At 36.1% G+C, this 57,443-nt stretch carries 61 protein-coding genes and 1 riboswitch (1 of these 62 only partly in view); of the genes, 30 read left to right on the top strand and 31 right to left on the bottom strand.

The features are described from left to right. Positions 1-250: 250 nt before the first annotated feature. The 9 genes from ACFX4W_RS24400 to ACFX4W_RS24360 all read left to right on the top strand — a co-directional run bounded on the left by ACFX4W_RS24400 (position 251) and on the right by ACFX4W_RS24360 (position 9,340). Positions 251-934 (top strand): response regulator transcription factor, encoded by a 684-nt coding sequence (locus ACFX4W_RS24400; RefSeq protein WP_095378546.1) that lies wholly within the window; start codon positions 251-253, stop codon positions 932-934. Beyond that, the gene (locus ACFX4W_RS24395; protein WP_165575921.1) at positions 935-2,353 is read left to right on the top strand and encodes a HAMP domain-containing sensor histidine kinase; all 1,419 of its coding nucleotides are present in this window, start codon (positions 935-937) and stop codon (positions 2,351-2,353) included. It abuts the gene before it with no gap. A gap of 140 nt (positions 2,354-2,493) precedes the next feature. Then, positions 2,494-3,162 (top strand): phosphatase PAP2 family protein, encoded by a 669-nt coding sequence (locus ACFX4W_RS24390; RefSeq protein ID WP_165575922.1) that lies wholly within the window; start codon positions 2,494-2,496, stop codon positions 3,160-3,162. Positions 3,163-3,891: 729 nt separating this feature from the next. Beyond that, positions 3,892-4,221, top strand: coding sequence for a PadR family transcriptional regulator (locus ACFX4W_RS24385; RefSeq protein WP_013084425.1), 330 nt, complete (start codon positions 3,892-3,894; stop codon positions 4,219-4,221). Further along, positions 4,208-4,771: an HAAS signaling domain-containing protein gene (locus ACFX4W_RS24380; protein ID WP_043978747.1), complete on the top strand. Its 564-nt coding sequence runs from the start codon at positions 4,208-4,210 to the stop codon at positions 4,769-4,771. Before ACFX4W_RS24385 ends, ACFX4W_RS24380 begins: the two co-directional genes overlap by 14 nt. Then, on the top strand, positions 4,761-5,624 hold the full coding sequence (locus ACFX4W_RS24375; RefSeq protein ID WP_377560195.1) for a DUF4097 family beta strand repeat-containing protein: 864 nt from the start codon (positions 4,761-4,763) through the stop codon (positions 5,622-5,624). Before ACFX4W_RS24380 ends, ACFX4W_RS24375 begins: the two co-directional genes overlap by 11 nt. Positions 5,625-5,998: 374 nt before the next feature. Beyond that, the gene (locus ACFX4W_RS24370; RefSeq protein ID WP_237074242.1) at positions 5,999-7,165 is read left to right on the top strand and encodes an alanine dehydrogenase; all 1,167 of its coding nucleotides are present in this window, start codon (positions 5,999-6,001) and stop codon (positions 7,163-7,165) included. 21 nt (positions 7,166-7,186) lie between these two features. After that, positions 7,187-8,605: a sodium/glutamate symporter gene (locus ACFX4W_RS24365; protein WP_162214776.1), complete on the top strand. Its 1,419-nt coding sequence runs from the start codon at positions 7,187-7,189 to the stop codon at positions 8,603-8,605. A 348-nt stretch (positions 8,606-8,953) separates the two neighbouring features. Further along, a complete protein-coding gene (locus tag ACFX4W_RS24360) occupies positions 8,954-9,340 on the top strand; it encodes a hypothetical protein (protein WP_043978693.1) in 387 nt (128 codons plus the stop codon). A 152-nt stretch (positions 9,341-9,492) separates the two neighbouring features. Here ACFX4W_RS24360 and ACFX4W_RS24355 read toward each other — a convergent pair whose 3' ends face one another. Together ACFX4W_RS24355 and ACFX4W_RS24350 are read right to left on the bottom strand one after the other, a co-directional pair. Further along, entirely contained in the window at positions 9,493-10,605 is a 1,113-nt protein-coding gene (locus tag ACFX4W_RS24355; protein ID WP_280560092.1) for a type II asparaginase, read from the bottom strand. A 552-nt stretch (positions 10,606-11,157) separates the two neighbouring features. Continuing rightward, positions 11,158-11,991, bottom strand: a complete 834-nt coding sequence (locus tag ACFX4W_RS24350) for an STAS domain-containing protein (protein ID WP_280560091.1) — start codon at positions 11,989-11,991, stop codon at positions 11,158-11,160. A 338-nt stretch (positions 11,992-12,329) separates the two neighbouring features. Between ACFX4W_RS24350 and ACFX4W_RS24345 the strand changes: the two genes are divergently transcribed. The 6 genes from ACFX4W_RS24345 (at position 12,330) to ACFX4W_RS24320 (ending at position 17,290) form a co-directional block, all read left to right on the top strand. Then, complete coding sequence (locus tag ACFX4W_RS24345; protein WP_043978700.1) at positions 12,330-12,527, top strand: hypothetical protein; 198 nt, start codon at positions 12,330-12,332, stop codon at positions 12,525-12,527. Between the two features lie 17 nt (positions 12,528-12,544). Continuing rightward, on the top strand, positions 12,545-12,835 hold the full coding sequence (locus ACFX4W_RS24340) for a spore coat protein (protein ID WP_060747271.1): 291 nt from the start codon (positions 12,545-12,547) through the stop codon (positions 12,833-12,835). Positions 12,836-13,052: 217 nt separating this feature from the next. Next, positions 13,053-14,630 carry an FAD-dependent oxidoreductase gene (locus tag ACFX4W_RS24335; RefSeq protein ID WP_043978705.1) on the top strand — a complete coding sequence of 526 codons (1,578 nt, stop codon included), beginning with the start codon at positions 13,053-13,055 and terminating at the stop codon, positions 14,628-14,630. 393 nt (positions 14,631-15,023) lie between these two features. Next, positions 15,024-15,431: a hypothetical protein gene (locus ACFX4W_RS24330; RefSeq protein ID WP_043978708.1), complete on the top strand. Its 408-nt coding sequence runs from the start codon at positions 15,024-15,026 to the stop codon at positions 15,429-15,431. A gap of 398 nt (positions 15,432-15,829) precedes the next feature. Beyond that, the gene (locus ACFX4W_RS24325) at positions 15,830-16,324 is read left to right on the top strand and encodes a hypothetical protein (protein ID WP_043978710.1); all 495 of its coding nucleotides are present in this window, start codon (positions 15,830-15,832) and stop codon (positions 16,322-16,324) included. Between the two features lie 420 nt (positions 16,325-16,744). Further along, positions 16,745-17,290: a CBO0543 family protein gene (locus ACFX4W_RS24320; RefSeq protein ID WP_377560192.1), complete on the top strand. Its 546-nt coding sequence runs from the start codon at positions 16,745-16,747 to the stop codon at positions 17,288-17,290. 198 nt (positions 17,291-17,488) lie between these two features. Here ACFX4W_RS24320 and ACFX4W_RS24315 read toward each other — a convergent pair whose 3' ends face one another. The 3 genes from ACFX4W_RS24315 to ACFX4W_RS24305 form a co-directional block, all read right to left on the bottom strand. Beyond that, on the bottom strand, positions 17,489-18,073 hold the full coding sequence (locus ACFX4W_RS24315; RefSeq protein WP_080781595.1) for a YitT family protein: 585 nt from the start codon (positions 18,071-18,073) through the stop codon (positions 17,489-17,491). Positions 18,074-18,591: 518 nt separating this feature from the next. Further along, entirely contained in the window at positions 18,592-18,816 is a 225-nt protein-coding gene (locus ACFX4W_RS24310; protein ID WP_280560088.1) for a hypothetical protein, read from the bottom strand. After that, positions 18,783-19,304 carry a hypothetical protein gene (locus tag ACFX4W_RS24305; RefSeq protein WP_280560086.1) on the bottom strand — a complete coding sequence of 174 codons (522 nt, stop codon included), beginning with the start codon at positions 19,302-19,304 and terminating at the stop codon, positions 18,783-18,785. Before ACFX4W_RS24305 ends, ACFX4W_RS24310 begins: the two co-directional genes overlap by 34 nt. 933 nt (positions 19,305-20,237) lie before the next feature. Here ACFX4W_RS24305 and ACFX4W_RS24300 point away from each other — a divergent pair. Genes ACFX4W_RS24300 through ACFX4W_RS24290 form a run of 3 tightly spaced genes read left to right on the top strand, consistent with a single transcriptional unit; the run spans position 20,238 to position 21,347 of the window. Next, the gene (locus ACFX4W_RS24300; protein WP_280560085.1) at positions 20,238-20,522 is read left to right on the top strand and encodes a hypothetical protein; all 285 of its coding nucleotides are present in this window, start codon (positions 20,238-20,240) and stop codon (positions 20,520-20,522) included. Beyond that, entirely contained in the window at positions 20,519-21,157 is a 639-nt protein-coding gene (locus ACFX4W_RS24295; protein WP_280560084.1) for a CPBP family intramembrane glutamic endopeptidase, read from the top strand. Before ACFX4W_RS24300 ends, ACFX4W_RS24295 begins: the two co-directional genes overlap by 4 nt. Positions 21,158-21,200: 43 nt before the next feature. Beyond that, a complete protein-coding gene (locus tag ACFX4W_RS24290) occupies positions 21,201-21,347 on the top strand; it encodes a hypothetical protein (RefSeq protein WP_198530636.1) in 147 nt (48 codons plus the stop codon). 52 nt (positions 21,348-21,399) lie between these two features. Here ACFX4W_RS24290 and ACFX4W_RS24285 read toward each other — a convergent pair whose 3' ends face one another. Then, on the bottom strand, positions 21,400-21,921 hold the full coding sequence (locus ACFX4W_RS24285; RefSeq protein WP_280560083.1) for a hypothetical protein: 522 nt from the start codon (positions 21,919-21,921) through the stop codon (positions 21,400-21,402). A gap of 653 nt (positions 21,922-22,574) precedes the next feature. Here ACFX4W_RS24285 and ACFX4W_RS24280 point away from each other — a divergent pair. After that, complete coding sequence (locus ACFX4W_RS24280; RefSeq protein WP_116514453.1) at positions 22,575-23,144, top strand: TetR/AcrR family transcriptional regulator; 570 nt, start codon at positions 22,575-22,577, stop codon at positions 23,142-23,144. A 282-nt stretch (positions 23,145-23,426) separates the two neighbouring features. Here the strand turns inward: ACFX4W_RS24280 and ACFX4W_RS24275 are convergent, their stop codons facing one another. Beyond that, positions 23,427-23,627 (bottom strand): hypothetical protein, encoded by a 201-nt coding sequence (locus ACFX4W_RS24275; RefSeq protein ID WP_043978784.1) that lies wholly within the window; start codon positions 23,625-23,627, stop codon positions 23,427-23,429. Positions 23,628-24,225: 598 nt separating this feature from the next. Here ACFX4W_RS24275 and ACFX4W_RS24270 point away from each other — a divergent pair. After that, the gene (locus ACFX4W_RS24270; RefSeq protein WP_340448719.1) at positions 24,226-25,119 is read left to right on the top strand and encodes a sigma-70 family RNA polymerase sigma factor; all 894 of its coding nucleotides are present in this window, start codon (positions 24,226-24,228) and stop codon (positions 25,117-25,119) included. A gap of 850 nt (positions 25,120-25,969) precedes the next feature. After that, positions 25,970-26,104 carry a DNA-binding anti-repressor SinI gene (sinI, locus tag ACFX4W_RS24265; protein WP_116733209.1) on the top strand — a complete coding sequence of 45 codons (135 nt, stop codon included), beginning with the start codon at positions 25,970-25,972 and terminating at the stop codon, positions 26,102-26,104. Positions 26,105-26,159: 55 nt separating this feature from the next. Here sinI and ACFX4W_RS24260 read toward each other — a convergent pair whose 3' ends face one another. Continuing rightward, complete coding sequence (locus ACFX4W_RS24260) at positions 26,160-26,399, bottom strand: hypothetical protein (protein WP_043978780.1); 240 nt, start codon at positions 26,397-26,399, stop codon at positions 26,160-26,162. Between the two features lie 364 nt (positions 26,400-26,763). Here ACFX4W_RS24260 and ACFX4W_RS24255 point away from each other — a divergent pair, with 364 nt between their 5' ends. Beyond that, positions 26,764-27,600 (top strand): STAS domain-containing protein, encoded by an 837-nt coding sequence (locus ACFX4W_RS24255; RefSeq protein ID WP_043978777.1) that lies wholly within the window; start codon positions 26,764-26,766, stop codon positions 27,598-27,600. 276 nt (positions 27,601-27,876) lie between these two features. Next, complete coding sequence (cspD, locus tag ACFX4W_RS24250) at positions 27,877-28,080, top strand: cold-shock protein CspD (protein WP_013056175.1); 204 nt, start codon at positions 27,877-27,879, stop codon at positions 28,078-28,080. 59 nt (positions 28,081-28,139) lie between these two features. Here the strand turns inward: cspD and ACFX4W_RS24245 are convergent, their stop codons facing one another. From ACFX4W_RS24245 to ACFX4W_RS24235, 3 genes are read right to left on the bottom strand one after another with little or no spacing between them, the layout of a single operon-like run. After that, the gene (locus tag ACFX4W_RS24245; protein ID WP_013056174.1) at positions 28,140-28,412 is read right to left on the bottom strand and encodes a DUF2564 family protein; all 273 of its coding nucleotides are present in this window, start codon (positions 28,410-28,412) and stop codon (positions 28,140-28,142) included. Positions 28,413-28,468: 56 nt separating this feature from the next. Continuing rightward, entirely contained in the window at positions 28,469-28,651 is a 183-nt protein-coding gene (locus tag ACFX4W_RS24240) for a zinc-finger domain-containing protein (RefSeq protein WP_013056173.1), read from the bottom strand. 29 nt (positions 28,652-28,680) lie between these two features. Beyond that, positions 28,681-29,334: a ribonuclease H family protein gene (locus ACFX4W_RS24235; RefSeq protein WP_016763503.1), complete on the bottom strand. Its 654-nt coding sequence runs from the start codon at positions 29,332-29,334 to the stop codon at positions 28,681-28,683. 219 nt (positions 29,335-29,553) lie between these two features. Between ACFX4W_RS24235 and ACFX4W_RS24230 the strand changes: the two genes are divergently transcribed. Beyond that, positions 29,554-29,952 carry a reverse transcriptase-like protein gene (locus ACFX4W_RS24230; protein WP_016763502.1) on the top strand — a complete coding sequence of 133 codons (399 nt, stop codon included), beginning with the start codon at positions 29,554-29,556 and terminating at the stop codon, positions 29,950-29,952. A 6-nt stretch (positions 29,953-29,958) separates the two neighbouring features. On the opposite strand, the gene ACFX4W_RS24225 is transcribed toward ACFX4W_RS24230, so the two are convergent. The 10 genes from ACFX4W_RS24225 to ACFX4W_RS24180 all read right to left on the bottom strand — a co-directional run bounded on the left by ACFX4W_RS24225 (position 29,959) and on the right by ACFX4W_RS24180 (position 40,572). After that, positions 29,959-30,234 carry a DUF6123 family protein gene (locus ACFX4W_RS24225; protein WP_013082383.1) on the bottom strand — a complete coding sequence of 92 codons (276 nt, stop codon included), beginning with the start codon at positions 30,232-30,234 and terminating at the stop codon, positions 29,959-29,961. A 61-nt stretch (positions 30,235-30,295) separates the two neighbouring features. Then, positions 30,296-30,757, bottom strand: a complete 462-nt coding sequence (locus ACFX4W_RS24220) for a divergent PAP2 family protein (RefSeq protein ID WP_013056169.1) — start codon at positions 30,755-30,757, stop codon at positions 30,296-30,298. A 130-nt stretch (positions 30,758-30,887) separates the two neighbouring features. Then, the gene (locus ACFX4W_RS24215; protein WP_013056168.1) at positions 30,888-31,202 is read right to left on the bottom strand and encodes a hypothetical protein; all 315 of its coding nucleotides are present in this window, start codon (positions 31,200-31,202) and stop codon (positions 30,888-30,890) included. A gap of 105 nt (positions 31,203-31,307) precedes the next feature. Then, complete coding sequence (locus ACFX4W_RS24210; RefSeq protein WP_013082381.1) at positions 31,308-31,565, bottom strand: DUF2533 family protein; 258 nt, start codon at positions 31,563-31,565, stop codon at positions 31,308-31,310. Then, on the bottom strand, positions 31,562-32,335 hold the full coding sequence (locus tag ACFX4W_RS24205; protein WP_016763500.1) for a nucleotidyltransferase domain-containing protein: 774 nt from the start codon (positions 32,333-32,335) through the stop codon (positions 31,562-31,564). The genes ACFX4W_RS24210 and ACFX4W_RS24205 overlap by 4 nt, the downstream gene beginning before the upstream one ends. Positions 32,336-32,340: 5 nt before the next feature. Next, a complete protein-coding gene (locus tag ACFX4W_RS24200; RefSeq protein ID WP_043979419.1) occupies positions 32,341-35,958 on the bottom strand; it encodes a dynamin family protein in 3,618 nt (1,205 codons plus the stop codon). Positions 35,959-36,332: 374 nt separating this feature from the next. After that, positions 36,333-36,890, bottom strand: coding sequence for an isoprenylcysteine carboxyl methyltransferase family protein (locus ACFX4W_RS24195; protein WP_013082378.1), 558 nt, complete (start codon positions 36,888-36,890; stop codon positions 36,333-36,335). Positions 36,891-36,895: 5 nt separating this feature from the next. Continuing rightward, a complete protein-coding gene (locus ACFX4W_RS24190; RefSeq protein ID WP_043979421.1) occupies positions 36,896-37,981 on the bottom strand; it encodes a type III polyketide synthase in 1,086 nt (361 codons plus the stop codon). Between the two features lie 225 nt (positions 37,982-38,206). Next, a complete protein-coding gene (locus ACFX4W_RS24185) occupies positions 38,207-38,749 on the bottom strand; it encodes a GNAT family N-acetyltransferase (RefSeq protein ID WP_043979423.1) in 543 nt (180 codons plus the stop codon). Positions 38,750-39,147: 398 nt separating this feature from the next. After that, a complete protein-coding gene (locus tag ACFX4W_RS24180; protein WP_043979424.1) occupies positions 39,148-40,572 on the bottom strand; it encodes an NAD-dependent succinate-semialdehyde dehydrogenase in 1,425 nt (474 codons plus the stop codon). Positions 40,573-40,702: 130 nt separating this feature from the next. Between ACFX4W_RS24180 and ACFX4W_RS24175 the strand changes: the two genes are divergently transcribed. Continuing rightward, positions 40,703-41,563 carry a LysR family transcriptional regulator gene (locus ACFX4W_RS24175; protein WP_043979426.1) on the top strand — a complete coding sequence of 287 codons (861 nt, stop codon included), beginning with the start codon at positions 40,703-40,705 and terminating at the stop codon, positions 41,561-41,563. Between the two features lie 127 nt (positions 41,564-41,690). Here the strand turns inward: ACFX4W_RS24175 and ACFX4W_RS24170 are convergent, their stop codons facing one another. The 5 genes from ACFX4W_RS24170 to ACFX4W_RS24150 all read right to left on the bottom strand — a co-directional run bounded on the left by ACFX4W_RS24170 (position 41,691) and on the right by ACFX4W_RS24150 (position 47,881). Beyond that, entirely contained in the window at positions 41,691-43,001 is a 1,311-nt protein-coding gene (locus tag ACFX4W_RS24170) for a nucleobase:cation symporter-2 family protein (RefSeq protein ID WP_013082372.1), read from the bottom strand. Position 43,002: 1 nt separating this feature from the next. Further along, positions 43,003-43,596 (bottom strand): xanthine phosphoribosyltransferase, encoded by a 594-nt coding sequence (locus tag ACFX4W_RS24165; RefSeq protein ID WP_028414042.1) that lies wholly within the window; start codon positions 43,594-43,596, stop codon positions 43,003-43,005. A gap of 103 nt (positions 43,597-43,699) precedes the next feature. Continuing rightward, positions 43,700-43,801, bottom strand: a riboswitch (purine riboswitch). A 97-nt stretch (positions 43,802-43,898) separates the two neighbouring features. Then, a complete protein-coding gene (locus tag ACFX4W_RS24160) occupies positions 43,899-45,416 on the bottom strand; it encodes a carboxypeptidase M32 (RefSeq protein WP_043979430.1) in 1,518 nt (505 codons plus the stop codon). 124 nt (positions 45,417-45,540) lie between these two features. Beyond that, on the bottom strand, positions 45,541-47,478 hold the full coding sequence (locus tag ACFX4W_RS24155; protein ID WP_025749341.1) for an ATP-dependent DNA helicase: 1,938 nt from the start codon (positions 47,476-47,478) through the stop codon (positions 45,541-45,543). Positions 47,479-47,701: 223 nt separating this feature from the next. After that, positions 47,702-47,881 (bottom strand): hypothetical protein, encoded by a 180-nt coding sequence (locus ACFX4W_RS24150; RefSeq protein ID WP_043979434.1) that lies wholly within the window; start codon positions 47,879-47,881, stop codon positions 47,702-47,704. Between the two features lie 332 nt (positions 47,882-48,213). On the opposite strand from ACFX4W_RS24150, the gene ACFX4W_RS24145 reads away from it, so the two are divergent. The 4 genes from ACFX4W_RS24145 to ACFX4W_RS24130 are packed head-to-tail and all read left to right on the top strand — an operon-like array spanning position 48,214 to position 52,353. After that, complete coding sequence (locus ACFX4W_RS24145) at positions 48,214-49,305, top strand: ABC transporter ATP-binding protein (RefSeq protein WP_043979437.1); 1,092 nt, start codon at positions 48,214-48,216, stop codon at positions 49,303-49,305. Positions 49,306-49,341: 36 nt separating this feature from the next. Beyond that, positions 49,342-50,589: an ABC transporter substrate-binding protein gene (locus tag ACFX4W_RS24140; RefSeq protein ID WP_043979439.1), complete on the top strand. Its 1,248-nt coding sequence runs from the start codon at positions 49,342-49,344 to the stop codon at positions 50,587-50,589. Then, the gene (locus ACFX4W_RS24135; RefSeq protein WP_043979440.1) at positions 50,573-51,526 is read left to right on the top strand and encodes a carbohydrate ABC transporter permease; all 954 of its coding nucleotides are present in this window, start codon (positions 50,573-50,575) and stop codon (positions 51,524-51,526) included. The genes ACFX4W_RS24140 and ACFX4W_RS24135 overlap by 17 nt, the downstream gene beginning before the upstream one ends. A 14-nt stretch (positions 51,527-51,540) precedes the next feature. Continuing rightward, positions 51,541-52,353, top strand: a complete 813-nt coding sequence (locus ACFX4W_RS24130) for a carbohydrate ABC transporter permease (protein WP_013056150.1) — start codon at positions 51,541-51,543, stop codon at positions 52,351-52,353. Positions 52,354-52,456: 103 nt separating this feature from the next. Here ACFX4W_RS24130 and ACFX4W_RS24125 read toward each other — a convergent pair whose 3' ends face one another. Beyond that, the gene (locus ACFX4W_RS24125; protein WP_043980578.1) at positions 52,457-52,882 is read right to left on the bottom strand and encodes a hypothetical protein; all 426 of its coding nucleotides are present in this window, start codon (positions 52,880-52,882) and stop codon (positions 52,457-52,459) included. A gap of 158 nt (positions 52,883-53,040) precedes the next feature. On the opposite strand from ACFX4W_RS24125, the gene ACFX4W_RS24120 reads away from it, so the two are divergent. Then, positions 53,041-53,169: a hypothetical protein gene (locus ACFX4W_RS24120; RefSeq protein WP_013056148.1), complete on the top strand. Its 129-nt coding sequence runs from the start codon at positions 53,041-53,043 to the stop codon at positions 53,167-53,169. 44 nt (positions 53,170-53,213) lie between these two features. On the opposite strand, the gene ACFX4W_RS24115 is transcribed toward ACFX4W_RS24120, so the two are convergent. From ACFX4W_RS24115 to ACFX4W_RS24100, 4 genes are all read right to left on the bottom strand, one after another. Beyond that, a complete protein-coding gene (locus tag ACFX4W_RS24115) occupies positions 53,214-54,359 on the bottom strand; it encodes a THUMP domain-containing class I SAM-dependent RNA methyltransferase (protein ID WP_043979443.1) in 1,146 nt (381 codons plus the stop codon). 209 nt (positions 54,360-54,568) lie between these two features. Next, positions 54,569-56,236 (bottom strand): glycoside hydrolase family 13 protein, encoded by a 1,668-nt coding sequence (locus tag ACFX4W_RS24110; protein WP_162213880.1) that lies wholly within the window; start codon positions 56,234-56,236, stop codon positions 54,569-54,571. Between the two features lie 132 nt (positions 56,237-56,368). Then, the gene (locus ACFX4W_RS24105; protein WP_013082360.1) at positions 56,369-56,995 is read right to left on the bottom strand and encodes a response regulator; all 627 of its coding nucleotides are present in this window, start codon (positions 56,993-56,995) and stop codon (positions 56,369-56,371) included. Continuing rightward, a protein-coding gene (locus tag ACFX4W_RS24100) for a sensor histidine kinase (protein WP_043979448.1) crosses the window boundary here: on the bottom strand, positions 56,988-57,443 show its final stretch. The gene runs 591 nt beyond the window's last position; only the last 456 of its 1,047 coding nucleotides appear in the window; the start codon falls outside the window, past its right edge — the gene reads right to left on this strand; the stop codon is at positions 56,988-56,990. The genes ACFX4W_RS24105 and ACFX4W_RS24100 overlap by 8 nt, the downstream gene beginning before the upstream one ends.

Genomic DNA, 57,443 nt, shown 5'->3' with positions numbered 1-57,443 from the left:
AAGCAACTTTATATGATTCATTAAAGAAGATTAAGAAATAAATTCATTTATTCTTAATCTCTTTTTTATTCAAATCTAATTTTTATTTGATAAATTGAAGAAAAGCCTATAAAGAAGAAAGTCATAGAAAACTTATTTCATATTTGTTCTTATTATCTTTCGAAATTGAGGGATATAGTATTAGTATTCATATTCATTTGTAGAAGAAGTTTTTACGTTTTTAATTTTTAAACAAAGGAGAGTACTTTATATGCAAAAGGTACTAATTGTAGAGGATGAAGAAGGATTAGTAGAATTTTTAGAATTAGAACTAAAATATGAAGGATATTTAGTTGACGTAGCTTACGATGGTCGTACTGGTTTAGATAAAGCAACCAAGCAGGATTATGACATTATATTACTTGATTTAATGATGCCCGGACTAAATGGAATCGAAGTATGTAGAAGGCTAAGAACAACTAAGAATACCCCTGTTATTATGTTAACGGCCAAGGATAGTGTTATGGACAGAGTAATGGGTCTTGATAATGGCGCTGATGATTATTTGTCTAAGCCATTTGCGATCGAAGAGTTATTTGCAAGGATGCGAGTCATTTTTAGACGCCAAGAGAACAACAAGATACTGGATCAAAAACGAATATTAGCATTTAAAGAGATTGAGCTTGATATGGAATCAAGAATAGTGATAAAAGAAAAAAATCTGATTGAACTCACGAATAAGGAATTTGAACTTCTAGCCATTTTTATGCGTAACATTAATAAAGTATTGACAAGAGATATACTCCTAGAGAAAGTGTGGGGGTACGATTCAGTTGTTGAAACGAATGTTGTAGATGTATATGTCAGATATTTAAGAAATAAATTAAGTGCAGAGGACAAAGAGTTATATATTCAAACTATCAGAGGGGTTGGGTACGTGATGCGTGATGTTTAAATGAGAAAATGGATAAAATATATCAAAGATTTACCTATAAGGTGGAAGATAACTTTATGGTCTTCCATGTTTTTATTTTTTCTTTTTCTCTCTTATAACCTCTTTCAATATATTGTGATTGATAACGGTATTTTAAATTATGAGAAGCAAAATGGTATTCATCAATTAAAAGAAGTTCTCGCTTTTATTCAATCTGATGATGAGCCTTTATCTTTAAAACAAATTGAAAATAGTGAAGGATATTTATCAAAAATTAATGAAAAGAATCAGTTGATTCGTATTCTTGATAGGAAAGGGAACATCATAACCAGTACTTCAAATAATGTTTCACCAAACTGGCAGCAACCGAAAACAGTGAAGCACCAAGAGTATAAAGTGATTCGAAACCACGATGAACGTCTACTCGTTCTTCGTTCTCCAATTGTCACCGACAACTTCACTGGAACTGTTGAAATTGTTAGAAATATGGAGATGTCGGATGCTTTTATGGACAAGGTTTTTTTATTAATGCTTGTTGCAGGAGTAGGCTCACTAATCTTTAGTATTCTAGGTGGAACCATTCTAGCAAAAAAAATACTATCCAACATTCAAGCGTTAACATTAACGATGAAAAAAATAAAAACAAATGGGCTTGAGGAACGGGTTCCAGTTAATGAAAAAAACGATGAGTTTGCTCAATTAGGCAGTTTATTTAATGAGTTAATGGATAGCCTAGAAGACTCCTTTTTACAGCAAAAACAGTTTGTAGAGGATGCTTCACATGAATTAAGGACTCCGTTAGCCATTATCCAAGGACATTTGACATTGTTAAATCGCTGGGGGAAAAATGATGCAGCAGTATTAGATAAATCTTTGAAATCCAGTCTGAAGGAAGTAGAGCGTTTAACGAATCTTGTGCAAGAATTATTAGAGCTATCTCGCGCTGAAAATAGTCTAATAAATCCTGTAGATGTTGAACCTATTAACGTATTGGCCACTGTTCAACATGTTGTAAGGAATTTTGAAGTGCTGTATAGCAATTATGGGTTCAAAATAAAACATTCACATGAAAATCTGTACGTGAATATTTCTTCTCGTCATCTAGAACAAATATTAATTATTTTGTTAGATAATGCAGTCAAATATTCTAAGAAGGAAGAGAAAGAGGTAGTTATAGACTGTTCTCTAATCAATGAAAAGGTATCTCTTAAAGTAATGGATAAAGGAATTGGAATTCCAAAAGAAGATATACCCTATATTTTAAATAGATTTTACCGAGTAGATAAGGCAAGGAGCAGAAAGCAAGGGGGACTTGGCTTAGGACTGGCTATAGCCAAACGATGGGTTGAAAAGTACCACGGCACCATTAACATCGAAAGTAAAGAAGGCGAAGGAACAAATGTAACAATTGTACTCCCTCTGTTTGATAACTCTTTGTAAATGTGCGTATAAAACAAGCTCTTTATTTTTAATGCTCCTAAGTTTAAAAGCAAAGAAGCATCAAAATCTAAAAGTAAAAAGACCTTATCACATTTCATCAAAGGTAGCTTGATAAAGGACAGAAATTAGAGGTATCTAGTATGAAGTTGAAATTTCAATTTACACTTGCTTTTATGTTAAGCGTGTTGTCTCTGGTTTGTTTTAGTGGGATGGCTATTTTAATTAATGGATCAAAAATTGCGGCATTTGATCATTCTATTATAATGTTTATTCAAGGATTCGAATCTCCTGGCTTAACGACTATTATGAAGTGCTTTACTTTCATTGGCTCTACACCATCCGTTGCAGTTATCTCTCTCTTTAGTTTATTTTTTCTTTATAAAGTATTAAAACATCGAACGGAGCTTATTTTATTTATCGCGATTATTGTAGGATCTCCAATCCTCAATAAGCTGCTAAAACTAATTTTTCATCGTGCACGTCCTGATTTCCATCGATTAATCGAAATCAATGGTTATAGTTTTCCAAGTGGACATGCCATGAGTGCCTTTGCTGTTTACGGCGTCCTTTCATTCTTGATCTGGCGTCATATTCCGGCTCGCTGGGGACGGACACTTTTAATGGTTATTAGCATTACAATGATTCTAGCAATAGGTATTAGTCGTATTTACTTAGGTGTACATTATCCTAGCGACGTTATTGGAGGATATTTTGCTAGTGGTTGCTGGCTAGCTATTGCTATTTGGTTCTATCAACGCTATCAGGAGAAGAAGTTTGAACAAAGAAGATCTACTCAAAGTAAAAAATAAATACAATTATATATCAACGCTGAAACAAACCTATAGTCTAGGGCTGCAAGTGACTGGATTCATAATTAAGTGGGTGAGAGGGTGGATCATCTAAAATACTGATATTAACAGGCGACGGTTTTAAAATCAGCAAAAATATAGTTCGGTACATATTCATTTTATTTTCGAAACAGGCTATAAAAGACGCTGTGAACCTTCAGTTTGTGAATGTTCACTGTTTTGAGGCGATAACATTTTGAAAGCCTGCATTGATTTATCAACGTTTTCTCAGTAGGGGAATGAAAAACTAATGTATAAAAAAATATCGTTTATACAGGTAATGCACCACCTAGAGATTTAAATGTTTTGTAGCATTCTACTTTAAAACAGTCATAAAATTGACTGTTTTTTATGATTTAAAAATGTAAAATAACGGTTTTCTTTTTATTTATCCAACAAGCAAAAGAAAAATAGCCTGGGATGATCGCTGCTGTGTAGTCTATAGTTATAGGCTGCTTTTTCTTTTGGCCTCGTTTAAAATAATTCCATCTATGAGCTAATTAGAAAAAGAAGCTTGAACCTTGCTTTATAAAAAATACCTTACGACTGTATTGAAATTTTAAAAAAATATTAAACAGTACCTTGCAATAAACAATAGCTGGTGATATATTGTAATTATTAGGAAATGGTTATAAAACAGTACTATACAATGAACAGTAGTGAACTGTGAAAAGAAAAGGGTGAAGAACAGTGAACGTACAATTTAAAAAAGGAGTTTTAGAGCTTTGTGTCCTTGTGTTGCTTGATAAAAAAGACCGCTATGGATATGAATTAGTTCAAAAAATCTCCGATCAAATTGAAATATCAGAAGGGTCGGTATATCCTCTTCTGCGCCGATTAACAAAAGAAGAATACTTCACAACGTACCTAAAAGAATCTACAGAAGGTCCCTCAAGGAAATATTATCAGCTTACCGATAAAGGAAGAGATTATTTATACAAACTTGTCGATGAATGGAACGAGTTTTCAAGAGGTGTTAATCAATTAATTAAAGAAGGTGTGAACAATGTCGAAGAGTAAATTTTTACAGCAATTAAATGAATCCTTAAAACCATTGTCTTCGAAAGAACGGGCAGATATTTTACAAGATTATGAAGAGCATTTTTCCATTGGCTTAGAAGAAGGAAAAACAGAGGAAGAAATTGTAACGTCGCTAGGTTCTCCGAATCAAATAGCTAAAGAATTGCTCGCAGATTATCACGTTGAGCAAGCAACAGCTAAGGCAACAACTCAAAATATTTTAAGAGCCACGTGGGCCGTAATTGGTTTAGCTTTTTTCAATGTAGTAATTGTTCTTGGGCCCGCCGTGGCATTAGCTGGCTTCATTTTGTCAGCTTGGGCCATAGGTCTATGTTTCTTGCTATCTCCCATTCTAGTTCTCGGTGAGGCTATTGTACATTGGAGCGGCTTTTTTCTCTTTAATTTATTTATGTCTTTAGCATTTTGCGGAATTGGATATTTTATTATGTTAGGTATGTTAGTTGTAACGAAGCTAGCTATAAAAGGCTTTGTACGTTATCTAAAATACAATGTATCACTCGTGAAAGGCGGTTTAAAACGTGCTGAATAAAAAGAAACTCTCCATTCTTGCAGGTATTCTCATCCTTGTTGGGATTATAGGAGGCCTCCTTACGTATCGTGCTATTGATCCTGAACCTATTTCAAAAGAAAAAGTTATTAAAAGCAATCAAGTATTCAAGGTAAACATTGATACGGATAATACTCGTGTTCATGTGTACCCTATCAAAGGCGATAATATCAAAGTAACATTAAAAGGAGAAACATCTCCTAATATAAAAAGAGACTTCACTACTGCCGTTAAAAATTCAACGCTTTTCATCTCCTATAATGAACAACAGCGCAGCTGGGTCAATTTTGACATTGTTAGTGTATTAAAACCGCTATCCATCAACGTTTATCTGCCTGAAAAACAGTATAATTCATTGGGGATTTCCAGCAACAATGGGTATGTGTCTGTTAAAAAATTACGCGCAGAAGATATTTCCATTCGTGCAAACAATGGGCGTGTAGAATTAGAGAACATTGATTCACAAAACTTGAACACCAGCGTACACAATGGACTTACAAGCATAAAAAATGCTGCAGCAAAAACGGTTAAAGCAAAAGGGAATAATGGGAAAATAACGCTCAGTAACGTGGAAGGTAGTTTAAAAGGGGAAACCCATAACGGAAGTATCGCCTTAGAAACAAAAGAACTTGATCGAGATATTGACCTTAAAACGAACAATGGAAAGATTAAAATTACGACGGAAAAAGAACCAAGTAACGTTCAATTTAATGTTTCCGTGGACAATGGAAAAGTCGATATTCTAAATAAATATGATAGGGACGCTGTTATTGGAAAAGGAAAGAATATTATTAAACTAGCCACTCATAACGGCAGTATTTCCGTAACAAAGTAGCCTGTTAGCTCTACGGCACAAAGCTCATCTGCAAAAAAGCAGAGGCACAGCTAGCTGCAGATAATCAAAAAAAGGTTTCACTCATTGAACGTTGATGAGTGGAACCTTTTTTCTATGCAAGATTAATAAGGTAACAGCTTGTCATGACATACATAAACAGTATTAATTTCAGATCCTTTTGAATTTTTATTCATTTTAATTTATACTTTGGTAAGTAAATGCAGAATAAGGTTCTATTAGAACAATCTCTCCAAAGTTTGTGTGTAGCAAGATAAGGTACATTCGCTTTAATCTGAATATTTCTAATGTTTTTTTAATCTTAAGATCACGCATGAAGGAGAGGCATTTACAAAAATGAATTTAGGGGGATCAACATGATATTTGGTGTATTAAAAGACAATAAAGTGGGAGAGTATCGAGTCATTATGACACCTTTAGAGGTTGCTGCTATTAAAGACGATGGCCATACGGTCCTTGTTCAAAAAGATGCGGGCGCATTAGCGGGATTTACGAATGAACAGTATGAAAAAGAAGGGGCCGAAATAGTAGAAACAACAGAAGAGATGTATGAAAGGTGTGACTTTATAGCAAAAGTTAAAGAGATTGAAGAAAATGAGTATAAGTTGCTCAAGGAAAATCAAATTATCTATACGTGTATACATCCAGCTGCACATAAAGAGCAGGTACAAGCTATCCTCGATAGCAAATGTATCGCGTTCACTGCGGAAGATTCACATCGATTTGGTTCAGTAAACTGTGAAGCAGCAGGAAAACAAGGCGCACTAATGGGGCTTCAAGCCATGCTGACGATTAACGGAGGAAAAGGAAAATTTGTTAGTGGCTTAGCTGGAGCTCCCGGTATGAAGGTACTGATCCTTGGAGGAGGACTAGTAGGGAGGTCCGCTCTGCAAGTTTTACATTCATTAGGTGCGTGGTGTACGGTTATGGATATAAATTACGGAACATTAAGAGATATCGGCAAAACGTATAATGAAAAAGTGAATACTCAGCTATCAACTAAGCAAAATATTAAAAAACTGCTTCCTGAAACTGATATGGTAATTAACTGTGTGAAATGGCCAAAGGAACGCAAAGATTATTTAATAGAGTGCGATATGCTCAATTTAATGGAAAAAGGATCAGTTATTGTAGATATTAGCAATGACACTGACGGTGCAATTGAATCTTTCCGTGAAACAACTCATGAACATCCTACATATATTGAAAATGGTGTCGTTCATTACTGTGTCAGCAATATTCCTGGAGCGATTGCTAACTCTACTTCTGTAGCTTATGCAGCGTCCGTGCTGCCACATATTCAGTCCATCCTAAATTCAGGTGTAAAATCAGCCTGTATCAAAGATGGATTTTTAAGACGCAGCTTAACCGCTTATAAAGGATACCTCACACATGAAGAAACAAGTGCTATACAAAATAGACCTTGGGTCAGACCAGAGGACGTATTACATATACAAGGGGAAAAGCTAGACCCAGCACCACCCGCTACATCAACAAGATCAGCTAATTTGTTAAGTATTTAACGTTGCAAAAGGAGGGTACAAATGACTGTATATACGATACTAGTAGATTTTGCTTGTGCCAGTGTTCTGATTTTAATAGGTATGCTGCTTCGTGCAAAATTTAAATTTATCCAAAGAAGTTTTATTCCAGCAAGCTTATTGGCAGGTTTTTTAGGTTTAGCATTAGGACCTAGCTTTTTAAACATCCTACCTTTTTCTGAAGATATTAGCTCCTATGCAGGGATTATTACCATTTTTGTATTTGCGGCAGTTGGAATAAACGGGTTTTCTTTTTCACCCGGCAATATGAAAAAAGATATCAATCGAATGGGCGCATATGCCACTTATAAAATTCTTTGTATAGGCCTTCAAATGTCTATTCCAATTGTCTTTTCTATTTTAGTGATTTCAAAGTTTGCTCCAGAAATTAATAACGGATTTGGTTTACTTTTAGCAGCCGGATTTTATGGAGGTCATGGAACAGCGGCAGCGGTAGGTACAACCTTTGAAAACTTAGGCTGGGAAAATGCAACGGACTTAGGAATGACCGCTGCTACTGGCGGTATTTTAGCAGGTATTTTTGGTGGACTTATTTTTATAAAATGGGCAACTCGAAAGGGATACACTCATTACGTAAAAGACTTCTCGGAAATTTCGGAGGATTTAAAAACAGGATTAGTTCAGCCTAAAAATAGAACGGCAATGGGGGATGATACTATTTCACCAATTGCGATGGATCCATTAGCCTTTCATTTAGCATTATTAGTGGTGCCATCAGGTTTGGGATACTTATTAAATAATTATATTGCGACTGCTTGGGGACTAGAATTCCCAACGTTTACAATAGCATTTTTGATAGCGCTGCTTATGTACATATTGCTAGGCAAAGGAGAAAAAGGGGTTTATAAATACGTTGATAGTAAGGTAGTCGATCGTTTAGGCAGTGCAGCAACCGATTTTCTTGTATTTTTTGGGGTAGCTTCAATCAAATTACCTATTGTTGTGGAATATGCACTTCCACTTGGTTTATTAATGCTTTCAGGTATAGCAATAGTAGTGGTGATGCTAGTCGTAATTGGACCGGCTATGAACTATGAAAGCTGGTTTGAACGTTCCATATTTGTGTATGGCTATTCAACAGGTGTATTTGCTATTGGACTTACATTATTAAGAATTATTGACCCTAATAATAAATCAAAAACACTTACAGATACAGCAGTAGTTGGACCGCTTAATACACCGTTAGAATTATTTGCGTGGTCAGCAGGGCCTGTTATGCTACTAAGCGGACAGCACTGGACGTTTGTTGGGATTTTTGCAGGAATATCTATCCTATGTTTCGTCATCGCTAGAATCTTCAAATGGTGGCACTGGAAGGTTCCTTTAGGCGAGCGTCCTCCTGTTCCATTAGATAGAAATGAAGGGTTTATTCGAATAACTGGAGAACATATTGAAAAATAACGTAGGTTAAATAAAATATGCATACTAAACTCATTCTATTTATATCTTATGAATGAGAGACAAGAGCCCGTAAACGTATGTTTACGGGCTCTTACAATGCAATGAGAAGCTTGTGATAGAGAAGGGGAATTCTTTAGTTTTCTAACAGGATTTTTCTCTTGTCTTTCCTCCTGAACGAATTGTTCGCAAGGGACTTACATTAAGCTCGTGATAAGTCCTATTGTACTCTCCGTAAGCAGAAAACTTTAAAAAATATACCTTCTTTTATGCTGAAAAAGGAATATTTCTTTAAATAAAACGATACTATTTTCTGATACAACCTATTCCTGCGAAAGGAGCAAAAAAAAAATGAAACGATATGTTGCATACGGCTTGTTGCTCACAGTGTCTTTAGTATTTGCGCTTTTTTTAATTGTTGATTGGCGCCAATACGAAACTGGTTTAGAACATGCTATTAAGCCTGCTGCTAAGAACTATGAGAACAGCAAAAACTATGTTTCTGACGAACGTATGATAGATGTCATTGTAAAGCTAACGGAAGAAAGTCCTGCAACATTTGGAACAAGATTAAAAAGTGCGCAAAGAATAGATGAGGGGCGTGTCCATGTGAATACCAATAAGCTAGAGGGCATTATTGAGTTAAAAGATATAGAAGGCAAGACCTTGGTATGGCGTGTACTAGACAACACATCAAATCATTTAATTATAGAAAGCAAGAACTGGGGAAATGAATAAGGGACCTGCGGATGGTTTCTTTCCTAATTAAAAGAGGGTGAGAAAAAGTATGTTAGTGATGTCTCAACCTCTTTATGTCCTTCTTATAAGCTGCCATTGCCAATTGTTATTGGAAAATTTAGCTAAAACAGAGGATGAAAGATATTTTTGATTTAATACTCATTAAAGTAGGTTTGAATCTTTTGAGGGTCCTTTGTTTTCGTTAAAGCAAGCATTAAAAGAATACGGGCTTTTTGTGGATTTAATGAATCGGATGTAACAAACGTATCTTTATCATCTGATTCTTCATGTGTCACAACTCCGCTTCCTACCCGGCTAGATCTAACCATAACTACGCCTTTTTTTACCGCATCTCTAGCACCTGTTAGAGCAGCATCGGATAGCAGTCCATTTCCTGCTCCTGCAACGACTATTCCTTTTGCTCCAGTTTTTACGGCTGTGTCATAAAAGTCCCTAGAATCGTTTTGATACCCATATATGATATCTACTTGAGGAAGCTTATCTAATTTTGATACATCGAATATTGATTGTGTTGTATGCTTGCGAGTTGGTTTGTTATAAAATATTATCTTATCTCCAGCTATTTCTCCTACATATCCTTGTTCAGGGGATTTAAACGTATCTACTGCCGTTGTATGTGTTTTTGTTATATAACGAGCTGCACCAATTCGATCGTTAAGCGCTACTAAAACGCCGGTATTTCGTGCGTCTTTTGTAGAAGCAATTTTCACTGCATTATACAAGTTTAGCGGTCCATCTGCACTTATAGCGGTAGCTGGTCTCATTGAACCAACCACAACCACAGGTTTGTCACTCTTTACTACTAAATTTAGAAAATAAGCCGTTTCCTCCATCGTATCAGATCCGTGTGTCACGACAATTCCATCAACATCCTTAGAAGCTAATAGTGTATTAATCCGCTTCGCTAACTTTAACAAAATACTGTTATCTATATTTTGACTTCCGATATTTACGACCTGTTCTCCGCTTACATTCGCTATTTTTTTCAACTGAGGAACAGCTTTGATAATTGCTTTAATGTTAAGAGCTCCTGATTCATATCCAGTTGTGTCTGTGCTGCTTTCAGAAGAGCCTGCAATCGTACCTCCAGTGGCCAAAATCTTTATATTAGGCTGCTCTTCTTTCACTGAATGTTTTACAGTCATTTTAGAATCATTTACCGATGCATTGACCAATGATAAAGGTCCCGAAAATAAGATAACGCTTGATAAAAAGGTGATGCCTATTATTTTTTTCAGTTTCATCTTTATTTAGCTCCTTTTGTTGAAAATACATGTAATGGTATTATTGATGATTTAATTTTAAAATATCCAATCATTTGTCCATACGAAGAATAAATAGATAAATGAATTATTTTTATAAGCTACTTTACTATCAAACGGATTATAAGAACGGGAAACCCTTAATGAAAAGTGTGCAAACCATTTAAATATGTTAAGATTGATTTCATCATTTACATAACTTATAGAAGAAGCTCGTCAAAAAGAAGCCTTGGCTAATCATAGCAAAGGCTTCTTTTTGACGAGAATTATGATGAATATGACTAGCTTAAAAGAAATGCACCCAATACTGCTTTTTTTATTTCTATCTGTCAATATTAGGAGGCCTAAAAGCTAACTCACAGTAGAAGAGAACTCAAAAATATACAGTTCTTTTTCTTCATATTAGTATGTTAGCAGTGGAAGAACAAATAAATTATTTGTTCTCTTTGTACCTGAAGTTTCCTCCTAATGGGAAGGGTACGTCTATTTATGATATAACCGACATAAAAAAATACTTAGTACTTTAATTCAATATCACTTATGCAAAAGCTTATTTACTGCATCTTTTAACTTTCCATAAGTTTTCAATTTGCTCATATCTATTCCTAATTGAACAGCAGTTAAGGCTATTTCCGGACGGATACCTGTGATGGTTGTATCAATGCCAAGTAGGTCCAACATCTTTATAACCTGAAATAATTCATTGGTCATCATAGTATCAATCGAAGGTGCACCTGATAAGTCAATAATTAAGCAAGACAGATTGAGCTCTTTTGCTTGCAGCATAACTTTCTTTGCAAAATCACTATTCTTATAATCATCAACCTGACCAATTAGAGGCAGCACACCCACTGTATCGGAAATACTGATGACAGGCGTGCTAAGCTCAGAAATCAACATTTTTTGAGCTTGAGACTGCGCTTCTGAAACTTGTCCGTAATAAAGCGTAAAAAGTTCTATCATCCGATCAAACGCTTCATTCACTACTTTATTCCATAAAAAAAGCTCTTCGTATGTAATGCTAGATGAATGAAGGTGAAAAAATGATTCAATCTGTTTAAAAAAGATTAAACGAAACTTTTTAAAATGATGAATACTATGATAAAGAGAATCGCCTCTTTGAGCCCTTTTTGAGGCAACTTCCTGTGCCCAGTCACTAAGAGTATCTAATGACTCTCCTATAAGAACTTTTACAATTTTACAAGTGAAATATTGATTTTGTACTCGAAGATATTCGGTTGTTTGGGAAGAGGCATCAGCTGTGTAGATTGAATCCTTTTCCACTTCCCGTGAGTCTAGCCATTCTTGAGACATTTCATCAATATGTTCTAGTAAAAAGTCATGTAGCTTTTCTGTTATTTCCTGCATAACATGTTCTCCTTTATTGTTATCTAACGTTCCGTTTCCCGGTTTACTTGTATGAAAAACTTCTACTTGTTTATGAAGCATCTTGAATATGTAATTGGTAACTATTTATTTAACGTTTCGTTATTATTTAATGTCAGAGGACTCTCTTAATTTTTAATATCTCCTTCTTCCTCCTTTTGATATAGAAAATGGTTTATATAAATGGACTCATTTATGCTAGTTGTAATACCCGGGCGCATTTTTCTGAAACATTAAAAAAATTAGATAATTACTGTTTAAATGGAAACAAGCTGGGAATATAGTTCACAAGTCAGAAAATTCTAAGGAGGAATTGAGACATGTCAAAAAAATTAGCTATGCACGAGACGCTAGAAGTTCATGAAATCTTAACGCTTAAAACGTCGTGTGTAACAAAAGGCACAGCAATGCTGGAATTGGTAGAGGACGAAAAATTAAAAAAGATTTTGGAAGAAGACGTCCAAACGTCTACTGAAGCAATTAATGAATTGAAAAAAATCTTAAAGAAAGCTCAATAAACAGGAGGGATTTAGGAATGGCTGCTAAAAGTACGCTTAACAAAACATTAGATGATCTTGCTATTGCAACTGATTTGTTGTTATCAGCGAAAAACGGTGTACGAACATATGCCGTAGCTCTCACGGAAACAGCAACTCCAGAAGTTCGGAAAGTATTAAAAAAACAATTGGATGAAGCCATCGAACTTCATGAAAAGATTGCTCAATATATGATTGATAATGAAATGTATCATGCCTATGATGTTGAAGAGCAAGTAAATCACGATTTAAAAAAAGCAGATAAAGCGTTAGAGTTAGCAAAAGGTTAAAATCAATATTCGTAGATATATATTTTCTATAAAAAAGAGAAAGTCTAATTCAAATAGACTCTCTCTTTTTTTATCTATATTAAAGACTTTTTGAATTAAGATTATAAAATCATACAAGTCCACATATCGAAGGCTGTATTCCTCATATAAGTATGAACTTTAAATAAATGGAAATCCTGATAACACTACTATCAAAATATTGAATGGAGGTCGTAATGTGACTCATAATGAACACAAGGGAGAACAGCTTCCGCAGACGCCTGAACCATACTGGAGAGATTTTATTGATTTGCCGGAGTTTCCCGCTTTAGATAATGACATGGATGTAGATGTTGTAGTTGTAGGCGGAGGGATTACAGGTCTTACTTCTGCGTACCTCTTAGTCAATGAAGGTCTAAAGGTAGCCGTTTTAGAAGCAGGAAGACTATTGAATGGCACAACGGGACATACGACAGCAAAAGTTACTGCCCAGCACGATTTGATCTACGATGAGTTTATTCAGAATTTTGGAAGAAGTAAGGCAAGATTATACTATGAAGCTAATGCGGATGCCTTGAATTTTATTAAGAAAACAGTTGAAGAACATCAAATTGATTGTGATTTCATCATGCAAGATGCTTACATATATGCTACTACTGATGAGTATGCTCTAAAACTTGAAAAAGAGGCAGAAGCTTATAAGGAACTTAACATTGATGGTGAATTGGCAGACCATATTCCTTTTAACGTAAAAATTAAAAAAGCCCTTGTGATGAAAGACCAGGCACAGTTTCATCCGATTAAATACCTCGTTCACCTCGTTCAAGCTATTAAGCAAAAAGGCGGACTTATCTTTGAACATACAACGGCAGTGAATATTGAATCTGGGGATAAGCAAACAGTTCTTACACGAGAAGGGATGCGTGTTACAGGAAGCTACGTTCTTTCTTGCTCGCATTTTCCTTTCTATGAAGGGCTGGGCCTTTACTCTGCTAGAATGCACGCTGACCGCTCATATATCCTTGCTGTTAAAGCCAAAGAAGCTTATCCAGGTGGAATGTATATTAGCGCTGATCAACCAACACGTTCCCTGCGTTCTACAGTTATTAACGGTGAGGAAATGGTTCTTGTAGCGGGAGAAAGCCATCAAACAGGCCAAGGAAAAGATACAATGGAACATTATAAAGCGTTAAAGAATTTTGGTGAACAAGTTTTCGACATAGAAAATATTGTATATCGCTGGTCAGCACAAGACTTAGTCACGCTTGATAAACTTCCTTATATTGGAGAAATCACCTCGAGTCAACCTAATATACTCGTCGCTACTGGTTATAGGAAATGGGGAATGACAAATGGAACAGCAGCAGCACTCTTATTCAGAGATATAATTCTAGGCAAAGAGAACGCCTATCAACATTTATATTCGCCGTCGCGTTTTTACGCAAACCCCAGCTTGAAAAATTTCTTAGTAGAAAATGCTGATGTCGTAAGCCATCTCATCAAAGGTAAGCTTGAAATCTCTGATGTAAGAGCTGAAGATCTATCTAATGATGAAGGGGCGGTAATTACGGTTCGAGGCCATCGAAAGGGAGCCTACAAAGATCAAGAAGGAAAAATCCACATTGTAGATACAACCTGTACTCACATTGGCTGCGAAGTCGAATGGAACAGTGGAGATCGTTCTTGGGATTGCCCTTGCCATGGATCTAGATTTTCTTATACAGGAGAAGTTATAGAAGGTCCAGCAGAAAAGCCTCTGCAGAAATATGATTACACCATGATCGATAACCTTACATCAGAGGATTCTGGGTATTAAAGACATTCTTTCTTTATGAAAATTATTTAAAACGGCAAGCTAGATCATGAACCCTCAGTTGGATTTGAAATCTCTGACTGCAGGGTTCTTTTTTTACTGTTTTACTAAAGGTATGATAATGATGAACTACAATTTCTTTTATGTAAACCTCCTATAATTAATTTGACTTCTTCTATCATAAATATCACATACTTTTTTCCATTTTAATTCACACTGAATATATGTTTTTATTCCTCACAATCAGCAGAAAACCATACAAAATAAACATTTTTCTACCAGTTATAAGAAATAGCTTGCGAACAAAAAATTGTTCATTTTTTCCAAACATTTTTCTTACAGGAACAGACAATTATAAACAAGTACGTTCTATCTACTTTAAGGAGGTTTTTAAGAATGACTAAAAACAATCAACGCTATAAGCAAAAAGATGCTCACCTGCTTGGAGGGAATATTACTGATACTGAATTAGGACAAGAACTGGGAAGCATTCATCAAGCAATTTCCCAGCTAAGTCAAAACTTTTCTCAGTTACAAAATTCTCAACAAGGTGCTCAAACAAGCCAAGCATCAAATCCATTAATGCAGCAGATGCAAATGTTTAGCTCTCAGGCTCAACAGCAAATGCAGCAAACAGACCAACAAGTTCAACAAAATATTCAACAAGCGATTCAATCTATGAACCAAGCTCTTCAAGGCATTCAGGCTAATCAAGTTATGCAGCAAATGTATCAGGCTATTCAGCAAGGTCAACAGCAACAAAATCAACGCCAATCGTCGAACCAAAATCAACAAATTCAATAATGAATTACCTGCAAATTTGCAGGTAGAGATATAGCAATTTTTATAAAATAGGGGTTTTAATTTACGTTTTAATTAGAACCCCTATCTTTACAGAAATTGAGTATTTGGCCTGTAGGTTTTAATTGTAATCATGCTGGAAAGTAAATAAAAAAAGACCTCATTATAATTGAAGTCTTTCTTCTCTTGAAAGATGAACGTTAGTATCTATTAAAGAGTTAGAATTGAAACAATTCTGTAATTTTAAGTTGTCCATAGAGCTTGTTTTTATACGCTCTTGCTTTCATAGCTAATAGTAGAGAAAAATGAATTAAATTTCTTTGTTAATTACTATGTATGTTTCGAGAAGAATTGGAAAAGTATAAAGAAGTACGTGTTATCTATTTTAAGGAGGATTTTATATGACTCAAAATAATCAACAACAAGATCAGCAACAAAAACAAAAAGAGGCTCAGTTACTTGGAACTAAAATTACAGATGTTGAGCTAGGCCAAGAATTGGGGAGCATTCGCCAAGAAATTTCCCAATTAAGCCAAAACTTGTCTCAACTGCAAAACATTCAGCAAATGTCTCAGCAAGGATCACAACAGAATTCTCAAAGCAGCCAAGGCTCTAACTCTTTAATGCATCAAATGCAATCATTTAGTTCTCAGGCTCAGCAGCAGATGCAGCAAACAGACCAACAAATTCAACAAAATATTCAACAAGCGATTCAATCTATGAATCAGGCTCTTCAAGGTATCCAAGCAAATCAAACTATGCAGAAGATGAATCAAGCTGTCCAACAAGCTCAACAGCCATTTGGATCACAAGGGTTTCAAGCATCCGGAAGCCAAAACCAACAAAACCAACAAAATCAACATTCACATGACCAACAAAATCAAATTCAATTGTGATCTTAGAAAGCGAGCATTTGGAAATTTTTAATTAAAGGAATTTCCTCTACATTTTGCTCTTTTAATATAGTCAACCTCCATGAAACCAAAGGTCATGGGGGTTTTCGTAATTCTCCGTATTCTTGATATCATAGTATTTCATACACTTCATTTTTTATGCAGATGACTATTTCTTACTCCTTTTAAACTATATAAGACGCCATAAAGCGTCCATTTGGAAATCCTCATTGTTTCAAGTTGACAGCATTCATCAAGAACAGCTGCTAGCTCTGTTCAGCAGCTGTTTTTGTCTTTTTGATGTATACCATTATATCGAAAGCTATTTTCCATAATGAATTTTATCAGAATTAACACGTTAAAATACATATTATCTAAGCGCGTTGCAAATATCTAAGGTATTAACGTTGAAAGGAAAAATGAATGAAAAATAAAGAATCCATTTATGATACCTATTTTGAAAAGCAAAAAGAGCTGAATGATGAAAAACTTCATATTTGGTTAGACTATACAGTATTTAGTTGGAGATGGTGGTTAGGAGTATTACTTATACTGGTTATGATTGGAATTTTGATAAAGTTCAGAAAAAAAGAAAGTACAGATCGTTTATTATACACCGGTCTTTTTATAGCTATCTTTTCTTCATTTCTTGATATGATTGGAGACTTTTTAGGCCTGTGGGATTACCGGTATGAAGTATTTCCTTTAACTTCTAACTACTTGCCGTGGGACTTATTTTTATTACCCATCTCCATGATATTTTTTATACAAGTAAAGCCTAAAATTAACCCCGTAATCAAAGCACTGATTTATTCAGCAGTAGGTGCTTTTATTGGCCTTCCACTGCTTAATTGGATTGGCATTTATAAACCGCTGCACTGGAGGTACATGTATTCCTTTCCTATTCTACTTGTTATTTACTTAGCTGCATCCTACATAGCTTCTAGAAGAAAGTTTGAAAAACTATAGGTGGAAATGTTAAGGCTAATGTTCAATAATTAGAGCAAGCTACTCAAGATGCAATAGAGCATCCGCTAATGATTATTGTTAATGCAACTCATAGAAAAAGACTATCTCTTATAGTTGAAAAGAGATGGTCTTTTTAATTTATAAAAAACAGGAAGAGGCAAAAACAGGAGATAGAAGATACTAATTTTATAATTCAAATTACTCTTTTTTAGTAATTAACCAAGTCGTCAATCCCCCTATAAAAATTGTTGAACATGAAAAAAGAAACGTTTTAGGTCCTAGTAAAGGAAGACCTGCTGTTATAATCAAACCGTCTATAATCAAAATAACCATCCCTATGTTCAAAGAAAAAGCTTTTGATATTAGTTGAGCTAGTAAATCTGTTCCTCCAGTGCTTGTCTCATATCGAAGCATAAGACCAACCCCTGTCCCAATAAATATCCCTCCAAGGATTACACTAGAAAAAATAGAAAATTGAAACTGATTTTTAATAGGTTCTAGCCAGTCAATCAATAAAGAAGAAATAATTAGCCCATAAAAACTATTATAAAAATAATGCCGTTCATAAATCCAAGCAAACCAACATAGTGGGAGACCTAAAATAATCATCGTTACACCTGTGGGGAATTCAAAATAATAGTGAAGGATGAGAGCAATTCCAATTGTTCCTCCATCTAATAAATAATGAGGAACTAAAAAACCGTTAATTCCTATGCTTAATAATAAGCTTCCCACAAAAACAACCGGTATTTTTCGGAAAATAATAATCACCTTTTTAGTCAATTTATCTCTTACTATATTTATATGTTTTTATTACCTGTTATGAATTTTTTTTTGTAAATGAATAAAGGCTTATCTCTTGAGCAAACTACCAAAAGCGCCGTGAGGGCATTATAAAATAGCTTTCCACTCCTTACGAAGAAAGAAAAAGCCACTAATTAGAGGAGAAATCTCTAATTAATGGCTTATTTATTTTAAACTGTTTAGATCTTTACTTATTGTTTACGTAGATAATTTACGAAGTGATAGAGTTCATACAACTTTTTGGCTGTACAGTTTAAGTGAGGAATTCGGAGAAAGAAAAGTAAGTTTCATAAGTCAGTGTTATCAATTTGTTTTATTTCTTCTAACAAAGAAAAATTTCTAGGGAGCCAGGGACCCAGTCCAGTATGTCCCCATAGATACAACTAAGGTGTTCAAAGGCCTTCTTTCTTGATTTCAGTAAATTGGTCATTTTTATATCACATCTGTTGGAAAACCTCATGTATTAGGCGGAAAATCTATTGCTCTACTCCACTTAATTACCAATCAAAAAAAGCTTTTAACGCAATCATTGTAGCGGCGTAGACAAGAGATGAGATTAAAAAGGTTGGCAAGTGCGCGTGTTTTTCAAAAGGGAGTTCTTTACTGATAACGTTAAATAACATTGCACCTGAACTAAATGCAATCATCGACTCAATAAGCAGGCCGGATGAGGGCTCGAAGACACCCATCATTGATCCAAGAAAAATTGCCCCAGCAAGCATATAGCGACCTCTGTTTTTGTGCAAGCGATGATGTTTTTTCCTAGATGGTAGGACCACCCGATAAAGTGAAGGCTGATAGCCAATCCATAGAATAGTGATTCAACTCGCTTGACATCGGTTGAGAACACAACATAAGAAATGATAAAAGAATAAACCATAAAGAAACTCGCCTGTACCATATAAACGGTCAGTTCCGTCAAGTGTGTGGCTGCCTTCGTTTGAGCGAATGAATACACAGAAAAATAGACGAGTAAGCCGAGAAGACCAAGAAAATATAGTTCAGTATCAAGGGCCAGCGATCCTCCAAATTCTTCTTGTTTCTTATGAAGCGTCGGTAAGATATAAATAAACACATAAGCAATAGCTACACCGCCTGATAATGAGAGCAGCTTTTGCTCCCCGATTGGAGAACGTTCGACAATCGTTAATGCGTATAGTTGAATGAGGATAAATACAATGCCTATTATAATTGATTCAATTGTAACCATGATTGTTTCCTTTTAAGGTTGAATTTTACGGTTTAGTTCTCTTTAAAAGAAAAAGAGAAACCATACTTTGGATAGATACTTCTTAAAGAGGCGCACTCATTAAGGGGATATTGTACCTTAATTATTTTCTTAAAACGTATTATCTCTATACTAAATGAGATGAAAATGGTTATAAAAACTCTATCCGAGATTTAAATAAAAGAAGCAAACTCCTAATGATAGGGAGTTTGCTTTTTGGTTTCTATAAATATTTCTGCAGGGGAACTAACACCCTTTTTCCGAAAGTTTTCGATTTATTTACACGTATGATACGAATCTAGCAATTTTATCTGTTTTACTAGACACTTCATATTGATTATCCTATTTTTCTTGGTTATAATATTGTTGTTACATTTGTAATAATAATGTAATATTATTGTAACTTATATACGTTTGTATGTTGTTATATGAGTTGATTGTTAATTTAAAAACTGAAAAAGTTGTTTATGGATAAACTCTTAAGTGTTGTGGTAACAGCCATGAGGGTAAAAGTTTGAATAAAAAGGTGAGGGAAATGTTGAAAAAAATATTTATTTTAGTTGTTTTAGGATATATATTCTTGAGTAGCAAGTACTTTCTTCAAAATTATGTGTATGCGGGCACGTATGAGCAAGATATAAAGGTTAACGATGACTTGGTGTCGAGTCTTCTTTTAGAAAAAGCTGTTTTTTAACGGCTTTTAAGACGCTAAATTTTATATAAAGAGGTAATGGGTAGAGTTGTGATTTCTTAATATTGTCAGTCTCTTTCCTTATCTTCAAAGGTAAAAAGCAGGCGGTAGTTAAAATGATTGCAGGACTTCGGATCCTGATAGATTTTTACATTGCCTAGACAACAACAAAGTAGAGAAGAACGATGTAATTGAGAAGAGAAGGCTGAGGGAGTAAGAAGAAAATGAAAAACTATTTAAATGTGGAAGAAGGAAAAAATAGCTGGAAGCGTTATGTAAGTACAACAATCCTTGCTTCTGTGTTTATGCTGTTAGGATCAGTTATTTATATTATTGCTGAAATGATAATGGTTGCAGCTGATGAAAGTGGAAAATCATATTTTGATTTTGATAGCGGAGTAGCTGTAGGAATCAATGCTAACCTTGATTTTTGTTGTCTCATATTATGTACATATGCTGGATTTTTGGTTTATGGATCGGGATTCGTTTTATTCACAAACGAAAAATGAAATCATTAATCACTGCTAACAAATGTGTGAATTGGAAGAAAGTAATATGGTCTTTTGGAGCTTTTAGCCTGTTACTAATCGTTTCACAATTAATTGATGTCGTGTTTAACCACTCGGATTATTCATGGAATCATGTAAGTTTAAAAGAGTATGCCCTGTTAGTACTGATCACGCTTTTATTAGTACCTATTCAAACAACAACAGAGGAGCTGTTTTTTAGAGGGCTTCTTCTTCAATGGGTGAGCAAGAAAGTGAAGCGTCCTATTTTACTTGCTATTATTGTTGGATTAATGTTTTCAATAGGACATTTTGCTAATCCTGAAATGAATAAATCCATTATATTAGTCGGACTGGATTACATTGTAGCTGGTTTTGCTCTTACATATATCGCGATTAAAACAAAAAGCTTAGAAATTACCATTGGCGCACACGCAGCCAACAACATGTTTCTCGCTCTGTTCCTTACAACGGACGATTCTGTTTTCGGATCTATACCGAGTTTGTTTAAGATAGCTAACACTGAGCCAGGAGCGAATCTTATTTGGTCGATTGTTATGTTTAGTGTTTTCTATATCCTATGTAGAGGGAAGATAAAAAAGGAAGAAGCAGCTGACAAAGAACAGCTTATTGCTTAAATTGGCAGAACCAATAACTAAACAGGATAGGAGATGTAACAGAGTGAGTGGAAATCACGATGAAAAGAAACCATTGACTCGTGCAGAAATGAAGCGAGGCCACTTAGCTACTCAACATCGCATTTTGAATGTACTTATCGTTCTTGCATCGATTGCTGCAGTTTATCTAGTAATAAAAACCATACTTTAAAAGAGCAGCCTTTAAGGCTGCTCTTTTTTGTAAAAACACGCACACGCAACTACTAATTGAAAAAAGCTTTTAACGAAATCATTGTAGCCGCGTAGATAAAGGTAGGCAAATGCGCATGTTTTTTTCCTAGATGGTAAGACCACCCGATAAAATGAAGGCTGATAGCCAGTCCGTAGAATACTGATTCAACTCGCTTAACATCGGTTGAAAATACGACGTAAGAAATGATAAAAGAATAAAGCATAAAAAAACTAGCCTGTACCATATACACGGTTAGTTCCGTTAGGTGTGTGGCTGCTTTTGTCTGAGCAAATGAATACACAGAAAAATAGACGAGTAAGCCGAGAAGACCAAGAAAATATAATTCAGTATCAAGGGCTAGCGACCCTCCAAACTCTTCTTGTTTCTTGTGAAGCGTCGGTAAGATATAAATAAATACATAGGCAATAGCTACACCGCCTGATAATGAGAGCAGCTTTTGCTCCCCGATTGGAGAACGTTCGACGATCGTTAATGCGTATAGTTGAATGAGGATAAAAACAATACCTATTATGATTGATTCAATTGTAACCATGGTGTCTCCTTTTAAGGGTCACTTTTAGGGTTTAATTCCCTTTAACAGAAGAAGAGAAACCATACTTTGAGTGGATACTTCTTAAAGAAACGCGTTCATTAGAGGGATATTGTACCTTAATTATTTTCTTAAAACGTATTATTAAAAAGATTTGCTTTTGGTTACCACAAACATGAAAAAACCTTGTTTGGTATACTCTGTTCAATAACCTGTTTGTTTTTACTTTATGTTACAATAAATTGATACCTAAATGAGAAAGAGTGATAACTGCCGTTTATCGGATATAAATGTGTATCAACTTTATTGAGAAAATTGGAATTTTAAACAGAAGCACTAATGAACCACGGGTGTGCAAAAGTTTTTTACGATAAAATGAGTGTAGAAACAAAACAACGACCTGGTCTAGAATTAGTATAAGTATCAACACAAAACATTACACTTTTTTACGAAAGTAGCAAGCACTACTCTTGGCTCCATTTAGTAGAAGATCATCCATATAGCCAGCTCTGAATTACATTAATAGATAGTGTTTACACGGGACTTTATGGGTTAACGTTACGGGACTGAACAAGCAGAAAAGAAGGAAAGTTTAAAAAGTGGTTAAAGAACGATTGTAGAAATCACGCGGGAATGAATTGAAAAGAGGTTATAACATGGCTAGAGGTCGGAAATTTGATACAATTGACTTATTCCGTTCTACCAAAAAGCTTATTATCCAAACTGGATATGAAGGGTTTACAATTGGTCAATTAGCGAAAGAATTAAATGTTACACGAGCAGCAATTTATAAATATTATCAAAATAAAGATGAATTGCTATTAGACTTTATGTTAGATGAAATAACAAATACATTAACAAGCTTTTCCTCTATTCCAAAGGAATTACCTTTCTTAGAAAAGATAGACTTGCTCTTAGGAAAAATATTCATGTACAAGGATTTACATTTAATTCTTGGTATTGGAATACCTACAAAAAATATTCCTTTGTTAGAAGCTAAGAAAGAAAAGCTTTCTCATATGCACCATGAGCTATATAAGCCCCTTATACATATAGTGCAGCAAGGAAAAGAAGAGGGCTTCATTGAAATGGATATGCCAAATGAAATGTTGTTAGGGTTTATATTTCAAAGTATTTCTATTCCTAATCATTCTGGAATGGACGCTGAACAAGTACTCATCTATACGAAAAAGTTAATTTTAGACGGCATTATAAAAAGAAAGTGACAAATGTGTAACTTATGTATATAATAACCTTTGTACAACACATAGGTTATTTTCGTCTAAAAGTAACAAATATGTAACTTATATATGAGGTAAGGACTGTACAATCACATAAGTTATTTTTTCACCTTAAAGTGACAGATNTATGCAGCTTTTTATACATATGCTTGTCTCAGAAAATAGTCTTTATGAAGAAAAAATATATGTTATTATTTAACTCCATTTATAGACTCCTTTAAAAAGTTACCATTTCAAATGCTTTTAGAATAAGGGTGTTTTTTTTATTTAACTACTAAAGAAACTTCCACTCTTTCTTTTTCTCTTATAATGATAATGTCCATAACTTCCATGATGATCACGGCCTTTTCTATAATCGTCACTACTGCTATAACTCTTAAAAGGTTTTGATTTTCCTCTCTTGTAATCACTACTACTGTAATGCTTATGTTTATTATTCATTAGTGAATCAAACAGTTTCTTGAACATGATTTAACCACTCCTCATAATTAGTTTAAATCTATAAAAAACAAAAAGCGCTTTTATCTTTTTAGTAGATAAAAGCGCTTGATGTATAAACACAGACTTTACCTAACTAAAAATGTAGGCAAAGGTCTTGCTAACAATTAAGATTGCCAACAAAGCCGGAAACAAAATGTTTCGTAGTGACGACTTTTGTTGTACAGCTACTCCCCTTTGGAGTATTAAGTTTGTTCAATGTTAGCGTAAATCGATTCTACAAGTCAATTAATAACTAATAGCGTCCAAAAAGGAACATCCTTTTAGACAAATGTACGTCGAAGTATAGGCTAAATTATAATGGACTTTCTGTAGTTTAGAAAAGTAATACCTAAGTACTTTATAGCTTTATAAAGAGAAATTTATATTTATTTCTCCATGTGAAAATATGATATATTATATACATACCGATAATACGCCATACTATAACTAATTTAGGTAATCATAAATAAAAGCATTACTAATCCATAAATATAAATATCATCAAAGGCGTTAGTACAGACCACTAACGTCCTTTTTACTGTCTTCTTCACTTTAAGATTTCTACACGCACTGGAGGGAGATAACATTGAGTAAAAATCAAAAGCTATGGACAACGGAGGAAGATTTATTCCTTAAAAAACAATATGGACAGATGACGTTCCAAAGAATGGGTGAACACTTAAATCGTAGCAAAGAATCTGTTAATAAACGGATTGTACGATTAAACCTTCGAAATGAAGAGAATTGCTTACATAAAAAATGGACAACGGAACAAGATACTTTCTTAAAAGAAAACATTAATATCATGAATAACCGGGAAATAGGAAATCATTTAGGTAAGACACCTTCTTCTATTGCTACTCGTATTAAAATATTAAAACTAACACGACGAGAAACACTGCGGAGATGGACGAATCAAGAGGATGAATACCTATTAAAGTATTATGGATCCAAATCTCTTAAACACATATCTAAACGACTGCAGCGAAGTATACCAGCATTAGAGTCTAGATTAAATCGCTTAGGCGTATATGGAGTAAGAGCTTATACAGGAAGTATTACAGTATATGAACTAGCAAGTTTTCTTCAAATTGATGTTCATACTATCTATAAATGGATTCAAAAAAAGAAATTGCCTCATAAAATCACGAGGGCAAAAACACGAAAATTTGTAGGAATTGAAGTATCAGCCTTTTGGAAATGGGCTGAGCAAAATAAAAAGCTCCTTAATTTTTCTAAAATACCTACAAATACTCTTTTGCCAGAGCCGGATTGGGTAAGGAAACAACGGAAATATGATTATTATAATCGTCCAAAATATGAAAAGAAACAGTGGACTGAAGAAGAAGATGCCCGTCTATGGTATATGTTCTACGAGGAAGGTCGTACTCAACAAGAAATCGGTCAACTTATAGGACGATCAAGGTATGGGGTTCAACGAAGGTTAAACCGATTGCGAAAAAATAAATTGACCACTTAATGGCTGTATCCTGTACTTTTTTTAAGCAATAGATCTATTCACTCGATATTAAAATAAATCTTTTTAAAAAAAAGCACAGACCACTATATATGGTTTGTACTTTGGGCTAAGGAATAACACTAAAAGAAAGATTGTCTAATAACAGATTAACAATTTAACGCTTTAAAGTAAAACGTTAAATTGTTCCATATTATATCCCTCGTTATTTAAGTAAATAGTAAATTATTTCATAAAAAATATAAGTGTTAATACCTGCTCTTACTGACGAATACAGAGCATAAGATCGTATACCTTGCTTTAAACAGATTAATGAGTGAGTTAATCTCCAGACATTAAATATCTTTATTTGAAAACGCATTCAAGAAACAAAAAAACCTATCTCTTCCCAGTCAAAAGAGGTAGGTTTTTTCTGTTGCAGAATTTAGTTGTATACGTCAATGTTTGGCGACATCTTGTGTAGTTTGCTCAATTTACTGTTTATTATTTATTCTATAATTACCAAAAAAAAGAAACAAACTTAAAAAAGAATGTTTCTTGAAAATTCAATCCAGCTTAATACTTTACCCTTATCATAGAAATCAAAACATATTTTATAAAAAATGTTTTGGTGCTTATAATGAACAGGATCACAACTAAAGATTTATATGAAATAAATCTTTAAAATAGAAAGAATTCATGTGAGGAAAAAATTTGCTTTTTTCTACATTAAATCTTAATTAATTATATAAAAAGACTTATGTTGCAGGACATTAAAAGAAATATGGTGAATAAATAGTATCGATTTCTAATATATTGTTGTTGAATGTTAGAATTTAATTAATTCCGATTAGGAAGGTTGGAGGAATTGTGGGTGTTAAAAGAAGAAGATGGTGGGCTTGATCAGGAGTGGATAAGTCTTATGAAGGAAGCTTATCAATTAGGCCTCTCTTTTGTGGAAGTAAAAGAATTTATATATTCAAACCAAAAGGAAGTTCTTTCTAAATAATTCAGGCTCTTTTTGCTTCTTATAATCTGATTATGTAAACTTTAAAAATGATTTATTACTCAGTGACTTCTTTTTCCACAGTACTTATTATTCTATACAAAGCTAAAGAGGTAGCCTCCACATCTGGAAAATATTCAATATGACCCGTTTCAATATTCTTTACTTGAAAATTCTTTAGTTCCTTAGAATAACTGAGAGAAAAGGTATTATTTTTACTACAAATGGTATGAGTAATTTCACTGTCTTCATACTGTAATAAAGTTTCTAACATTTCTTTAATTTTAATTATTGTCATTTATCATCAACCCATTTCTCGCAATTTAAAGTTTAATCTATTTTACCATAGGGTATATATATAAGTTATTAGCTCCAAATAATTGAAATAAATATTTTAAAAATGAAATAAATTTGTAAAAAAGTGTAATTTCACCTTAAGGTTAGAAACTATATAACAAATGTATCATGGTTGGGAACCACGGATATATATGATATAAAAGATGTACTTGAAATATATATTTAAATGTGGGAAATAAAGGATATTATTTAAAAACATATTTAGTATGGGTAGTATAGGGCATAAAAATAAATAATAATTCATTTGGCGATATTTATTAATTAAGGATAATAATAATCAATAAACAATAAGGGGTGTATTCAAAATGGAGATTATTTATAATCCGAGGGAGAAAATGACGGATTTTATTAAAGATAACAAACAAAATTTCCAGGACAAACTCTTATCAGAGGCGGTTAACGTAGCCTCTAATATTAATGATATTTTAGAAACAGGAAATATTGATCTTTTAAAAAATGCTCAAAAGTTATCTCTATATGTCGTAGAACAAAAAGAAGACCAACTCATTGCTTTCGCTCAGCAAGAAGGCGTAGCATGGGCGGAGCACGCCTTAACTCTTGCCTTCAAACTAGAATGGGTACAGGCCATTAGGCGAACATTATGGCATTTTCTCTATCAATATGATCGAATAAATAACCATTTTAATGACCTTGAAGAATTCTATGCCTTAGAAAAGCGAATTAATGATAGAATTGATCAATTTCTTAACACTTTTGTTATTAGTTACTCCAAGTATAAAGATGAATTAATTGCCTCCCAAAGGGACTTGGTTGAAAATTTATCGGTACCCATTATACCACTTAGCCAATCTGTAGCTGTACTACCGTTGATCGGAATGATTGACATTAATCGTATCCAAACGATTGAGGAGAAAGTACTGATGGGCATCTCAGATTTAAAGATTCAAACATTAATTATAGACCTGTCTGGAATTGCTAACATGGAGATGTATGTCATTGATCATTTCCAAAAAATATTAACTGGAATTTCAATGATGGGATGTAAGGCTGTTCTTACAGGTTTACGTGCGGACCTGGTGCGGACAATGATTCACTCAGGAATCTCCTTTGAAGAAAAAGCAGAAACAAAAGGGACGTTACAGCAAACATTAAAAGAATATTTAGAACTCCACCAAATGTAGGAGGAATAAGGAAGTTTACTCTACACACAGAAATGAATTTATGAAATTAGAATCATTTTGATGCTTAGAAAATCCATTATTATATAATCTTCTCATGGTTCCTTTAATTCGTTTTATGTTAACTAAGGATGTATACCATATACATCTAAAAAAGAAAAACCCACCTGATTTGTCAGAGGTGGGCTTTTCTTTTAGCTANAATCATTTACCTCTATTGGAAATGATAATTCGAGTTTCAGCAGCATGAGGCTGCACAGTACTAGGGGGATTCAAGTTATGCAAAATGGTAAAGTAAAATGGTTCAACAATGAAAAAGGCTATGGCTTTATTGAAGTTGAAGGCGGCAGCGACGTATTTGTACATTTTTCTGCCATCCAAAGCGAAGGTTATAAATCCTTGGAAGAAGGACAAGAGGTATCTTTTGAAATTGTAGAAGGCAATAGAGGCCCGCAAGCCGCTAATGTCACTAAGCTATCATAAATAGATCTTTTTATTTTATAGTAAAAGAGACTCTTTTCCGAGTCTCTTTTTTGTTATACCTAGCGTTTGGCCTCAGTAAGCTGCTGTTCACATGTTTGAATAGACTGCATGCACTGCTGAAGAAATTGCTCGTCTACTCCTGTGCCATGAGCTTTGGCAGATTGAAGCTGTGCTTTTGCATCATTAAGCGCATTCGTTGCCTCTTCAAGCTGCTGAGGACTCATACTCATCGTAGCTGTCCCGATCATCTTTTGAGCAGATTGAATAGAAACTTCTACTTGCTTTAAATCATTATATCCTGTTGTTACTTCTTCATTTGAAAACTTATCCATTGAAAGAACACCTCCATATGGATAGAATGAAGCTGCTGCCGGCAAATTATACACGCTTACTTTTTAGTCAGCAAATCTCCATACTGCTTAATTTTTTCTCCTACGGTACACTCTTTAATACAAAACGTCTGAGCGTATGTTTTGCCCTTTTCTTTATTAAACGTTTTTTTTACAAAACAATCACTACAGTAGTAATCCAATAACTCCGTTACTTCTTCTAATAATTGTTTACGTTCCACTCTCGTTCATCTCCATTTCGTTCTGTGTGTTACACTTGCTTCCTGCTAGCAATTGGTATCCCTTGAAGAGCTTGAGTAGCAAGCTGATCAGCCTCTTCATTTTCCTTCCTTGAAATAGGCTCATATACCGGCCGGATACCAAGCTCCTGCATTTTATCTTCTATTCGATCTAAGTACCGATTAAACTCTTCTTCGAAACAGGGCCACTCCCCAGCCAGCTGATTTAATACAACCTGAGAGTCACCTCTAAACGTTACCGGTATATGATGAACACCAAGTTCCTCAAGCTCTTGTATTAAATAATAAAAAGCAGCATACTCTGCCTCATTATTTGATTCAATCTCTTGCAGCCTTGAGTTGCGTCGTATTCGGTAAGAGTTGTTGTTCTGTTTAAAATAAATCACAACCCCAAGCCCCGCTAAGAGCGTATCATGCTCATAGCCTCCGTCAAAATATGCCACAATATCGTGAGGCTCTGTCTGTACTTCCTGTAAGAGCTTTTTCGCTTCTTTTACAGTCCATTTTTGCTGCTGCTCATCAAGTAGAAAAATTTCCTTCGTTCGACCTGTTTTTTCTAAATCACCCACAATCATTAGCGCCTCATTCGCATCTGTGAAATCGGATGTGAAAATTAACTGTTTATGTTTCGAGGATTTATAATGCCATTCAATTTGGAAATTCATAACGAGCATTCCTTTCATCAGCAATTTTGAATTCAACACTTTTTCTGCTTTTTTGTATTTTATCTTCTATTATGTCTTTTCATGACAGTTTTCTTACCTAATAAGCGGATTTTAGCGTTTATACGTGCTAATATAAAATAGCTGAAGTACTTATGATACAATACTATTGATGAAAAAACATGGTTTAAGCTTATATTGTTTTAACAAGGAGGCTGTATGATGATTGAAGTTTATATAGACGGAGCCACTGCTGGTAACCCTGGTCCTTCTGGAGCTGGTATTTTAATTAAAGGAAATGGTGAACATCATCGTTACGCTATTGCTCTTGGGACAATGACGAATCATGAAGCAGAGTACCATGCACTTCTTCATGCATTAAAAATTTGTCTAGAAAAAAAGTATACGAGCGTATCTTTTCGAACGGACTCTCAGCTAGTAGACCGCGCAATGAACCAAGAATACGTTAAAAATAAAGCGTTTGCTCCTTTACTGGAAGAAGCCCTCAAATTGTCCAGTCAATTTGAGTTATTTTTTATAAAGTGGATCCCTAGCTCTCAAAACGCAGGTGCTGATCAGCTGGCCAGACAAGCCATTAATCAAAAAGAAGCAGGAATGTAATCCTGCTTAAATCATACCTGATGACTTTAAATATTGAATGGCTTGTTTTTGATTGCTAATACGATTTGATGTCAAATTCTCGAGGAGCGATACAAAAAAACTGCCGTCAAATTCTTTTTGTACTTTTAGTGTCCATTCAATTGTAAATATGACCATCTCGTCAGCTGCACGCGTATACTGCTGACCAAATGAAATAAATCCACGTGCATCTTCTGCTAAATGAAAGCCTTTTTCTTCAAGATAAAGAAGATACTCTTCAACGGTTTGAGCTGTTTTTGTCACTTTTTCGTCCCATCCTTTTGCAAAGGTTCTTCTTTATCTTAGCTTACTTTTGGCTATTTGACTATGATTTCCCTTCTAAAAAATAGCCAATCGCTCCAAGTGCTACTCCTAAAATGGCTCCGCCAATCACTTCTTCGGGCTGATGCCCAAGCATTTCTTTCAAGCGCTGTTCCGTCAAATCGTGAAAGCCTCCGTCTGGAAGACCCGCAAGCTTTTCAATTTCTTCATCTAACGTATTCACTTTAATAGTAATTTCGCCAGTCTGCCTTCGAATTCCTTGTGCATCGTACATCACAATAATTCCAAAAACAGATGCTAACGCAAAATCAATCGTAGAAACACCTCTTTTTAACGCTACATAGGTCGCTAAAGAAGATACGCCGGCTGAATGAGAGCTTGGCATTCCACCCGACGCAGCAATCATCCGCATATCCCATTTTCCTGTTTGATACTTTTTAATGGGGATTTTTAAGGCTTGGGCTAAACCGATTGATGAAAGAGCAATGACAATTCCTTTATTCATATTGCTTCACCTCATCTATAGTTTGCGATGGATTGACATCTCGTACCCAAGCAAATATTGCCCAACAAAAAACGCCGGGCTAATCTGCTGACAGAGCAGACTAATCCCGGCGCTTTTGGAAACAGTTCTGTTATTTTTTACGCTTTTTTTGTGCAGCATTATTCATTTTGGCAGATTCAACTTCAGCATAAGAGCCGAATTCTTGGCCATATTGATTATTTGCACTTTTATTAGCTTCTAACTTCTTGTTAACAGAATTGTTTTGGTTTTGTTGCACGTTGAACTCAGAAGCAAACTCCCCAGCATAAGTGTCATTTGCACTTTTTGCACGCTTTGCTTTTTGAGCCTGATTTGCTTTAAACTCAGAAGAGAACTCTTGGTTATAATTATGCTTTGCATTGTTATTCGCTTGCGCATTTTTATTACCTAATTTTTGACGACCCATCGCTATCTCCTCCTATTTGTACCTCGTTGGTACACTATTAGTATGGATCAAGCGGCACGTCATATCCTATTCAAATTAAGGTAAAAACACCAGAGCTTAGCACGTTTATATTCTTGCTACATACTCTTTAACCATTTCTTCTGTCACTACTTTACGGCCTGGAATGATGGTATATTTTTGAGACAGCTCATTAATTTCTGCTGTTACAGCATTAATACCGTCTACAGAAAAGGGTTTCCCTTCTTTGCAAAGAAGCACAGCTGCTTCAATAGCTTGCTCGCGTCGAGCTTCTAAGCTTGCAAAAGCACGTACTAATTCGTGTTGTTTTTTAGAATGGGCTGAAATTTCTTTATGTACACTCATGTTCGTTCCTCCATTATATTATGCTGAGTTAGTAAAAATAAGTTAATGTCCTCATAACTGATTTGCTTTTCCGGTAATTCTTTTAAGCTTTTTTCTATCGCTGCAGCTTCTTTCTTAATGCTGTCCAAAAAGTTTTTCATCTTTTCATTAAAAGCAACTTTCCCACTTATCTTGCACTGTACAAATTGCTCAATGATGGATTGCTGCCTATCGTCGAGATTTGCCTGCTTACATAAATCGGCAAATAAAATGACAGGGAAACTGCGCTGCTTTACTACTACTTTCAGTGATAAAAATGCACGAATCAGTTGAAGCATCACTTTTATATCCTCTATTGTAACAGAAGATGTCAGATTTCTTTTACTATTTATCGTTAAAATTTTAAAATAATGATACCCCAATGCTTTTAAGGAATATGATTGAGCCATCATTTGCCGCAGTGGCTCAGCAAACGATGGCTTCTGATAATAAACAAAAGGCGACCATAGCCACTCATAAAGCGAAGGGTTTGATTTTGTAAACAAATAAATGGTTTTGTACAAATCCCACCCTTGCATATCATAATTGCCTTCTGCTACATTAATGACCTCTTGAGGTCTATTGAGATGAAGATAGCGTGATGCTTTATACTTGTATATAAAGCGGACGTCAAAATCACTCGCTAACGTGTCGAGTCCGTAAGCACGGCTGCCTGATTCACATGCAAACAAAATTTCCACATTATATTCTTTTTCAATTTCCTGTAACCGTTTATTTATGTGTGTAGACATAAAAATTAATGATCCTTTCTTTCCTCCAATACATGTTCTAGCACCGTCATTGTACTTACCAATTCTTGAATTGGAAATTCTTCAGACACGGCCGCTTGCAGCTGTTTGTAATAATCATACCATTCTTCAGATACAGACTGTTTATGCGCTAGAACGTACTGATTCACTAAATGGGTATAGTGTGAATGAAGAGCGGCTTCTTCTTTCGCAATGTAGTGATTAACATCCGGCTTAATACGTTCTAGTAAAGCAGCGTGAAGCTTTACTTTCTCATTTTTTTCAAAAAAGCTTTTATTGTTTTTATACAGTGAAAGCTCTTTTTGGTACGATTCATTCTCATCAAATTGATGACTTGTCACAACTTCACTGCCATTTGGAGGCTCTAACGAGTTCAGTGTTGGAGTAAACGTCGGTTCATAGCGATGTAGCTTTGTAATGATCATTCGATGCCAGTCTTCGATTAATTTTACGATGTATTTTTCGATTCGCAAAGTGGTCGCACGCACTTCTTGCGTTGCATCGAAGGAAATAGACGTTAACAACTCCTGCAAACAAAGGCGCAGCTGCTTTTGCTTTTCACCTCGATCATCCCTTAAGTTCGCCGGACTGAAGGCTTCTTTAAAGAAGTCATCGTACCTCACAAACAGACGTTTTTTTACATAAAATAAGAGCTCTTCTAATTCTCGGTCAAACTGCTGTTGTTCATATTCAAAATGAATTTCATGCAGTTTTGCTGCCACCTGCTCATTTTTTATGTGAAGAGATTGAATATATCGCTTTTTATCCACTTCTGATTTTGTTTGCACCTGTTTCATTTCATTGGAAACTGCTAAAATTTGTTCGAAATCTGCATAGACACTTTGGATAGCAAGCTCTGGTAATTCATAATTTATGAAGCGGTAAAACGCATTTTTGAACGGCAGAAACATTTTATCCTCGTGGTTTTGCAAAGCCTGCAAGCTTGATACCGGGTATAAGCGCGGAAAACGTATACCATACTGTTCAAGCTGTTCTTTTACATAGGTCTGAACTAACTGCAGCTCTGTATCCGAGCTGGCTAGGTCCGCTGCATTTACTAAGAAAAACATTTTATCAAGCGCAAATACATCTTTTACACGGCCAAGCTGAATAAGAAATTCGCGGTCAGCTTTTGAAAACGCATGATTATAATATGTTACAAATAAAATGGCATCTGCATTTTTGATATACTCAAAAGCTACTCCAGTGTGTCTCGCATTGATTGAATCAGCTCCGGGTGTATCAACGAGCGTAATGCCTAAGCGAGTAAATTCACAGTCATAATACAGGTTAATAAATTGAACAAAACACGCTTTTTCTTCTTTGGCTACATAATCATGAAATCCTTCTGTATCCACCACTACTTCTGAACCGATATGCTGCTTGACTTCGCCGTAGCCTTTTTCTACTGCCTGTAAGAACGACAAATGCAGCTGCAGCTCTTCTGTTGCCTGCAGAGTTGGAATAATTGTTAACGCTTCGTCAATTGATTCTACTTCATGGTGAAACAGCTTAAGTGCACCATTTAAATCTTGGATCATCTGCTCGTTTGTTTTCATTTGCACAACAGCTGTTTTATGCGGCCGTTTTTCTGTTGGAGGCATAATTTTATTGATGGTTGCTGTTGTTGGGTTCGGAGATACTGGAAGTAATCTTTCTCCAATCAACGCATTAGCAAAAGATGACTTACCGGCACTGAATGCTCCGAATAAAGCTACAGTAAACGTTTGATTTGATAGCTTTTTACGCTTTTCTTGAAGCCTGGTAATAAAGCGGTCTAACTTTCCAAATGAACGGAGCTGTTCGAGAACAGCTGATACATCTTGAAGAACCTTTTCCGTTCCTGTTTCATGCACAGCTTCCTCAGGCTGTGAAACTAACTGCTGCTCACTCACAGCTTCTTGCTTTTCTTCAGCTTTCATGATGCCTGTTTCATATTCTTCTTGTAACATATATGACAACTCGTTTGTATCTTCTGCCGTTAGGTCGTCATCAGTTTGCTGTAAAGATTGAAGCAAAGCTTTTGTACGTGCCAATTTTGATTTCATTTCCTGAAGAGATGTATATGCTTCTTCAAATACTTCACATTCCTGCAAGTGTTGATAAATTTTTTTACGCTTTACTTCATCTTGCTCGATTTTGCTCTGTTCAATTTGCGCATAAAGCTCGTATAATAATCGCGTCGCTTTTTTCTTAATATGATCGGCTACATCTTTTGCGTACGTTAAAACATAATCACCATTAATCGTAGCTCCTGCCTTTACGGTTTCAATTAAATCATGCGGCTCTAACGGAATTTCAAACTGCTGAACCTGGCGTATAAGATCCGGATCGGTAAGATTTTGATTTTTCACCAGCTCTTGCACATATTGCTGCAAGTGCCACTGCAGCTGAGAAGCTGCTCGTTCTTTCATATCATCAAAAAATAACATCAGCCGCTCTTTTTTTACTTGCTCGGTCTTTTTCTTAGCAAATAAAAGACCTACTTTAAAATCAGGCTTTGTCGTTTCTAAAAACAGCCTAGCTTTTTCTCTCATTTCATATGGTGTTAAATTGGCGTTGCTTAGTATCTTACCTGTTTCTTGTTGATACGTTTCTGCTAGCTGCTTTTCAGCACGCCTTATTTCCGCTTCTTTTTCGAGAAGCTGCTCTTTATGCTGCTTATTCATTTCATGATTCTCAAGCGTCAGCTTATGGCGCAGCTCGTCATGAATCGTTAACTTTTCTTCTTCTTGGTCTTCAATAAAGGCAAGGTGATCGTCAATTAACATTTGCATCGCATGTTGAATATGCTGATGTCGGTTTTCTTTTTCCGTCATCATAGCAAGTAATAGAGATTTTACGTACGAAAGGTCATTATGACGGTTGGTTGGCTCTTTTAACGACGTATAGAAGATTCCTTCTGGTCTCACATTCCACTTTAAAAATGACGTTTCTACAGATTCTTTAAATGCTTGGAATGTTAGCTGATCTTCTTGGTGTTTATCGATTTGATTTACAATTAAATAAAGCGTTTTATTAGCTTCTTGCAGCTGTTTTGCAAATTGAAGATTTAATTCTGCCTGCACATGATTATAATCCATTACGTAGAAAATAACGTCCGCTAAGTGAAGAGCTGACTCGGTCGATACACGATGTGCATCATCTGTTGAATCAATTCCTGGTGTGTCCATCACCACAACATTTTTAGGAATAGCATCTGTATCTATCGATAAATGAATGGACTCTACTTCATCTCCATCCACAGCAAACTGCTTAATTTGCTCATACTCATAAGGTGCTTCATAACGCACCGGCGGCTGTTTGCGATAATAAACGGTTGCATGCTCATCCCCTGCTTTTACTGATACTAAGTTTGCGCTTGTTGGAATAGGACTTGCAGGCAAAATTGCTTGCCCCATTAATTCGTTAATCATGCTCGATTTCCCAGCCGAAAAATGTCCGCAAAATGCTACAACAAATTCGCCGTTCACCCACTTTTTTAACAGCTGTATTGCTTTTACTGCCTGCTGTTCATCTCCAGCTGCTTGAAATTGCTTATGTAAATGAAAAAGAGATGCTTCCAATCGGAGATTTTCTTGATGTTTCACACTCACTTTACCCATTATTACTCTACCCCTTTTGCCTCATTCAAGACTGTATTTAAATGTGCTCTATCCATCTTCATTTCTGCTTATTCTTTCTCTATTTTACTTGATTCGCATGCGTTTTCCCATAAAAAACTGAATTTTTAGTTACAAAAACATTAAAAAAAGCTGTCAATAATTTGACAGCTTTTTTTATTCATCGCATGTATGTTACGCCTTTTGGGCTTTTTCAATATTTTTCATTACATACGTTGTGACGCCAACATATGTAGCAAGTGCTCCGATCACAAAAAGACTAACCATTACGTCCACCACCGTTTCTACTTGATGAAATTGATAATCTTTATCATTTGTTTCATCTTATCATGAAAGATAATCATTTTCAATTAGTTTTAAGATTTTTTTACAGGAAAGAAACGTCCCCTGTTTTGCATCACTTCGCCGTAATTTGTTTCATTCGTTAACGCTTGCTCTTCTAAGGGAATTCTGACGGCTAATATACACAAATTGAAAACAGAAAAAATAGCTAACGTCCAGTATGCCTGAAACATAAGCGGAACTAACACCAATTCTGCCGCTACTACTGTATAGTTAGGGTGCTTCATAAAACGATAAGGACCTCTTAGCACAACCTTCGCATTAGGCAAAACGATAATTTTTGTATTCCAATACTTTCCTAACGAAGAAATAGCCCATATTCTTGCAAGTTGCACAAGCACAAAAAAGCTAAACAACAAAAAAGAAAAGTGATACATTCCATCGTTTAACACATACACTTCCGTAAAAAGAGCAGCAAAAAAAGCGGCATGCATGCTTACCATCCATTTGTAGTGACTTTGACCAGCTTCGTATGCTCCCTGCTTCTTCATCCAAGCTTCATTTCTTTTGGCAATAACCAATTCACATAGACGCTGTAAGATAATAAATACAAAAAAGCTATAAAAAAACAATCGCTTTACCTCCACTCTAATAGAAGCATTTCAGAACTAAATCCAGGGCCAAGAGCTGTTAATAAACCATATTCTTTACTCGGAATTTCTTTCTTCATAAAGCGGTCTAATACATACAAAACGGTTGCCGAAGACATGTTTCCATGGTTTTTAAGTACATCTAGGGAATCAGCAATCATATTTTCGTTTAACGACAGCGTTGATACATATGCTTCAAGCACTTTTTTCCCTCCAGGATGAGCAACAAAATGCTTCAAATCGCGACTGGTCAAATGCTGAGTTTGTAAAAATGACTCAACTTCTCCGCCTAACCACGAATCGATAATCGTGGGAATGTCTTTTGAAAAGACAACAAATAGTCCATCATTTTTAATCTCCCACCCCATTACATCTTCTGAATTGGGCATGAGCGTCGATTGTGTATGTAAAATGTTAGGATAGCTTTTTGCAAGAGCAAAAGTGGTATCAGCTTCGTCACCTGCGACTAAAGCAGCCGCTACTCCATCTGCAAATAAAGACGTACCAATTAAGTTACTTTTTGAACGATCATTTCGCTGAAAAGTTAAACTGCAAAGCTCAATGGATAAAACAAGGACTTTGGCACGCGGAAAGGCTTTGCAATACTCATAAGCTCTTGAAAGCCCAGACGCTCCTCCAGCACACCCTAATCCCCAAATAGGAATTCTTTTTGTATGGTCTGAGAACGCAAGCTTATTCATAATTCGCGCTTCAATGCTAGGCGTAGCTAAACCGCTTGTTGAAACATAAAAAACAGCCTCAATTTCTCCACACGGCAAAGGGGTACTTACATGGTTCTTATTTGTTAAGCAGTCTTCAATTGCTTTTGTACCTAATTCAACAGCAGATTCTATAAAAGCATCATTTTTTTCTTCGAATGTATGGTCTTCTTGAAACCAAGATAAGTCTTTAGCAAAATTACGTTTCTCAATTTGACCATTTTGAAAAACGGTTAGCAGACGATTAATATCTTTAAATGATTCGGAAAAAAGTTCTTTTGCAAATAGCAGCGTGTCTTGCTGAGTTAATTCGTAAGGGGGAACTCCAAATCCAACCGAGATAATCTTTGGCATACACTTCACCTCTTTGATTGCGTTACATTTAACATTTGTAATAGCTGGGGATTTATTCAATTCTTTTTTAGTGGAATGGAGGCGAAACATAAAAAAAACTTTCCTGTAACTCAGGAAAGTCTACGTTTTGAAGAAGTGTATGTTTGTTGTGCACTTTTATTATAGCGCAAATAATCTGAATGTACAGATACAATTTATGGATTGACGAAAATAAGTGCTTATTTTTTATGAAAAGAAAATGGACATATAGATTTCATCTACATATTCATTGTTGAAATAAGCTTGTTCTTTCATAACGCCTTCTTGTTCAAATCCTACCTTTTTATACAATTCGTATGCCACTTTATTCGAAGCAAACACAGTTAAAGAAAGTTTATGAAGATGATTTTCTTTGCACCAGTTTAGCGTATAATTCATAAACTGTTTTCCTATTCCCATTCCCTGTGCTTTTGAAATAAGCCATGTACGGAAGAGCCCCGTGTGGCGCTTCATTTTAATTTCGCCTCTAAGAACACGTGCAATTCCAAGCACTTTACCTTCGACTTCAGCTACAACGTACATGTGATTGTTCTTTTCTACTGATGCAATAAAATCTTGCTCTTCTTCGACTGTACGCGGCTCATCTTTTTGAATAAATTCCCCAGCCTCAATAATTTCTCTTACCGCTGTTGTAATATGCTCTGCATCGCTGGCCTGTGCAGGGCGAATAGTGACTTCACGTCCGTCTTTTGCTTTAAATTTCACTATGTTTTTCTCTGCTGTAATCATCTATATCAACTCCTATATTTTTCACCATTCAGTACTACTATTTTGGTTCTAGCTTGGGTGATTTATCAGTGGTAAAGTTCTGCTTTTTATTTCATCTAACAAGCAATCATGTGCATTTGTTGTATTACCCACGCTTTAAACAAAGCTAAACCATTTTTGAAATACTTATTCTTGCACAGACATTCTAGAAATGCAATTAATTGCGTTAAAGAACTATTATTCCAAATTTTCTTTACAAAAGTGCATAAAAAAGAGGCTGGGACACAACGAAACACATGAAAGCTACGTCCATCTCCACAACAAAAAAATACGAACTAACAACCAATAATTTTGATTATTAGTTGCTAGTTCGTATTTCACTTTGAATAAAATATTTTCGTCCCAGTCTCTACTTTTTATTAAAGTCCCATTGAGATATATTTTACTTCTAAATAATCTTCAATGCCGTAATGACTTCCTTCGCGTCCAAGACCACTTTCTTTAAAGCCGCCGAATGGAGCTTGAGCTGCAGATGGAGAGCCATCATTTACTCCTACAATGCCGTATTCTAGCTCTTCAGATACAAACGTTGCTTCTTTAATGTTTTCTGTAAATACGTAAGCGGCTAAACCATAAGGGCTATTGTTTGCTCGTTCTACGGCTTCTTCTACTGTTTTGAATGTTGCTACAGGTGCCAATGGTCCAAACGTTTCTTCAAACATGCAATTCATGTCATCAGTTACATTTGTAATAATTGTTGGCTCCATAAAGAAGCCTTTTTTAGTTGTTATAGCTTGTCCGCCAACCACAACTTTAGCTCCTTTACTTTTTGCATCCGCAATTTGTGCTTTTACTTTCTCAACCGCTTTGTCGTTAATTAACGGTCCAACTTGTGTACCTTCTTCTAATCCATTTCCTACTGTTAATTCCGCCGCTTTTGCTGCAAATTTTTCAACAAAAGCATCTGCAATGGATTCTTGTACATATACGCGGTTTGTGCAGATGCACGTTTGACCTGCGTTGACAAACTTAGAAGCAATTACGCCGTTTACAGCAGCGTCTAAATCTGCATTTTCTGTTACGATAAACGGTGCGTGACCGCCTAATTCCAGCGATAATTTTTTCACAGTATCCGCAGCACCGCGCATTAAATGTTTACCAACCGCTGTTGAACCAGTAAATGTTAATTTGCGAATGCGTCCGTCTTTTTGCCATGTGTCACCAATAGCTGCTGCATCTCCAGTAACAACATTGATCACACCTTTTGGAACTCCCGCTTCTTCTGCGAGCTCTACTAAACGATATGCTGTAAATGGTGTTTCTTCAGATGGTTTTAGAACAATTGTACATCCTGCTGCAAGAGCTGGGGCCACTTTACGCGTAATCATTGCTGCAGGGAAGTTCCATGGTGTAATAGCTGCTACAACGCCGACAGGCTGTTTTTTAACCGTAATACGTTTATGCGTATGATGAGCTGGAATCGTTTCACCGTATACACGCTTTCCTTCTTCAGCAAACCAAGCAATATAATCATTACCATACTGCACTTCACCTTTTGCTTCTGCAAATGGTTTGCCTTGTTCCGTTGTCATAATTTCTGCTAGTTCATCTTTATGATTTTCAATTAGTTGATGCCATCTCATTAAAATAGCACTGCGCTCTTGAGCGGTTCTTTTCGACCATGTTTTAAAAGCTGCAGCCGCTGCATCAGCGGCAAGTGCTGCTTCCTTTGCGCCTGCCTTTGGAATTTGTCCTATTACTTCTTTTGTTGCTGGATTAATCACATCAATTTTCTCTTCTGTTGTTGTCCATTCACCGTTAATATATAGTTTGTTTGGATACATCATTCATCCTCCTAGTTGTGTGAATTTCTTTGTGCTGTGTTAACTACACTATATACACTAGCATCTTCATTGATTTATGAGAACTTCCCTTCTATACTATGGGTATAACAAAAGGTTATAGGTGATAAATATGAAAACAGAATGGCTTGAGTCTTTTATTGAAACAGCCAAAACAAAAAGCTTAAGCAAAGCAAGCGAACAGCTGCATATGACGCAGCCCGCGCTCAGTAAGCAAATGAGAAAACTAGAAGAAAATTTAGGAGTAACATTATTTATTCGCTCCGCTACAGGAGTAGAATTAACCTCAGCAGGTAAAATCCTTTTACAAGAAGGTGAATCCATACTATCAAGCGTTCATGCTCTTCAAAAAAAATTAGTGTCTACGCAAGAAGCCTGTGATTTAACTATTGGAACGTGGCAAAGTATGGCTGCTTTTTACTTACCTTATCAACTGGCTTCTGCTAAAGACCACAATCGCCATATTGATATAAAAATCTCGCATCACTATTATGATTTATTGGAGCAGTTAGAAAGCAATCAAATTGACGGGGCTTTATTTGATGATCGAGAGGTTCAACATACTTATTGGTCAAAACTATTGTTCAAAGAAGACTTTTATTTATTTGTGAATGATCAGCACCCGTTAGCCGAAAAAGAAAGCGTATCATTTGAAGATTTCAAAGAAGAACCCATTGTAGTCCTCCCCCCAGGGTGCGATGTTCGGACACTAGTAGAAAAAGCGTACAAGCGTCATAACTTAAAAATTTCCATTGCCAATGAAATTGAATTTGCGCAAAGTATTATGGGGTTTATTTCAGCTAATTTAGGTATTTCAATTCTCCCTGAAATTTTTATGCGCCATTTACAAAGCTCAAACATTAAAGCGTTACCCATTACAGACTTCAAATTCAAAAGAGAAATTTCATTAGTGGCAAAAAACCCTGACGTGGGGAAAATGCTTTATACACTGTTTTTCAAAACACGGTCTTAATAGGAAAGACGAACAAATTGGATGAATGATTTACTATGGATCGCTTGTCGCCCCATGACAATGAAAAGATCCGAACGATTAATCGTTCGGATCTTTTTAACTAAAATACTTTTGTTCTAGCCTCTTTTTATTTCGATACTACTTCGTTTGTTAACTTTGTTTCTGCAACTTGCGTACGTGGTGATTTCATCATATTAAAGACAATATTTAAAAAGATTGCTGTAAAACTCCCCATTACAATACCGCTTCCAGTAAGCACTTGAAGACTCTCTGGTAAGTTTTTGAAGAGTTCAGGCACAACCGTCACCCCTAGACCCATGCCAACCGAACATGCAATCACAAGAAGATTTTCTTGTTTGGCTAAATCAACTTGACTAAGGATTTTAATACCTGAAGAAATTACCATTCCAAACATAGCTACCATTGCTCCTCCAAGTACAGAGCTCGGGATAACTGTCGTCACGGCTGCGATTTTAGGTAGAAAACCCAAAACGATTAAAATTCCACTCGCTGCAAATACAACATTTCTTGTGCGAACACCTGACAACTGTAAAAGTCCTACATTTTGAGAGTACGCTGTATAAGGAAATGCGTTAAAAAATCCGCCTAATAAAATCGCCAATCCTTCTGCACGATAGCCTTTAGACAAATCTTTTTCATCCACTTCTTTTTTACAAATATCACTAACAGCAAAATAAACGCCTGTTGACTCGACAATGCCAACAAGTAAAACAAGAAACATTGTCAGAATGGCCATAATATTAAAAGTTGGCATCCCAAAGTACAGCACATGTGGCATATGAACCCACGCTTCTTCTTTTACGCCGGAAAAATCGACTTTTCCCATAAAAGACGCTGCAATTGTTCCAACAACTAATCCTAATAACACAGAGACGGATCGCATAAACCCTTTTGTAAATCGGTACAGAACAATAATTAATAGCAAAACGCCAAAACCTAAACCTAAATTGCTCAAGCTGCCAAAATCTTTACTTCCTTCTCCTCCGGCTAAATCTTTTATCGCTACGGGAATTAACGTAATTCCAATAATCGTTACAACCGAACCTGTAACTAAAGGAGGAAAAAACTTAACCAATTTACCTAAAAAAGCAGAAAGAAGGACGATGAGTAAACCAGCCACGATAATAGAACCATATATGGAGGAAACGCCGTAAGAACCTCCAATTGAAATCATAGGTCCTACGGCAGTAAACGTACACCCTAATACAACTGGAAGACCAATTCCAAAAAAACGATTTTTCCATACTTGCAGTAACGTTGCCACCCCGCACATAAATAAGTCAATCGCCACTAAATACGTAAGCTGCTGCTGAGTCAAGCCAATGGCTCCTCCAACAATAAGCGGAACAACAATCGCACCTCCGTACATAGCTAAAACATGCTGTAAACCAAGTGAAAAGACTTTTCCTTTATTCATATTAAACCTCCACTGTTGGTTTATCTTCAGCAAATGTCACTTTACCATTTGATAAAGACTGAATGCGTGCTAATGATTCTACTTTAACGCCTGATTTACGAATTTGTTTTCCTCCATCTTGGAACGCTTTTTCAATAACAATACCAATGCCGCCTACTTTAGCACCTGCTTTTTGCACGATATCCATCAAGCCGAATGCAGCTTGGCCGTTTGCTAAAAAGTCATCAATAATTAAAATCACGTCATCTTCTCGAATAAATTTATCAGCAACTGAAATTTCATTTTCTTCTTTTTTTGTAAATGAATATACTTTTGATGTAATGAGTCCGTCTTGAAGTGTTAAAGATTTTCTTTTTCTAGCAAACACCATCTCAACGTTTAGCTTCAATGCGGTCATAATCGCTGGAGCAATTCCTGATGATTCAATCGTTAAAATCTTCGTAATTCCTGCATTTTCAAAACGCGAAGCAAATTCTTCTCCAATTTCTTTCATTAATACAGGATCCATTTGGTGGTTTAAAAATGTGTCTACTTTTAAAACCGTGTCCGATAATACGATACCATCTGTTAAAATTTTGTTTTGCAAAGCTTTCATAGTTCGTTCCTCCAACGTTTGTATTAAAAAAGCTCAAAAACATAGCTGCACTCGTATATGAGTAGAGCAATGTCTTTGAGCTGTTACGCACAAAAGTGAAAAACAAACTTCATCGCTCACCCATAGTCAAACTATTTACGGTAGTTTGGTAGATACTTACGAGCCTTATTCTCGTCATTATATGAGTGCGTTATTGAGTTAATTGTATTATATCAGCAAATCTTTTATTTGAAAATATCTAAAACAGATATTTTCGAACATTTACTTGCGACACAAAACATAATATTCGGTTATAGCGCTTTTTATACGTGATAAATTTCTCCATATTTCTTTTCTAGATACTGAATTAAATAATCTACATTTAAGCCTTCTCCCGTTACATCGTTTAAAATTTCAAGAGGCTTTTTCATTTTTCCGTACTGATGAATATGTTCTGTTAGCCAATTTGTAATCGGCGAAATTTCTCCTTTTTCGAGAAGTTCATCATAATTAGGCAAGTCTTTTAACATGGTATGCTTAAACTGCGCTGCGTACATATAGCCAAGAGCGTAGGAAGGGAAATACCCAAAGCTTCCTCCAGCCCAGTGTACGTCCTGAAGCACGCCTTCTCCATCGTGACTTGGACGAACTCCTAAATATTCTTCGTATTTCTCATTCCAAATTTCCGGTAAATCTGCAACTTTATATTCTCCGTTTATTAATCCTTTTTCAATCTCATAGCGAATCATAATATGAAGAGGATACGTTAACTCATCTGCTTCAATACGAATAAGCGACGGTTTCGCCTCATTTACTCCTCGGTAAAAATCTTCTAAAACTACATCGTCAAATTGTCCCGGCGCATGCTTTTTTAGTACGTCGTAATGATGCTGCCAAAATGCTTTATTTTTCCCGACAAACTGCTCAAAAAACAGCGACTGTGATTCATGAATTCCCATTGAAGTACCTTCACATAGAACCGTACCGACAAGATTCTTTGAAATATTCTGTTCATATAAAGCATGGCCGCATTCGTGAATTGTTCCAAAAATAGCCGTTCGAAAATCGTTTTCGGCATATTTAGTCGTGATGCGCACATCTCCCGGGTTTAGGCCAGTAGCAAAAGGATGGACTGTTTCATCAAGTCGCCCCGCTTCAAAATCATAGCCAAGCGTTTTTAACACGTCTAGACTAAATTGCTTTTGCGCTTCTTTTGGGAAAGTACGGAATAAAAATTCCGTATTTGGCTTTGTATTCGACCCGGCGATTCGCTGAACCAGAGGCACAATATGCTCCCGTAGCTTTCCAAATACCTCGTCTAAGATTTCAACCGTCATCCCCGGTTCAAAAAGGTCCAATAAACGGTTATATTTGTTTCCTTCATAACCCCAATACTCCACAAACTTCTGATTGAACGCTACAATTTTTTCGAGGTACGGTTGAAATAAAGCAAAATCTGCTTTTTCTTTTGCGTCTTCCCAAACCGACTCCGCTTTTGAAGTTAACGTAACGTATTCTTTATATTCATGCGGAGGAATCTTTTTATTTAAGTCATATTCTTTTTTACATTCTTCCACTGCTTTTTTCGTAATATCGTTTATGTAAGGCTGTGACTCAGGGTTCGTTAATTTCTCAATAAAACCTGCCATGTCATCAGAAACAGAAAGATTGAACGCTTCTGATGACATCATGCCAATAACTTCAGAACGCTGATCCGCCCCTTTTTTTGGAGCACCCGTCCTCAAATCCCAGTACATCACTCCGATTGCCTCGTGATAACTTTTGATTTTATTCATGTATTCATAAAACTGTTTCTCAATTTTCTGTATGTCTTCTCTCATTGTTTTTCCTCCTTACTTTCCTTATTTCACCATAAATTATTTTATCATAATAGTAACGGCGTGTATATAACTGAATATTCAATCTATTATGCATATAAAAAAGCGCGGCTACAACCGCGCTTTTTTATATGTTTTCTATTTTCGTTGGGACATTTTGTTCAATGATTGAACGCACTTTTGAATCTGTGCTTTTTGGCATAAAGATCGTGATTAGACCCTTATCGTTATGAGAGCGAATCAGTCTTCCAACTCCTTGCTTTAAGCGAAGAAGCATATAAGGCATATCTGCATCCCAGAATGGATCGACTACTTGATTGCGCTTTGCTTCAAAGACCGGATCATTTGGTGGATACGGCAGAGACCAAATAATTACATTAGATAGCGAAGGTCCAGGAATATCCAATCCTTCCCACAAATGAACAGCGCATAAAATTGTTTCTTCTTCCCTTTGGAACTGAGATACTAATTTACTGATTTCTTGATCGCCTTCAAATAAAAATGTGTACTGATTTAACTCTTTGGAAACTTCTTTGAACATCTCTAGTTCTTCTTTGCTGTTAAACAGTAAAAGTGCCCGTCCGTTCGTTTTTTCGAGCTGTGCAACAGCAAAGGCGAATTTTTCAGCAAATGCTTCTTCTTGATCATCCGAAACATTTTTTACCGCAATTTTCATTTGCTCATCATAATCAAATGGCGATTCAACAGAAAAAGAAAGCGGCTTTGCAATTCCTAAGCTATATGCTAAATAATCGAACGATTGGTTATCTGAAAGAGTGGCAGAAGTGAAAATATATGGTATTTTCTTCGCAAATACTCGTTCTTTTAAGACGTCTTTTACTGCTTGCGGCATAATAACCAACGTCAGCTGCCAGTTATTTTCTTCTACCCAGTAGATGGCATTTTCGTTGTCCATAAATAAGCGCAGCGAATAATCAATTTGATCCAGGTACTCATCTACAATTCGCAGCGTATATTCGTCTACTGTATAGGTCTCACTCTCAAACACAAGCTCGTTTCCGATATGCTCAAGCAGCGATAAAAGTTCTTTTCCTACACTTTGTAATCCGTTTGTACGGGCTACTTCTTTACGGCTAGAACCAACGATTTCTGTACTTGCTTCACTTAAACGGTCAAAGAACATTGCATATACATCGATAGCATGCTCGATCTTCACAGCAAATTCTTCTCGCACGTCATTTTCTAATAGACGCGTTAACAAGTTTTCTAACGTATCTTCTTGAATGCGATATGTTAAAGCCTTTTGTGCAGCAAATTCCAGCAGGTGACCTTCATCAAATACAACACAGCTGCTTTCAGGAAGAAGGGGAAGCTGTCCTTCACGCTTGCGGGCTTCATATGTCCAAATGTGCTCCATGTAAAAATCGTGAGAGCAAATAATTAAGTCATGTGCTTTTCTATAGTGCTCACGTGAAAGCGTTAAGCCGCATCTATGACGCTGCTCACAGGAAGAGCAGTCTTGAAACGTATCCCAGTTAATTTGATTCCATTCCTCATCCGTTAAATGAGGATATTCTTTACGGTCTCCGTAGTGATAGAACGACTGCATACCGCTATGATCATGAACAAAATCAGGAAGCGTATCGTAAATTTCTTCAATGTTTTCATTATCTGTTCGTGCTGTCACAGCATCTAATTTCTTTAAACACAGATACTGATCTTGAGATTTTGCTAGGCGAACATCCATGTTAATATCTAAAATACCAGAGAGCTTTGCAATGTCTCCTTCGGCTTTTACTAACTGTTCAATTAATGTTTCATCCGCACAGGCAATAATAGCTGGCTTGCCAATATACCTTGCATAACAAATAGCGTACAGTAAATACACAATAGTTTTCCCTGTTCCTACACCTGCTTCTGCAAAGATTACATTTTTTTCTTTAAAAGCTCGTTCGATTTGAAAAGCCATAAAAATTTGTTCATCCCGAAGTTCTAACCCAGCGTCTGGAAGATGATCATAAAAAACATCACCTATCCATTCATTTAATTTGTCAAAAAAGTTTTCATCCCGCTCAATTGTAAAAGGCAACCGCTCTCTCATCATCGATACTGACTCCTTTATTTATGTAAATATCTATCAATAAAAATTAGCTTCACTTCTTTTTATCTAGTAAATTTCTCATGTAAGCAAAACTTAATTATTGACTACTTTATCTAAAATGTCAATAAAAAGAGCTGAACATAAAAAAGTTCTGCCTGTAAGGACAGAACCTTTTTGTATAAAAGCTGAGTGTATAGAACGCAAACGGAATAAGTGCTATTAAAAATTAATTACAGCGGAATTTTGAGTCCGTGGACTGAGACAATAAAAAGGCCGCTTCATACTCGGCTTTTGCTTGTTCCAGCTGAGTAAGCGTCTCTCCGCTTACTTCTATTCCCTGCTGCATTAAATAATAGCTGTTTTCCAACGCTTGACGAATCATAGTGAACTCCGTGTTTCTATCCATTTATAAACATCCTCTCTCTGTAGTGCTTACTATAAAAGTGAATACTATCATTCTATACACCAGCTGTTTATTTTATTCTCAAAACCAGCATCTCTAGCTTAATAAGTGGCTTCTTTCATTTAAGAAAATAATCGAACTTATTAAAATATTTTAATTCTCACTTGACATATAGGAATAATATATTTTAAAATTACTTACAGATTCAATCACTCAAAACTACATAATACAGGCTTACCGGTCAACCGATAGCCTCTAATTGCCAGATACACGTACCATCCGTCTGTGCAATTAGAGGCTTTTATTTTTTTAAAAGCCTGCTGAAAGGAGAAAAAATGGCAGAACTGCAGTTACAGCATGTGTATAAAAAATACGGAAAAGATAGTCTTGCAGTTGATAATTTCAATCTTCATATTCAAGACAAAGAATTTATTGTATTTGTAGGACCTTCAGGGTGCGGCAAATCCACTACCCTTCGAATGATCGCTGGTCTTGAATCGATAACAGAAGGAGAATTGCTTATTAATGGAGATCGTGCAAACGATTTACCTTCTAAGGACCGAGATATTGCAATGGTGTTTCAAAACTACGCGCTTTACCCTCATTTAACAGTTTACGACAACATGGCATTTGGCTTGCAGCTCCGCAAAGTCCCAAAACAAGAAATTGATGAGCGCGTTCGTGAAGCGGCTCGTATTTTGGACTTAGAACCCTATTTAAAACGCAAGCCAAAAGCGTTATCAGGAGGGCAGCGTCAGCGGGTGGCTTTAGGAAGAGCCATTGTACGGAATGCCCAAATTTTTTTAATGGATGAGCCTTTATCTAACCTTGATGCGAAGCTTCGCGTACAAATGCGAGCTGAAATTAGTAAGCTTCATCAGAAGCTGCAGACGACCATTATTTATGTAACCCACGATCAAACAGAAGCGATGACGATGGCAAGCAGAATTGTAGTTATGAAAGACGGAAAAATTCAGCAAATAGGTTCACCTATGCAAGTATATAATGCTCCAGAGAATACGTTTGTAGCTAGTTTTATAGGATCACCGGGAATGAACTTTTTCACAGGAAAAGTAGTGAACAGTAAACTGCACATCAGTGAACATGAGTTTCAACTGACAGAAAATCAAATGCATTCGTTACATGAAAAAGGCTACAACAATCAGTTCGTTACTATCGGAATTCGACCTGAGCATATTACGCGGGCCTCTTCTGATGCTCCTCATATTTCATTACCGGTAGATGTGTCTGAGTTATTAGGAGCAGAGTACATACTATACAGTAGTTTAGGAGACCAGCTCTTTGTGGCTAAAATCCCTGGGGATGAACATATTCAAGTTCATCAGCACTTTCCATTTCATTTTCAAACGAATCATGCTCATTTCTTTGATCAAGCATCTACCAACCGTATTAAAATTGACCAATAACTATCTAAAATGAATTCTATAAGTGGGGGAACTAAAATGAAAAAATTATTAATTCTGTTAGCAATGCTCACCGTGATCATCGCGGGCTGCGGCAAAAACAGTTCAACAAGCGGTGACAGCAGCGACTCTTCTAAAAAAGTAACCATTAACTTTACGCATTGGCGAGGAGAAGATTCGAAAGCTTTTGATTCTATCATTGAGCAATTTGAAAAGAAAAATCCAAACATTCATGTAGAAATGACCGTCTTTCCTTCTGATTCCTATCAATCACAAATTCAAGGATCTCTACTATCTGGAGAAGGTATCGATGTATTTGCTAGTTTTCCAGGAAGTCAATTTGAAACGATTCGCAAAGCAAACGGTTTTGCAAAGCTGGACGACCAAAACTTACTCAGCAAATTTGACGAAAAGCTAATCCAAGCGGGTAAAGCGGATAATACGCAATATGCTCTTCCTTATCAGCTAGTCTATAACATCCCTGTCTATAACAAAGGCATTTTTGAAAAATTAAATTTAGATGTTCCTAAAGATTGGAATAGCTTTTTAAAAACAGCTGAAACATTAAAGAAAAATGGATACACGCCGATCTTATTTTCAGGAGACGTAAGTCCTTCTCAATTTATTAATCCCATGATTATGAATAACGAACCTACAAACAACGCCCTTCATGAAGTAGAAACGGGCAAGCGCAAGCTAACTGATGAATGGTTTACCAAAACCCTATCTCAAATTAAAGAATTAAATGACAAAGGTTACTTCCAAAAAGATGCTCTTGGTACGAAAAAAGAAAGTGCTGCAGCACTTTTTGCTCAGGAAAAAGGAGCAATGCTTGCTCAAGGTTCTTATATGATGGCTACAGTCAAACAGCAAAATCCGAAGATTAATCAAGGTTTGCTTGCACCGATTACAGTGAATCAAGATAAAGCAAAATACGAAGGTGTTCATACCACGACATTCTTATTAGGTGTTGCTGAAAAATCAAAACACAAAGAAGCTGCTGAGAAATTTTTAACTTTCCTTGCAGATCCAAAGATTTCTTCTGAGTATGCGAATGCTACTGGCCAGTTATTAACGGTCAAAGACGTGAAATATGATTCACCTGAACTCAAAGAAAGCGCAAAATGGAAAGACAAAAAAACGGTCTTCCAACCTCGATTTACAATTTTAAATGAGCGCGTATCAAAAGCTGTTGAAACATCTGTACAGGACGTACTATCCGGTATGTCAGCGAAAAAAGCTGCTGAAAAAGCACAAGGAGAGGTAGAACGTGTCGCTAAAAACTAATACGTCTATTCAAGAAGAAGAAAAGAGAACCCCTTCGTTCTCTTTTCCTCTCTTTTCATTTAAAAGTATCTCTAAAAGCCGACATCTATGGTTGTTTTTACTTCCCGGCTTTATCATATATACTGTTTTCTTTGCCTTGCCAACGCTTTCTGCTTTATTTTTAAGCATAACTGATTGGAATGGATTGTCTTCTCAGTTCTCATTTGTAGGGCTTCAAAACTTCAAAGAAATTTTAACAAACGATGCTATTTTTACACAGTCTCTTACAAACAACTTAAAGTTCACAATTGGCGTGCTGATCTTTCAAACGTTATTGAGCTTGGGATTTGCACTTTTACTTTATAAAAATTCTGCATGGAATACATTTTATCGCTCACTCTTTTTTGTACCGACGATTATTTCGTCCGTGTCGATTGCCTTCACGTGGAACTTTATGTATGACCCCAACATTGGAGGAGTTAACCTATTTTTAAGTAAAATAGGCCTTGAGCATTGGACCCAGTCTTGGATTGGAAATGGACATATCGCAATTTACAGCTTGGCTTTTGTACAATTTTGGGCACATACTGGTCAAATGCTTATTATTTTTGTAGCTGGAATTCAAGCTATTCCCAGTGAGTTATATGAAGCTGCTAGTATTGATGGAGCAACACGATGGCAAAAATTCAAGCGCATTACGTGGCCTCTGTTAGCTCCAGCTACGACAATGGTTGTAGCTTATACGACCATACAAAGTTTTAAAGCATTTGATTTAATCATTGCAATGACAAATGGAGGTCCCTCCAACTCAACTGAAATTCTTTCGACACTTCTTTATCACGAAGCTTTTATTAATTTTCGTTTCGGCTATGCCTCTGCCATTTCAGTTGTATTTATGATTGTAATTGCTCTTTTAACGTTTCTTCAATTTCGCGTACTTCGCTTGACCAAAATGTAAAAGGAGATTCTTTTATGAAACAAAACCCATTCAGACAACTGATTTTAGGGATATACGGTTTGATCATTCTGTTGCCCTTAAGCTTGGTTTTATTAACAACCTTTAAAACAACGCCTGAACTTTACAGCAACCCAATCGGATTACCAGCAGGCTGGAATATTGAAAATTATAAACAGCTGCTCGTCAATGAACCCATCTTTGGCTATATTAAAAACAGCGTGATTGTTACCGTCTTTAGCACGTTTTTTATTCTATGGTTTTCAAGCATGATTGCTTATGCTATTATTCAGCTACCTCAAAAGCTTGGATGGATTGTATACGGCTTTTTTGTTTGCGGAATGATTGTCCCTACTCAAGTCAATATGATTCCTGTCTTTTTGCTGATGAATAAGCTTGGACTCGTCAATACGCTAACAGGCGTCATTATCGTCTCCATAAGTTTTTTGCTTCCCATCGGTGTGTTTATTATCACGGGCTTTATGAAAACTTTGCCAAGGGAACTATTCGAAGCTGCTCGCATGGACGGAGCGTCAGAGTGGAAAATATATTCAAAAATCGCTCTTCGACTCTCAATACCATCAATGGCTACAGTAGGAATTTTTTCGTTTGTGATTGTGTGGAATGATCTGTTATTCCCTTTGCTGTTGTTAAAATCTAAAGAAGTAAAAACGCTGCCTATTGCACTATTGGACTTTCAAGGGGAATTTCTGACTAATTACCCTATGCTGTTTTCAGCAGTCGTTCTTTCTTCTATCCCATTATTGATTGCGTACGTGTTTTTGCAAAAGCATTTCATTTCAGGAATGACATCTGGGGCATTAAAATAGCAGGCAAGAAAATCACGTTTCCCTGCCTGCCCCTTTATTCGATAGGATTTTTTTAAAAAGCACGCTGAGGTTTCGGTTTCTCTACTACTAGATGTTGGTAAACTTACATTAAAGCAGCTTTCAACAGAAAGATACCTAGCAAATGGTACTCTTTAAATGTGCCTACCCTAAAAAGCTTTGCACGGCTCATAGCTCGTTGAAAAGGATAAACAAAAAATGTATCTACGATTGCATTTAATAACATATACCTTCCAAAATGGCCATATGTGAACTTTTTAATCCATAAAGAACCTGCTAAAAATGGACCTAAAAGTAAAGCAGCTTCACCTGTTAGATATGGATGAGGAGGATTAGGGAATATCCACCACTTCTTTTTTTCAGCAATATAGCTTTCAACCATAATTAAAAAGGAAATAAACATAGTAGATGATAAATAGCGCTTAATATGCTGTCGTCCTATAAAAGGGATGGTTAACCATGAAAGAAGCATCAGCCTCCCAAAAATCCGTGCTGATCGATTTTTTCTCATTTTATCACCTCTTAGGTTTTAGTATGAGATTTCCCTTTCGTAAGTATGTTAGAAATAAGCTAATCATTTCTCGTTTTAGGCCTGCTATTGAAAAGAAATGAATACATATATTGCCCTGCTACTCGCTCATACTATAAAAAACATAATGGGGTGAGTATATGCATGATTATTATGACGGACTATATAAATACCTGCTTAATGCTACATTTTGGTTTATTTTATTAATTGTCGTGCTCGGTATAGGCATGTTTGGAATGCTAGCTTATCGAGGTTTGAAAAAGAAATAACGTACAAAAGCCAAGCTGGTTTTTACACCGCTTGGCTTTTGTATTTATTGATCGTTGCGTGGAGGACGAGGTCCCCAATATTGATAGTAGTCTGTTTTAATAAACCCGTTAAACAATTTGCGTTTTTTCGTTGCTTTTTTACCGTAGTATTGTTCAAATTGTTCATGAGATGTAAGCATATAAATCGACCACGTATCAAGCTTAGAAAACGCTTCGCCCATTTCAGCGTACATTTTTTCAACAGAAGGACGATCGCTTAAACGTTCGCCGTACGGAGGGTTACCAATAATAATTCCATATTCTTTCGGCGTCGTAAAATCGCGCACTTGCATTTGCTTAAATTGAATTAAATCTCCAAGTCCAGCTTCAAATGCATTTTGCTCCGCTACTTTTACCATACGATGGTCAATATCATGACCAGCAATATCTAGCACTTGGTCGTAGTTCGCTAAGTCTTCTGCTTCTTCGCGCGCTTTGTCCCAAATACTTGCTGACATCCATGGCCATTCTTCTGATAAGAAGTCACGGTTAAATCCTGGTGCAATATTTTGACCGATAAGCGCTGCTTCGATAGCAATTGTACCTGAACCGCAAAAAACATCGACAAACGGACGATCCGCATTCCACGGCGTTAGCATAATTAGAGCCGCTGCCAGCGTTTCTTTTAAAGGAGCTTCCCCTTGCCCAACGCGGTAACCGCGCTTATGAAGTCCTGCACCGCTTGCGTCAATTGTTAATGTAGCAACATCTTTTAATAGCGCTACTTCAATTTTAAACGTTGACCCTGTTTCTTCGAGCCAGCCTGTTGTTTTGTTATAATGTTTTTTCATGCTGTCAACAATTGCTTTTTTCACAATGCTTTGACAATCTGATACGCTGAACAATTTAGATTTAACTGATTTTCCCGATACAGGAAACTGTGCATCTACGGGCAAATAATCTCCCCAATTTAATGCTTTTGTTTGTTCAAAAAGCTCATCAAACGTACGAGCTTTGAACTGTCCAACCTGCACTTTAATTCGATCTGCTGTACGAAGCCATAAATTGCAGCGAGCAATTGCGAGCTCGTCCCCTTCAAAAATAACCTTGCCATTATCTACTTCACAGTCATATCCTAAAGCACGCACTTCTTTAGCGACCAGTGCTTCAATACCCATTGCTGCTGTTGCAATAATTTTATATTTCACCATTTTTCAACCTCATTTTGTTTCTAATTATCTACACTAAGTGTAAAAGTACCATATACATGCGCCGTAGTCAAAGCTTTCTCCGTCTTTTTATTAAAATGCAAAAACTGCTGGCTTTGGATAGAGCCAGCAGTTTCTTCACCTATGTCGCCTATAAATGTGTTTTTAAAAGCTTTTCACTTTAAGATTGCGCAATCGGTTGCTCAACTTGTTTATGAAAGTAAGTATACACGTGTTTCATATGGGTGCAGCGTACATTTTTCAAGCGTTTCATTTTTATCCAACGGATAATTATGAATCAGCACTTCTCTGTTTGAAAACGAGCTCTCTGAAAGAAACTCGAACGTTTGATTTTTCGGTGACATATTACAAATAACAACAGCGGTTTTACCTTCTAATGTTCGCGTATACGCGTAAATAGCGGAATCTTCTTCTGCCAATAGCTTATAAGTTCCATATACTAACACATCATGCTGTTTTCTAATTTTAATGAGCTGTTTGTAAAAATTCAGCACCGAATTCTCATCAATTTTCTGCTCTTCTACGTTAATATCTACGTAATTTGGATTCACCTTCATCCAAGGGGTACCAGTAGAAAACCCTGCATTTCTTTCTATATTCCACTGCATTGGCGTTCTTGAATTATCGCGGCCTGTTTCCCAAATCACTTTCATAATCTCGTCATGTGTATCGCCTTTTTCACGCTGGATACGGTAGTAGTTAATCATACCAACATCATCATAATCGTCAATAGAATCAAACTTAACATTGGTCATTCCAAGTTCTTGTCCTTGATAAATAAACGGTGTTCCTTTCATTAAAAAGTATAGTGCAGCTAAGCACTTTGCACTTTCTACTCGGTAAGCTACGCTGCCGAATTTATTTACAGAACGAATTTGGTCATGATTTTCTAAATATAAAGCGTTCCAGCCGTTGATTTTTTCTAAACCATTTTGCCAATTAGTTAAAATCGTTTTTAACTCGATTAAATCAAGCGGTTTTTCTTCTCCTTTATCCCATAGTCCCATATGCTCGAACTGAAAAATCATATTGAAGTTTCCGCCATCTTCAGCTACCCACTCATCTGCGCTGTCCGATGTTACACCATTTGCCTCTCCAACCGTCATAATATCATATTTGGCAAACGTATTTTCTTTTAGCTCTTTTAAATGTTCTTGAATTCCCGGTCGATTCATATGCCCTTCAAACGATGGCACATAATCTAGTTTTTCAGGGTTCGGTAGGTCTGGGAAGCCGGCCACTTTCTTAATATGCGAAATAGCATCTACACGAAAACCGTCAATTCCTTTATCTAACCACCAGTTAACCATTTCATAAAGCTCATGACGTACTTTTTCATTTTCCCAGTTTAAATCGGGCTGTTTTTTAGAAAATACGTGCATGTAATATTCTTTTGTCTTTTCGTCTAACTCCCAAGCTGATCCGCTAAAAATAGATTCCCAGTTGTTTGGCTCTTTGCCATCTTTACCTTCGTGCCAAATATAATAATCACGATATGGATTCTCTTTAGAAGACCTGGACTCTAAAAACCAAGGGTGTTCATCTGAAGTATGATTAATAACTAAATCCATAATCAGCTTCATTCCGCGATGGTGAACTTCATCTAGCAGCTCATCAAAGTCTTCCATTGTTCCGAAATCTTTCATAATATCTTTATAATCACTGATATCGTAGCCATTATCGTCGTTAGGAGACTGATAAATTGGGCAAATCCAAATGACATCAATTCCAAGATCAGATAAATAGTCTAATTTTGAAATAACCCCTTGAATGTCACCAATTCCGTCGCCGTTTGAATCCATGAAGCTTCGCGGGTAGATTTGATACGCAACAGCTTCTTTCCACCATTTCTTTTCCATGTGCTCAACCCCTCAAAATAGTGCTTTTACGTAAGCGTTTGCCTTTACGCATATCGCTATTTTATAATGAATACATGCAAAAAAATAGGTTTTTCACAAAAAAAATCGTTATTCTCTTTTGAATAACGATTCTCACTGCGCTAATTTGTGTTTAAAGGCGTAGATGACGGCTTGAGTCCGGTCCTGTACATCCAGCTTACTTAACAAATTGCTCACATGTGTTTTTACCGTCTTTAGCGCAATAAATAATTCGTCTGCAATCTCTTGATTTGTTTTGCCTTGTGTCATTAGCAGTAAAATTTCCATTTCACGAGCCGTCAGTTCTTCATGAGGTAAAGACGGTTTTCTCATTTTAGACATCATTTTACCGGTTACTTCGGGCTCTAATACAGATTGCCCCTCATATGTACGGCGAATAGCAGCTGCAATTTCTCCTGCTTTAGACGTTTTTAATAAGTAGCTTGTTGCCCCTGCCTCTAGAGCGGGATATACTTTTTCATCATCTAGAAAGCTAGTGACAATGATCACTTTCGCTTCTGGCCACTGCTTAATCAGTTGTTTTGTTGCTTCAATCCCGTCCATTTCTTCCATGACTAAATCCATTAAAATAATATCCGGGCGCAGCTGAAGCCCTAATTCAACGGCCTGTTGGCCGTTTGCTGCTTCAGCTATTACATGGATGTCTGCTTGAGCCGATAAATACGCTCCTACGCCAATACGAACCATTTCATGGTCATCCACTAACAGTACATTAATCATTTTGCTTCTCCTCTCTTTCTACTAACGGTACTTTTACTTCTAGCTTTGTTCCTTTGTCGGGCAAGCTAATAATTTTTAATAGGCCCCCAATTTCAACTGCGCGTTCGTACATATTTTGCAGACCGTACGATCCGACTTTTTCCTTTTCTACATCAAAACCAACTCCATTATCAACAATACGTAAAATAATGGAAAAGTCACGTTTAATCAGCAACACATCTAAAGCTGTTGCATTGGCATGACGCAGCGTATTTGATACGGATTCTTGCAAAATTCTAAACAAGTGGTCTTCAATGCCTTTATCAAGTTCAAATCCTTCTATTTTCCAATTTAATTCAAGCGGTACTTTTTGAGCAAGCTCATTCATCAGTTCTTTCATTCCAGCCTGTAGCGATTTTCCTTTTAATGCTGCAGGACGAAGATGAAGAAGCAAAGCCCTCATTTCAAG

Origin of the sequence: Priestia sp. YIM B13489, from assembly GCF_042787645.1 — a bacterium.
Classification (GTDB): domain Bacteria; phylum Bacillota; class Bacilli; order Bacillales; family Bacillaceae_H; genus Priestia; species Priestia megaterium.
Note: the sequence above shows the minus strand (reverse complement) of the source record. Positions and strands in the feature narration are given on the sequence as shown.

What these genes read in the sequence shown, in the direction of transcription:
- ACFX4W_RS24350 (WP_280560091.1), bottom strand. Translation starts at nt 11,991, where the DNA reads ATGCAGGAAATAACAGAAAAGCTACATGACTTTTTACTAGAACATATT.
- ACFX4W_RS24325 (WP_043978710.1), top strand. Translation starts at nt 15,830, where the DNA reads ATGACTCAAAATAATCAACAACAAGATCAGCAACAAAAACAAAAAGAG.
- ACFX4W_RS24155 (WP_025749341.1), bottom strand. Translation starts at nt 47,478, where the DNA reads ATGATGAGAGAGCGGTTGCCTTTTACAATTGAGCGGGATGAAAACTTT.
- ACFX4W_RS24145 (WP_043979437.1), top strand. Translation starts at nt 48,214, where the DNA reads ATGGCAGAACTGCAGTTACAGCATGTGTATAAAAAATACGGAAAAGAT.
- ACFX4W_RS24300 (WP_280560085.1), top strand. Translation starts at nt 20,238, where the DNA reads ATGAAAAACTATTTAAATGTGGAAGAAGGAAAAAATAGCTGGAAGCGT.
- ACFX4W_RS24130 (WP_013056150.1), top strand. Translation starts at nt 51,541, where the DNA reads ATGAAACAAAACCCATTCAGACAACTGATTTTAGGGATATACGGTTTG.
- ACFX4W_RS24390 (WP_165575922.1), top strand. Translation starts at nt 2,494, where the DNA reads ATGAAGTTGAAATTTCAATTTACACTTGCTTTTATGTTAAGCGTGTTG.
- ACFX4W_RS24245 (WP_013056174.1), bottom strand. Translation starts at nt 28,412, where the DNA reads ATGGATAAGTTTTCAAATGAAGAAGTAACAACAGGATATAATGATTTA.
- ACFX4W_RS24340 (WP_060747271.1), top strand. Translation starts at nt 12,545, where the DNA reads ATGGCTGCTAAAAGTACGCTTAACAAAACATTAGATGATCTTGCTATT.
- ACFX4W_RS24120 (WP_013056148.1), top strand. Translation starts at nt 53,041, where the DNA reads ATGCATGATTATTATGACGGACTATATAAATACCTGCTTAATGCTACA.
- ACFX4W_RS24170 (WP_013082372.1), bottom strand. Translation starts at nt 43,001, where the DNA reads ATGAATAAAGGAAAAGTCTTTTCACTTGGTTTACAGCATGTTTTAGCT.
- cspD (WP_013056175.1), top strand. Translation starts at nt 27,877, where the DNA reads ATGCAAAATGGTAAAGTAAAATGGTTCAACAATGAAAAAGGCTATGGC.
- ACFX4W_RS24365 (WP_162214776.1), top strand. Translation starts at nt 7,187, where the DNA reads ATGACTGTATATACGATACTAGTAGATTTTGCTTGTGCCAGTGTTCTG.
- ACFX4W_RS24215 (WP_013056168.1), bottom strand. Translation starts at nt 31,202, where the DNA reads ATGGGTCGTCAAAAATTAGGTAATAAAAATGCGCAAGCGAATAACAAT.
- ACFX4W_RS24380 (WP_043978747.1), top strand. Translation starts at nt 4,208, where the DNA reads ATGTCGAAGAGTAAATTTTTACAGCAATTAAATGAATCCTTAAAACCA.
- ACFX4W_RS24185 (WP_043979423.1), bottom strand. Translation starts at nt 38,749, where the DNA reads ATGATTACAGCAGAGAAAAACATAGTGAAATTTAAAGCAAAAGACGGA.
- ACFX4W_RS24345 (WP_043978700.1), top strand. Translation starts at nt 12,330, where the DNA reads ATGTCAAAAAAATTAGCTATGCACGAGACGCTAGAAGTTCATGAAATC.
- ACFX4W_RS24105 (WP_013082360.1), bottom strand. Translation starts at nt 56,995, where the DNA reads ATGATTAATGTACTGTTAGTGGATGACCATGAAATGGTTCGTATTGGC.
- ACFX4W_RS24280 (WP_116514453.1), top strand. Translation starts at nt 22,575, where the DNA reads ATGGCTAGAGGTCGGAAATTTGATACAATTGACTTATTCCGTTCTACC.
- ACFX4W_RS24190 (WP_043979421.1), bottom strand. Translation starts at nt 37,981, where the DNA reads ATGCCAAAGATTATCTCGGTTGGATTTGGAGTTCCCCCTTACGAATTA.
- ACFX4W_RS24275 (WP_043978784.1), bottom strand. Translation starts at nt 23,627, where the DNA reads ATGTTCAAGAAACTGTTTGATTCACTAATGAATAATAAACATAAGCAT.
- ACFX4W_RS24150 (WP_043979434.1), bottom strand. Translation starts at nt 47,881, where the DNA reads ATGGATAGAAACACGGAGTTCACTATGATTCGTCAAGCGTTGGAAAAC.
- ACFX4W_RS24370 (WP_237074242.1), top strand. Translation starts at nt 5,999, where the DNA reads ATGATATTTGGTGTATTAAAAGACAATAAAGTGGGAGAGTATCGAGTC.
- ACFX4W_RS24165 (WP_028414042.1), bottom strand. Translation starts at nt 43,596, where the DNA reads ATGAAAGCTTTGCAAAACAAAATTTTAACAGATGGTATCGTATTATCG.
- ACFX4W_RS24175 (WP_043979426.1), top strand. Translation starts at nt 40,703, where the DNA reads ATGAAAACAGAATGGCTTGAGTCTTTTATTGAAACAGCCAAAACAAAA.
- ACFX4W_RS24200 (WP_043979419.1), bottom strand. Translation starts at nt 35,958, where the DNA reads ATGGGTAAAGTGAGTGTGAAACATCAAGAAAATCTCCGATTGGAAGCA.
- ACFX4W_RS24220 (WP_013056169.1), bottom strand. Translation starts at nt 30,757, where the DNA reads ATGAATAAAGGAATTGTCATTGCTCTTTCATCAATCGGTTTAGCCCAA.
- ACFX4W_RS24400 (WP_095378546.1), top strand. Translation starts at nt 251, where the DNA reads ATGCAAAAGGTACTAATTGTAGAGGATGAAGAAGGATTAGTAGAATTT.
- ACFX4W_RS24230 (WP_016763502.1), top strand. Translation starts at nt 29,554, where the DNA reads ATGATTGAAGTTTATATAGACGGAGCCACTGCTGGTAACCCTGGTCCT.
- ACFX4W_RS24310 (WP_280560088.1), bottom strand. Translation starts at nt 18,816, where the DNA reads ATGCTTGCTGGGGCAATTTTTCTTGGATCAATGATGGGTGTCTTCGAG.
- ACFX4W_RS24125 (WP_043980578.1), bottom strand. Translation starts at nt 52,882, where the DNA reads ATGAGAAAAAATCGATCAGCACGGATTTTTGGGAGGCTGATGCTTCTT.
- ACFX4W_RS24160 (WP_043979430.1), bottom strand. Translation starts at nt 45,416, where the DNA reads ATGAGAGAAGACATACAGAAAATTGAGAAACAGTTTTATGAATACATG.
- ACFX4W_RS24205 (WP_016763500.1), bottom strand. Translation starts at nt 32,335, where the DNA reads ATGTCTACACACATAAATAAACGGTTACAGGAAATTGAAAAAGAATAT.
- ACFX4W_RS24140 (WP_043979439.1), top strand. Translation starts at nt 49,342, where the DNA reads ATGAAAAAATTATTAATTCTGTTAGCAATGCTCACCGTGATCATCGCG.
- ACFX4W_RS24235 (WP_016763503.1), bottom strand. Translation starts at nt 29,334, where the DNA reads ATGAATTTCCAAATTGAATGGCATTATAAATCCTCGAAACATAAACAG.
- ACFX4W_RS24330 (WP_043978708.1), top strand. Translation starts at nt 15,024, where the DNA reads ATGACTAAAAACAATCAACGCTATAAGCAAAAAGATGCTCACCTGCTT.
- ACFX4W_RS24210 (WP_013082381.1), bottom strand. Translation starts at nt 31,565, where the DNA reads ATGAGTGTACATAAAGAAATTTCAGCCCATTCTAAAAAACAACACGAA.
- ACFX4W_RS24110 (WP_162213880.1), bottom strand. Translation starts at nt 56,236, where the DNA reads ATGGAAAAGAAATGGTGGAAAGAAGCTGTTGCGTATCAAATCTACCCG.
- ACFX4W_RS24320 (WP_377560192.1), top strand. Translation starts at nt 16,745, where the DNA reads ATGAAAAATAAAGAATCCATTTATGATACCTATTTTGAAAAGCAAAAA.
- ACFX4W_RS24395 (WP_165575921.1), top strand. Translation starts at nt 935, where the DNA reads ATGAGAAAATGGATAAAATATATCAAAGATTTACCTATAAGGTGGAAG.
- ACFX4W_RS24360 (WP_043978693.1), top strand. Translation starts at nt 8,954, where the DNA reads ATGAAACGATATGTTGCATACGGCTTGTTGCTCACAGTGTCTTTAGTA.
- ACFX4W_RS24295 (WP_280560084.1), top strand. Translation starts at nt 20,519, where the DNA reads ATGAAATCATTAATCACTGCTAACAAATGTGTGAATTGGAAGAAAGTA.
- ACFX4W_RS24115 (WP_043979443.1), bottom strand. Translation starts at nt 54,359, where the DNA reads ATGGTGAAATATAAAATTATTGCAACAGCAGCAATGGGTATTGAAGCA.
- ACFX4W_RS24285 (WP_280560083.1), bottom strand. Translation starts at nt 21,921, where the DNA reads ATGGTTACAATTGAATCAATCATAATAGGTATTGTTTTTATCCTCATT.
- ACFX4W_RS24260 (WP_043978780.1), bottom strand. Translation starts at nt 26,399, where the DNA reads ATGACAATAATTAAAATTAAAGAAATGTTAGAAACTTTATTACAGTAT.
- ACFX4W_RS24355 (WP_280560092.1), bottom strand. Translation starts at nt 10,605, where the DNA reads ATGAAACTGAAAAAAATAATAGGCATCACCTTTTTATCAAGCGTTATC.
- ACFX4W_RS24180 (WP_043979424.1), bottom strand. Translation starts at nt 40,572, where the DNA reads ATGTATCCAAACAAACTATATATTAACGGTGAATGGACAACAACAGAA.
- ACFX4W_RS24255 (WP_043978777.1), top strand. Translation starts at nt 26,764, where the DNA reads ATGGAGATTATTTATAATCCGAGGGAGAAAATGACGGATTTTATTAAA.
- ACFX4W_RS24305 (WP_280560086.1), bottom strand. Translation starts at nt 19,304, where the DNA reads ATGGTTACAATTGAATCAATTATAATAGGCATTGTATTTATCCTCATT.